Annotated in this window: 48 protein-coding genes and 3 pseudogenes; 10 read left to right on the top strand and 41 right to left on the bottom strand. The window is 44.9% G+C overall.

Annotation, left to right across the window (positions count from 1 at the left end; translation table 11 throughout):
- Positions 1-90: 90 nt before the first annotated feature.
- Positions 91-294, bottom strand: coding sequence for a hypothetical protein (locus QTN95_RS11165; RefSeq protein WP_138970741.1), 204 nt, complete (start codon positions 292-294; stop codon positions 91-93).
- A gap of 193 nt (positions 295-487) precedes the next feature.
- Between QTN95_RS11165 and purU the strand changes: the two genes are divergently transcribed.
- Entirely contained in the window at positions 488-1,321 is an 834-nt protein-coding gene (gene purU, locus QTN95_RS11160; protein WP_269376043.1) for a formyltetrahydrofolate deformylase, read from the top strand.
- Between the two features lie 57 nt (positions 1,322-1,378).
- Here the strand turns inward: purU and QTN95_RS11155 are convergent, their stop codons facing one another.
- Complete coding sequence (locus QTN95_RS11155; RefSeq protein ID WP_331417530.1) at positions 1,379-3,391, bottom strand: NADPH-dependent 2,4-dienoyl-CoA reductase; 2,013 nt, start codon at positions 3,389-3,391, stop codon at positions 1,379-1,381.
- A gap of 201 nt (positions 3,392-3,592) precedes the next feature.
- On the opposite strand from QTN95_RS11155, the gene sppA reads away from it, so the two are divergent.
- Together sppA and ansA are read left to right on the top strand one after the other, a co-directional pair.
- Positions 3,593-5,443, top strand: a complete 1,851-nt coding sequence (gene sppA, locus QTN95_RS11150) for a signal peptide peptidase SppA (RefSeq protein ID WP_331417529.1) — start codon at positions 3,593-3,595, stop codon at positions 5,441-5,443.
- Between the two features lie 137 nt (positions 5,444-5,580).
- Positions 5,581-6,597 carry an asparaginase gene (gene ansA, locus QTN95_RS11145; RefSeq protein ID WP_138970744.1) on the top strand — a complete coding sequence of 339 codons (1,017 nt, stop codon included), beginning with the start codon at positions 5,581-5,583 and terminating at the stop codon, positions 6,595-6,597.
- 112 nt (positions 6,598-6,709) lie between these two features.
- Here the strand turns inward: ansA and serS are convergent, their stop codons facing one another.
- The 4 genes from serS to QTN95_RS11125 form a co-directional block, all read right to left on the bottom strand.
- Entirely contained in the window at positions 6,710-8,017 is a 1,308-nt protein-coding gene (gene serS, locus QTN95_RS11140) for a serine--tRNA ligase (RefSeq protein WP_331417528.1), read from the bottom strand.
- 97 nt (positions 8,018-8,114) lie between these two features.
- Positions 8,115-9,461, bottom strand: a complete 1,347-nt coding sequence (locus QTN95_RS11135; RefSeq protein WP_331417527.1) for a replication-associated recombination protein A — start codon at positions 9,459-9,461, stop codon at positions 8,115-8,117.
- Between the two features lie 2 nt (positions 9,462-9,463).
- Positions 9,464-10,060 (bottom strand): outer membrane lipoprotein chaperone LolA, encoded by a 597-nt coding sequence (gene lolA, locus QTN95_RS11130; protein ID WP_138970747.1) that lies wholly within the window; start codon positions 10,058-10,060, stop codon positions 9,464-9,466.
- 97 nt (positions 10,061-10,157) lie between these two features.
- Positions 10,158-10,772 (bottom strand): YecA family protein, encoded by a 615-nt coding sequence (locus tag QTN95_RS11125; RefSeq protein ID WP_331417526.1) that lies wholly within the window; start codon positions 10,770-10,772, stop codon positions 10,158-10,160.
- A gap of 257 nt (positions 10,773-11,029) precedes the next feature.
- Between QTN95_RS11125 and dusC the strand changes: the two genes are divergently transcribed.
- Positions 11,030-11,983 (top strand): tRNA dihydrouridine(16) synthase DusC, encoded by a 954-nt coding sequence (gene dusC / locus QTN95_RS11120; RefSeq protein ID WP_138970749.1) that lies wholly within the window; start codon positions 11,030-11,032, stop codon positions 11,981-11,983.
- On the opposite strand, the gene QTN95_RS11115 is transcribed toward dusC, so the two are convergent.
- From QTN95_RS11115 to cysB, 6 genes are all read right to left on the bottom strand, one after another.
- The gene (locus tag QTN95_RS11115) at positions 11,980-13,443 is read right to left on the bottom strand and encodes a GGDEF domain-containing protein (RefSeq protein ID WP_331417525.1); all 1,464 of its coding nucleotides are present in this window, start codon (positions 13,441-13,443) and stop codon (positions 11,980-11,982) included. The genes dusC and QTN95_RS11115 overlap by 4 nt on opposite strands.
- Positions 13,444-13,567: 124 nt before the next feature.
- Positions 13,568-14,362 (bottom strand): ABC transporter ATP-binding protein, encoded by a 795-nt coding sequence (locus QTN95_RS11110; protein ID WP_269376053.1) that lies wholly within the window; start codon positions 14,360-14,362, stop codon positions 13,568-13,570.
- Positions 14,359-15,303, bottom strand: coding sequence for an ABC transporter permease (locus QTN95_RS11105; protein WP_331417524.1), 945 nt, complete (start codon positions 15,301-15,303; stop codon positions 14,359-14,361). Before QTN95_RS11105 ends, QTN95_RS11110 begins: the two co-directional genes overlap by 4 nt.
- A 63-nt stretch (positions 15,304-15,366) precedes the next feature.
- On the bottom strand, positions 15,367-16,332 hold the full coding sequence (locus tag QTN95_RS11100) for an ABC transporter substrate-binding protein (protein WP_331417523.1): 966 nt from the start codon (positions 16,330-16,332) through the stop codon (positions 15,367-15,369).
- A 326-nt stretch (positions 16,333-16,658) separates the two neighbouring features.
- The gene (locus tag QTN95_RS11095) at positions 16,659-17,852 is read right to left on the bottom strand and encodes a methyltransferase (protein ID WP_331417522.1); all 1,194 of its coding nucleotides are present in this window, start codon (positions 17,850-17,852) and stop codon (positions 16,659-16,661) included.
- Positions 17,853-17,906: 54 nt separating this feature from the next.
- Positions 17,907-18,881: an HTH-type transcriptional regulator CysB gene (gene cysB / locus QTN95_RS11090; protein ID WP_138970754.1), complete on the bottom strand. Its 975-nt coding sequence runs from the start codon at positions 18,879-18,881 to the stop codon at positions 17,907-17,909.
- Between the two features lie 289 nt (positions 18,882-19,170).
- On the opposite strand from cysB, the gene QTN95_RS11085 reads away from it, so the two are divergent.
- Positions 19,171-19,935, top strand: a complete 765-nt coding sequence (locus QTN95_RS11085; protein ID WP_331417521.1) for a DNA repair protein — start codon at positions 19,171-19,173, stop codon at positions 19,933-19,935.
- A 74-nt stretch (positions 19,936-20,009) separates the two neighbouring features.
- Positions 20,010-20,786: a tRNA isopentenyl-2-thiomethyl-A-37 hydroxylase MiaE gene (gene miaE, locus QTN95_RS11080; RefSeq protein ID WP_331417520.1), complete on the top strand. Its 777-nt coding sequence runs from the start codon at positions 20,010-20,012 to the stop codon at positions 20,784-20,786.
- Positions 20,787-20,842: 56 nt separating this feature from the next.
- Here miaE and pyrF read toward each other — a convergent pair whose 3' ends face one another.
- From pyrF to tig, 13 genes are all read right to left on the bottom strand, one after another.
- Complete coding sequence (gene pyrF / locus QTN95_RS11075) at positions 20,843-21,538, bottom strand: orotidine-5'-phosphate decarboxylase (protein WP_331417519.1); 696 nt, start codon at positions 21,536-21,538, stop codon at positions 20,843-20,845.
- A gap of 81 nt (positions 21,539-21,619) precedes the next feature.
- The gene (lapB, locus tag QTN95_RS11070) at positions 21,620-22,789 is read right to left on the bottom strand and encodes a lipopolysaccharide assembly protein LapB (RefSeq protein ID WP_138970758.1); all 1,170 of its coding nucleotides are present in this window, start codon (positions 22,787-22,789) and stop codon (positions 21,620-21,622) included.
- A gap of 27 nt (positions 22,790-22,816) precedes the next feature.
- Entirely contained in the window at positions 22,817-23,095 is a 279-nt protein-coding gene (locus tag QTN95_RS11065) for a LapA family protein (RefSeq protein WP_006881263.1), read from the bottom strand.
- A gap of 140 nt (positions 23,096-23,235) precedes the next feature.
- Positions 23,236-23,517, bottom strand: coding sequence for an integration host factor subunit beta (ihfB, locus tag QTN95_RS11060; protein ID WP_006881264.1), 282 nt, complete (start codon positions 23,515-23,517; stop codon positions 23,236-23,238).
- A 210-nt stretch (positions 23,518-23,727) separates the two neighbouring features.
- Entirely contained in the window at positions 23,728-25,398 is a 1,671-nt protein-coding gene (rpsA, locus tag QTN95_RS11055; protein WP_138970759.1) for a 30S ribosomal protein S1, read from the bottom strand.
- A 102-nt stretch (positions 25,399-25,500) separates the two neighbouring features.
- Positions 25,501-26,181 carry a (d)CMP kinase gene (gene cmk, locus QTN95_RS11050; RefSeq protein ID WP_138970760.1) on the bottom strand — a complete coding sequence of 227 codons (681 nt, stop codon included), beginning with the start codon at positions 26,179-26,181 and terminating at the stop codon, positions 25,501-25,503.
- 142 nt (positions 26,182-26,323) lie between these two features.
- On the bottom strand, positions 26,324-26,617 hold the full coding sequence (locus QTN95_RS11045; protein ID WP_138970761.1) for a ComEA family DNA-binding protein: 294 nt from the start codon (positions 26,615-26,617) through the stop codon (positions 26,324-26,326).
- 135 nt (positions 26,618-26,752) lie between these two features.
- The gene (ppiD, locus tag QTN95_RS11040) at positions 26,753-28,612 is read right to left on the bottom strand and encodes a peptidylprolyl isomerase (protein ID WP_331417518.1); all 1,860 of its coding nucleotides are present in this window, start codon (positions 28,610-28,612) and stop codon (positions 26,753-26,755) included.
- 178 nt (positions 28,613-28,790) lie between these two features.
- Positions 28,791-29,069, bottom strand: coding sequence for an HU family DNA-binding protein (locus QTN95_RS11035; RefSeq protein WP_269376233.1), 279 nt, complete (start codon positions 29,067-29,069; stop codon positions 28,791-28,793).
- 186 nt (positions 29,070-29,255) lie between these two features.
- A complete protein-coding gene (gene lon, locus QTN95_RS11030; protein ID WP_331417517.1) occupies positions 29,256-31,607 on the bottom strand; it encodes an endopeptidase La in 2,352 nt (783 codons plus the stop codon).
- A gap of 129 nt (positions 31,608-31,736) precedes the next feature.
- A complete protein-coding gene (gene clpX, locus QTN95_RS11025; protein WP_138970764.1) occupies positions 31,737-33,020 on the bottom strand; it encodes an ATP-dependent protease ATP-binding subunit ClpX in 1,284 nt (427 codons plus the stop codon).
- A 65-nt stretch (positions 33,021-33,085) separates the two neighbouring features.
- Entirely contained in the window at positions 33,086-33,712 is a 627-nt protein-coding gene (clpP, locus tag QTN95_RS11020; protein WP_138970765.1) for an ATP-dependent Clp endopeptidase proteolytic subunit ClpP, read from the bottom strand.
- A gap of 105 nt (positions 33,713-33,817) precedes the next feature.
- A complete protein-coding gene (tig, locus tag QTN95_RS11015) occupies positions 33,818-35,119 on the bottom strand; it encodes a trigger factor (RefSeq protein WP_331417516.1) in 1,302 nt (433 codons plus the stop codon).
- Positions 35,120-35,621: 502 nt separating this feature from the next.
- On the opposite strand from tig, the gene QTN95_RS11010 reads away from it, so the two are divergent.
- Together QTN95_RS11010 and QTN95_RS11005 are read left to right on the top strand one after the other, a co-directional pair.
- Positions 35,622-37,400: a sensor histidine kinase gene (locus QTN95_RS11010; protein WP_331417515.1), complete on the top strand. Its 1,779-nt coding sequence runs from the start codon at positions 35,622-35,624 to the stop codon at positions 37,398-37,400.
- Positions 37,401-37,413: 13 nt separating this feature from the next.
- On the top strand, positions 37,414-38,757 hold the full coding sequence (locus QTN95_RS11005; protein WP_331417514.1) for a sigma-54-dependent transcriptional regulator: 1,344 nt from the start codon (positions 37,414-37,416) through the stop codon (positions 38,755-38,757).
- Positions 38,758-38,903: 146 nt separating this feature from the next.
- Here the strand turns inward: QTN95_RS11005 and QTN95_RS11000 are convergent, their stop codons facing one another.
- The 13 genes and pseudogenes from QTN95_RS11000 to tnpC form a co-directional block, all read right to left on the bottom strand.
- Entirely contained in the window at positions 38,904-40,265 is a 1,362-nt protein-coding gene (locus tag QTN95_RS11000; RefSeq protein ID WP_331417513.1) for a TRAP transporter large permease, read from the bottom strand.
- A gap of 3 nt (positions 40,266-40,268) precedes the next feature.
- Complete coding sequence (locus QTN95_RS10995; protein ID WP_331417512.1) at positions 40,269-40,940, bottom strand: TRAP transporter small permease; 672 nt, start codon at positions 40,938-40,940, stop codon at positions 40,269-40,271.
- A 100-nt stretch (positions 40,941-41,040) separates the two neighbouring features.
- Positions 41,041-42,036 (bottom strand): TRAP transporter substrate-binding protein, encoded by a 996-nt coding sequence (locus QTN95_RS10990; RefSeq protein WP_331417511.1) that lies wholly within the window; start codon positions 42,034-42,036, stop codon positions 41,041-41,043.
- A 413-nt stretch (positions 42,037-42,449) separates the two neighbouring features.
- Positions 42,450-43,565, bottom strand: a complete 1,116-nt coding sequence (locus QTN95_RS10985; RefSeq protein WP_138970772.1) for an ABC transporter ATP-binding protein — start codon at positions 43,563-43,565, stop codon at positions 42,450-42,452.
- Between the two features lie 5 nt (positions 43,566-43,570).
- Positions 43,571-44,428, bottom strand: a complete 858-nt coding sequence (locus QTN95_RS10980) for a carbohydrate ABC transporter permease (protein WP_138970773.1) — start codon at positions 44,426-44,428, stop codon at positions 43,571-43,573.
- Positions 44,425-45,348, bottom strand: a complete 924-nt coding sequence (locus QTN95_RS10975) for a carbohydrate ABC transporter permease (RefSeq protein ID WP_138970774.1) — start codon at positions 45,346-45,348, stop codon at positions 44,425-44,427. The genes QTN95_RS10980 and QTN95_RS10975 overlap by 4 nt, the downstream gene beginning before the upstream one ends.
- 117 nt (positions 45,349-45,465) lie before the next feature.
- A complete protein-coding gene (locus QTN95_RS10970; protein ID WP_138970775.1) occupies positions 45,466-46,713 on the bottom strand; it encodes an ABC transporter substrate-binding protein in 1,248 nt (415 codons plus the stop codon).
- 143 nt (positions 46,714-46,856) lie between these two features.
- A complete protein-coding gene (locus QTN95_RS10965; protein ID WP_443088868.1) occupies positions 46,857-48,305 on the bottom strand; it encodes an ATP-binding protein in 1,449 nt (482 codons plus the stop codon).
- A 1-nt stretch (position 48,306) separates the two neighbouring features.
- The gene (locus QTN95_RS10960) at positions 48,307-49,029 is read right to left on the bottom strand and encodes a response regulator (protein WP_138970777.1); all 723 of its coding nucleotides are present in this window, start codon (positions 49,027-49,029) and stop codon (positions 48,307-48,309) included.
- A gap of 204 nt (positions 49,030-49,233) precedes the next feature.
- Complete coding sequence (locus QTN95_RS10955) at positions 49,234-50,700, bottom strand: protein adenylyltransferase SelO (RefSeq protein WP_331417509.1); 1,467 nt, start codon at positions 50,698-50,700, stop codon at positions 49,234-49,236.
- A gap of 466 nt (positions 50,701-51,166) precedes the next feature.
- Complete coding sequence (locus tag QTN95_RS10950; protein ID WP_138971569.1) at positions 51,167-51,778, bottom strand: DUF2913 family protein; 612 nt, start codon at positions 51,776-51,778, stop codon at positions 51,167-51,169.
- 852 nt (positions 51,779-52,630) lie between these two features.
- Positions 52,631-53,041 carry a hypothetical protein gene (locus QTN95_RS10945; RefSeq protein ID WP_331417534.1) on the bottom strand — a complete coding sequence of 137 codons (411 nt, stop codon included), beginning with the start codon at positions 53,039-53,041 and terminating at the stop codon, positions 52,631-52,633.
- A 266-nt stretch (positions 53,042-53,307) separates the two neighbouring features.
- Positions 53,308-54,731: pseudogene (gene tnpC, locus QTN95_RS21260) on the bottom strand (IS66 family transposase).
- A gap of 104 nt (positions 54,732-54,835) precedes the next feature.
- On the opposite strand from tnpC, the pseudogene QTN95_RS10930 reads away from it, so the two are divergent.
- Positions 54,836-54,996, top strand: a pseudogene (locus tag QTN95_RS10930) (transposase domain-containing protein); the annotation flags it as partial.
- A 35-nt stretch (positions 54,997-55,031) separates the two neighbouring features.
- On the opposite strand, the pseudogene QTN95_RS10925 reads toward QTN95_RS10930, so the two are convergent.
- The 3 genes and pseudogenes from QTN95_RS10925 to QTN95_RS10915 form a co-directional block, all read right to left on the bottom strand.
- Positions 55,032-55,520 (bottom strand): annotated as a pseudogene (locus tag QTN95_RS10925) (helix-turn-helix domain-containing protein); the annotation flags it as partial.
- Between the two features lie 186 nt (positions 55,521-55,706).
- Complete coding sequence (locus tag QTN95_RS10920; RefSeq protein WP_331417506.1) at positions 55,707-56,132, bottom strand: hypothetical protein; 426 nt, start codon at positions 56,130-56,132, stop codon at positions 55,707-55,709.
- 76 nt (positions 56,133-56,208) lie between these two features.
- Entirely contained in the window at positions 56,209-56,769 is a 561-nt protein-coding gene (locus tag QTN95_RS10915) for a hypothetical protein (RefSeq protein ID WP_331417505.1), read from the bottom strand.
- Positions 56,770-57,077: 308 nt separating this feature from the next.
- Here QTN95_RS10915 and QTN95_RS10910 point away from each other — a divergent pair.
- On the top strand, positions 57,078-57,671 hold a 594-nt coding region (locus QTN95_RS10910), incomplete at its 3' end, for an IS5 family transposase (protein ID WP_331417504.1).

Here is a 57,671-nt window from a genome sequence, read left to right as displayed (position 1 = left end):
AATGCAGAGCGTTAATCTTAAGGGGAGGTAATTATGGCAGTTTTAAGGCCAAGGCGCGAACAGGATTTCGCGCCCTAGGCAATTTATAGATTAACGTTTATTGAGGTAGCGAGTTAACCAAGCAGGGCCAGTGAAACCTTCTTGCTGGCAATCGGACAATGCTTTTGCAGCTTCCGCTGGGGAGGCACGGTTTTCCCACATTTCGTCGAGTAATTCTTCGTCTACTTCCTTTCCACCTGTGAGGGCGCTCACTCTTTCTGAGTACAATTTTCGGGCTAATAACTCTCTATCCATAACTACCACCTAAAAACGCGATAAGAGAAAAAATACCAACATCTAAATTGAGCAAACGGTTAACTCAGATTAATTGTTGAAACCATTTCGATATTAGTTTAATTGTAGCTTCAATAATGCGGGTGAGTTCACCGTTCGCAATCCCGTAAAAAATTCATTATTCAAAAAAATAATTCACGGAAGTTTTAACTAAATGGAAAAGAAAACACTACTGACACATTGTACAGATGCCCCTGGTCTTATTTCGAAGATCACCAATATCTGTTACAAACACCAACTCAATATCATTCACAACAACGAATTTGTCGACAACACCAGCGGCCACTTTTTTATGCGTACCGAGCTGGAAGGTTACTTCAATGACCAGACATTTCTCGCTGACCTCGATCAAGCGTTGCCGCAAGGCGCTAAGCGCAAGCTCATCGGCTCAAATCGTAAGCGTGTCGTTATCCTTGTCACCAAAGAAGCGCATTGTCTTGGTGATATTCTCATGAAAAACTACGATGGCAGCCTAGATGTTGAGATTGCTGCTGTCGTTGGTAACTATGACACGTTACAAAGTTTAACTGAGAAGTTTGGCATTCCTTACCATCACGTATCGCATGAAGGGCTAAATCGCGAAGAGCACGAGCAAAAGCTACTTACAGTGATCGACCAATACCAAGCAGATTACTTAGTGTTGGCGAAATACATGCGCGTGTTAACGCCATCATTTGTTGAGAAGTACCACCATAAGATCATCAATATCCACCACAGTTTCCTTCCTGCCTTTATCGGTGCGAAGCCATACCAGCAAGCGTATGAACGTGGCGTTAAGATCATTGGTGCTACGGCGCACTTTGTGACGAATGATCTGGATGAAGGCCCTATCATCAAACAAGACGTGATACCTGTAGACCACAATTTCAGTGCTCAAGACATGGCGCAAGCAGGCCGCGATGTAGAGAAAAATGTCCTAAGTAAAGCACTCAATAAAGTGTTAAACGATCACGTATTTGTCTACGGCAACAAAACCGTCATTTTGTAATTCAAGCGATAACAAATAAGGCCTCCAACTGGAGGCCTTATCTATTCACTCTCTGGCTTATAATTTAACCGCCAGCTCTACACCCTGCTTAATCGCTCTTACCGCGTCAAGCTCACCCGCATAGTCTGCGCCGCCGATAACATGCAGCTTGTCACCAAACTGTTCCCATTGAGTTTCAAAAGGACGTACCGATTCTTGCCCTGCACAGATGATCACAGTATCTGCATCAAGTAACTGTTTTTTGTCATCAACGCTAATGTGAAGGCCTTGTTCATCGATTTTCTCATAGTTCACTCCACCGAGTAGATTTACACCACGCTTTTCTAAAGTACGCTTGTGAATCCAACCGGTCGTTTTACCCGGACCTTTACCTACACGACCCTTACGACGCTGTAATACCCATACGGTTTTATCACTCAACGATTCAGGATACGGGTAAAGGCCCCCCGGATGAGAAATTTCCTTGTCGATACCCCATTCATGCAGCCAATCGTCAAGATTGTGCCCATTGGGTTCAGTCAGCATAGTCGCAACATCGACACCAATGCCTCCGGCACCAACAATCGCTACCTTATTGCCAACAAAGCTCTTCTCTTTGATCAATGTTTGATAGTCGATCACTTTTTCTGGCGTATCAATGCCTTCAATATTGACTTTGCGTGGTTCAACACCCGACGCCATCACGACTTCATCATACTCAGCGAGCAGATCATAGTTAGCTTCTGTATCAAGATGAAGCTTCACTCCAGTTTGATCTATCCTGTTAGCGAAATAACGAATCGTTTCTCTAAATTCTTCTTTACCCGGGATCTGCATCGCCAGACGGAACTGTCCACCAATTCGGTCATTACGCTCAAACAGATCAACACTGTGGCCTCTTTCCGCTAGTGTCGTAGCACAGGCTAGACCCGCGGGCCCTGCGCCAACCACGGCGATGTTCTTTTTCACCTCAGCCGGTTTGACCACCAGCTCTGTTTCGCGGCAAGCAAGAGGGTTGACTAAGCACCCTGCGCGTTTACCTTTGAACACGTTGTCGAGGCACGCTTGGTTGCAACCAATACAAGTATTAATAAATTGCGACTGATTCTGTTCTGCCTTAATGACAAAATGAGGGTCCGCTAGGAACGGTCTTGCCATTGAGACCATATCGGCATGGCCATTGGCGAGAATCGATTCCGCTTCTTCAGGGGTATTAATACGGTTACAGGTAATAATCGGCACATTGACATGTGGACGAACTTTCTCAGTGACCCAAGTAAATGCCCCACGTGGTACCTGAGTCGCGATAGTAGGAATTCTTGCTTCATGCCAACCAATACCAGTATTGATAATGGTCACACCCGCTTTTTCAAGCTCCTGCGCTAACTCAACCACTTCATCAAAGGTACTGCCCTCCTCCACTAAGTCGAGCATAGAAAGACGGAAGATGATAATAAATTCTTGCCCTGCGGCTTTACGAATCGCTTTGACGACTTCCAATGGGAAACGGATACGATTCTGATAGCTACCGCCCCATTCATCGTAGCGAGTGTTGGTTCGTTTACAGATAAACTGGTTTAGGAGATAGCCTTCTGAACCCATCACTTCAACACCATCATAGCCCGCTTCAACCGCTAAAGCAGCACTCTTAGCAAACGCTTCGATGGTATTGTTGATTTGACGCGTGCTCATTTCACTCGGTGCAAAACGTGCGATTGGCGCTTTAATTGAGGAAGCACTTTGAGCAAAGGGATGCATTGCATAACGACCGGCATGCAATAGCTGTAATGCGATTTTGCCACCATGCTTGTGAACCGCTTCAGTCACGACCTTATGCGCTTTAGCATGTTTGGCTTTACTAAACTCAGCACTAAATGGATGCAGTCGACCACGTAAGTTTGGCGAAAAGCCTCCGGTAACGATTAGGCCTACTCCACCCTTCGCTCTCTCTTCGTAGAACGCAGCAAGCTTGCCGAGACCTTCTTTTTGTTCTTCGAGCCCCGTGTGCATTGAGCCCATCAACACTCGGTTTCTCAATTGGGTAAATCCGAGGTCTAGTGGTTTTAGTAGGTTTGGATACATGGAAGACATCACTTTACTCTATTTTTATTGTGGTCTGACCAGAATACGAAGTCATTAAATAAAAATCAAACACCCGTTTACATTTTTGTAACACCGATCAATCTTACGGTTGTTTGGGTATACTAGTTTAAGTAGGATATAACTATATCTTGAATTCTAAGGTCTTACATTGGATAAGCCCTAACCTGCGAGATTCGCAGCGGAGAAAAAATGAAGAGTATTTTTAAGTTTGTTGGCATGTTTTTCAAAGGGATCTGGAAACTGATCACTTTTATTCGTCTTGCCCTCGTCAACCTGATTTTTCTGGCCAGTATCGGTATTATTTATTTCATCTATACCAATGCCGAATCGCCTGTGCCGACGGTTTCTAAAGAGTCCGCGCTGATCGTCAATATTTCTGGTCCAATTGTTGAACAGGCAACTTATGTCAATCCAATGGATTCGTTGACAGGTTCTTTGTTTGGCCAGAGCTTACCGAAAGAAAACGTCCTATTTGATATTGTTGAAACCATTCGACGTGCAAAAGATGACTCACAAATCAGTGGTATCGTTCTCGCGCTGCGCGATATGCCAGAAACCAATCTGACTAAACTGCGCTACATCGCTAAGGCATTGAATGAGTTTAAGGCCTCTGGAAAGCCAATCTACGCGGTAGGCGACATGTACAATCAGAGTCAATACTATCTCGCTAGCTATGCAGATAAGATCTACCTAGCACCTGATGGTGCCGTGATGTTGAAAGGTTATAGCGCCTATTCACTTTACTACAAATCTCTTTTAGAAAAGCTCGACGTTAATACCCATGTATTCCGTGTTGGCACCTATAAGTCTGCCATAGAACCCTTTGTACGTGACGATATGTCGAAAGAGGCAAAAGAGTCCGCCTCTCGCTGGTTAGGGCAACTTTGGGGGGCATATATTGATGATGTCGCGGCCAATCGTCAGCTTGATGCCAAAACACTCAATCCTGATATGAACGAGTTTCTCGCTCTGCTTAAAGCAAACAATGGTGATCTCGCTTCGTTATCGCTAAATGTCGGCCTAGTCGATCAACTGGCGACACGCCAGCAAGTAAGAAAAGAGCTTGTCGATGTTTTTGGTAGCAACGGAGAAGACAGCTATAACTATGTCGACTTCTATGAGTACCAGTTGACAATAACACCTAAATTCAACCTAGCTTCTAATGATATCGCGATTGTGGTGGCAAGTGGTGCCATTATGGATGGTTCACAACCACGCGGCACTGTTGGGGGCGATACAGTTGCTGCCCTACTGCGCCAAGCACGCAATAATGACAAAGTGAAAGCCGTTGTACTGCGTGTTGACAGCCCTGGAGGCAGCGCATTTGCGTCAGAAGTCATTCGCAACGAAGTCGAAGCTCTAAAAGAAGCAGGCAAACCTGTCGTTGTATCGATGTCGAGCCTTGCCGCTTCAGGGGGTTATTGGATTTCAATGAGTGCAGATCGCATCATGGCACAACCGACAACCTTAACGGGTTCAATAGGCATCTTCAGTGTGCTAACGACGTTTGAAAAAGGTCTTAACAAACTGGGTATCTATACCGATGGTATCGGTACTTCACCTTTCTCTGATGTCGGTATCACTACCGGTCTTTCAGATGGCGCATCCCAAGCGTTCCAAATGGGGATCGAACATGGCTATAGCCGTTTTATCGGTCTGGTGAGTCAATCACGTAAAATGCCTATAGACAAAGTGGATGAGGTAGCTCAAGGTCGCGTTTGGACAGGTCAAGATGCATTGGAATTCGGTTTGATCGATAAAATTGGTGACTTTGATGACGCAGTCGCATTGGCAGCGGAACTGGCTAAAGTTGAGCAATACAATCTCTATTGGGTTGAAGAGCCACTGTCTCCAGCTCAGCAGTTTATTCAAGATTTCATGAATCAGGTCAGTGTCCACTTAGGGATTGACGCGACGACGATGCTGCCGCAAGCACTCCAACCCGTCGCTAAACAAGTGCTGCAAGATACGAATATGCTGCAAAGCTTCAATGATCCAAAAGGGCAATACGCTTTCTGCCTAAACTGTCAGGTTCAATAGCTTCGCTTCACAGCATGGTGACTAAACCGACCAGATGATTTAGGGGGGATTCCTGTGCGGAATCCCCCTTTTTATTGGCCTAGATTAAGATATAATTCCCCGCTCTGTTCCCCCTACAATTAACTGGTTTCAAAGCAATGGCAAGAAAACATATTTATATCGCATACACCGGCGGTACCATTGGTATGCAAAAATCCCATGATCACGGCTATGTTCCTATCGCTGGCTTCATGGAGAAACAACTCGCTAGCATGCCAGAGTTTCATCGACCAGAAATGCCTGAGTTTACTATCCACGAGTATGATCCTCTGATTGACTCGTCAGATATGACACCTGCAGATTGGCAACAAATCGCGGATGATATCCGTGATAACTACGACAAGTACGATGGTTTCGTGATCCTGCATGGCACCGACACCATGGCATATACTGCATCTGCACTATCGTTCATGCTGGAAAACTTGGGTAAACCTGTCATTGTCACTGGCTCTCAAATTCCATTGGCTGAACTGCGCTCTGACGGTCAAGCCAATCTGCTAAATGCCCTGCATATTGCTGCGAATTACCCGATTAACGAAGTGACGCTGTTCTTTAACAACAAGCTCATGCGTGGCAACCGCAGTACGAAATCTCACGCTGATGGCTTTAACGCCTTCACTTCACCAAACCTACCTCCACTGCTAGAAGCGGGTATCAATATTCAAATCAGCAGTGAGATTGAAGTCGGTAAGAAACCAGAAGGCGAGTTTAAAGTTCACGACATTACACCACAGCCTATCGGCGTGATTACTATGTACCCAGGAATTTCTCACGAAGTCATTCGCAACACGTTGCTTCAGCCTGTCAATGCAATGATTTTGCTGACGTTCGGTGTCGGTAATGCTCCGCAAAATCCCGAGCTACTCAATCACCTCAAAGAGGCTTCACAGCGTGGCGTTCTCGTCGTCAACCTGACTCAATGTCTCGCTGGTAAAGTCAATATGGGCGGTTACGCAACGGGTTGTGCCTTAGCAGAAGCTGGCGTGATCAGTGGCTATGATATGACGCCAGAAGCGGCGCTCGCGAAACTGCATTACCTTTTAAGCCAAGGTCTAAGCTACGAACAAGTTAAGGTTAAGATGCAGCAAGTGCTTCGCGGTGAAATGAGTATCTAAACTCAATCGCTCATAGCCCTGCAAAGCCGACCTTATGTCGGCTTTTTTATTTCCCGCAGGTACAAAAAAGGCGACTGTATCAGTCGCCTTTTGCTTTATATATCGCTCGCGATTAACCGATGTGCGTTGCGCCGCCCATGTACTTCTGAAGTACAGTTGGGATTGCGATACGGCCATCAGCTTCTTGGTTGTTCTCCAGAATCGCAACCATTGTACGACCTACAGCAAGGCCAGAGCCATTTAGTGTATGAACAAGCTCAGGCTTCTTCTCGCCTTTACGACGGAAACGCGCTTGCATACGACGAGCCTGGAAGTCCCACATGTTTGAACAAGATGAGATTTCACGGTAAGTCTCTTGCGCTGGAACCCAAACTTCAAGGTCGTAAGTCTTACGAGCACCGAAGCCCATATCACCAGTACACAGAACCACTTTACGGTAAGGAAGTTCTAGCAGTTGAAGAACTTTCTCTGCATGAGCGGTGAGTTCTTCAAGTGCATCCATTGAGTCTTCCGGCTTAGTGATTTGTACCAATTCAACTTTGTCAAATTGGTGCATACGAATAAGACCGCGAGTGTCACGACCATAAGAACCCGCTTCTGAACGGAAACATGGCGTATGAGCTGTCATTTTAAGTGGCAGATCTGCTTCGTCAGTAATCGTGTCACGAACCATGTTAGTAACAGGAACTTCCGCAGTTGGAATAAGCGACAGTTTACGTGGTTCTTCGTCGTTCACTTTCTCTTCTAGCGGCTCTGTGTGGAAGAGGTCTTTACCAAACTTAGGTAGCTGGCCAGTACCAAATAGGCTGTCAGAGTTTACTAGGTAAGGCACATACATTTCTGTGTAGCCGTGCTCTTCAGTGTGAAGATCAAGCATGAACTGAGCAATTGCGCGGTGAAGACGAGCAAACTGCCCCTTCATCACGATAAAGCGTGCACCCGTAATCTTAGTGGCACTCGCAAAATCAAGACCGTCGCCCATTTCACCTAGGTCAACGTGATCTTTCAATTCGAAGTCGTAAGTTTTTGGTTCACCCCAACGAGAAATCTCTACGTTGTCATTTTCATCTTTACCGTCTGGCACTTCATCTGCAGGCAGGTTAGGAACCGATAGAGTAATTTCATCAAGTTTCGCCATTACCGCGTCAAGTTCGACTTTTTTCGCGTCTAAATCGCTACCAAGTGTACCGATTTGCTTCTTGATTTCTTCTGCACCGTCTTTATCGCCAGCTGCCATTTTCTGGCCAATCTGCTTGGAGATGGAATTACGCGTGGATTGTAAATTTTCAACTTCTACTTGAATGGACTTGCGTTGTTCTTCAAGTGTACGGATTGTCTCTACGTCTAGCTTAAAGCCACGACGTGCTAGTTTTGCAGCTGTTTCATCCAGCTCTGTACGAAGTAATTTAGAATCCAGCATTGTTAATCCTATGCTTTTTTTAGTAGTGAAATCGCGCTCAAGCTTCATGCTCAAGCGCTAAAAATATTAACCGAATAAATGTATCTAAAATGGACGCTTATTCATAGCGTTTTTGTGGGCTTTTTGCGTCTAAACTAGCCAAGTAATCTAACTTTTCGCCAATTTTAGTTTCTAAGCCGCGATTGGTTGGCTGGTAGTAAGTTTTTCCCGACATTTCTGGTGGCAAATATTGCTCACCGGCCGCATACGCTCCTGGCTCATCGTGGGCATAACGATACTCGGCGCCATAACCAAGATCTTTCATCAGGCTGGTGGGAGCATTACGAAGATGAGGCGGCACTTCATACTCAGGTAAGTTATGCGCATCGGCCAGAGCTTGCTTCCAAGCGGTATAGACGGCATTGCTCTTTGGCGCGCATGCTAAATAGACAATGGCCTGAGCAATCGCGCGTTCGCCTTCGGCTGGCCCCACTCGTGTAAAACAGTCCCATGCTGATAGGGCTACCTGCATAGCACGCGGGTCGGCATTACCAATATCTTCTGACGCAATAGCCAACAGCCTGCGAGCAATGTACAAAGGGTCACAGCCAGCTGCAATCATCCGAGCAGACCAATAGAGTGCGGCATCGGGGTTGGAACCTCGAATTGATTTATGTACCGCTGAAATTAAGTCGTACCAGATGTCTCCTTTGTTGTCGAAACGAGAGACCTTCTCCCCGGCCACTTCCGCCAACAAAGCCAAAGTGATCTGTTTTTTACCTTGCGCGTCTTCTTGAGCCATATCATACAGCAGCTCAAGGTAGTTTAGGGACATGCGGGCATCACCGTTGACAAGTTCAGATAAACGATCGAGAACGTTGTCGACAAATTCAGCCTCTACCCCACCTAAACCACGCTCTTCGTCATTAATGGCTTGTTCAAGCGCCAGACGGATATCTTCTTTGGCCAACGACGTCAGTTTGTAAACGCGGGCACGTGATAGCAAGGCGTTATTGAGTTCAAAAGAGGGGTTTTCGGTTGTTGCGCCAATAAAGGTCACCGTACCATCCTCGATATGAGGGAGAAACGCATCTTGCTGGGATTTGTTGAAGCGATGTACCTCATCAACAAACAAGATGGTGCGTCGACCTGCCAGTTTATACTCACGAGCTTTGTCAATGGCAGCACGGATCTCTTTTACACCCGAAGTGACGGCCGAGACACGCTCAACCTCTGCGTTAGCATAATTGGCAGCCACTTCAGCGAGAGTGGTTTTTCCTGTACCCGGCGGTCCCCAAAGAATCATCGAGTGGATATGCCCAGCTTCTAGAGAACGTCTTAGCGGCTTGCCTTGGCCAAGAATATGTTGCTGACCAATATACTGCTCGAGTGTTTGAGGGCGCATTCTGGCAGCAAGGGGGCGAAAGTCTTCATCCCCCGAAAAGTCTAACGTGTAGTTACTCACACTTAGTTCCTTTGGTCATCGACCTCTACACCCTGTGGAATAGCGAACGTAAAACGATCAGCACTTGGTTTGCCAAGGTGGACATTGTTGAACGTAAACGTACTTTGCTGGCCATCTTGTTCAACCACACTAAACCCTTCCACCTTACCTTGAGGGTCGATTTTTAGCTTAAATTGACCTTGATTGCTGTCCGCTGCGGTTGGCGTTAAGGTGAAGGTATTCCCTTGTTGTTCAACCTTGTAGTTATCCCAGTCGCTCGCGCGATTGCGAGTCAGAAGAACAAAGGGGGTTTGCTCTGTTGCTTGCTCTTGCCAATAGATACTCACTTGTTCAATGAATGGGCTGTAATACCACAGGCTCTTACCATCAGACACCAAGACATTTTCGTCCGGAGCGGTTGTCGTCCAACGAAATAGACTCGGACGTGCGATCTCTACATTACCCTGACCTTCCATCACAACGTCGCCTTCAGGGCTGATCAGCTGTTGAGAAAAATCAGCACTGAATCCATCGTTCATTTGTAGTCGTTGGCTAAGCTCATCTTTAGGCGCAGCCATAACGGAAAAGCTCATCATTAGTAATACAGCAAATTTTTTCATTCGATTGTTACCCTAATTGGTCGCGTACGTACCACTTATAACTTCTAATTCGTTCTAATATGACCGAACAAGGTTAACTTTGTTCGATCAATTTTGTTTATTTTCCGCAGCACTGCTTGAATTTTTTACCGCTCCCACACGGACATTCATCGTTACGACCAATGTTTTTGTATGGGTTAACGCTTTGAGCTTTGGCACCTGTCATTGCTGCATCAGCGGCTTGCGCTACTTCAGCAATCATCAGGTCTATTTGGTCAATAAAGTCACTCAGTAACGGTGGGGTTTCAATGCCCGACGCTTGCATTTGACTGCGAGTTTGCTCTTCATCAACCGCTAACATAAACGTCGTTAACATCGCCTGAAGCATACGCAGTGTTCCATCTCCTACACTGGTCTCCATCCACTGCTCTTCGACAGTCGGCCACAAGGTCATAAAGCCTTCTGCGAAGTCAGCCAGTTGTTCGGCTTGGCGTTCAGGTTCGAGTAAGTTCAATAGCGAGTATTCACCTCGCTGCAAATAAGCGTATTGCTGATGAATGTGCGCTTCGATACTCGGTCTCACCTCTAATGCACGCTCAGTAAAAACCGACCCTAGCCAACTTTCTGGGGCTAAAGGTTTGGTTGCCATATTGGCCGCGAGCGTTAAGCCTTCAATAAAGAGTGGTGATTCGGCAGTAATTGAGTCTTCGAGTGTCAGAATTTGATACTTCATTTTCTTGTTCTAGTGTTAATCGTTGTTTAGCGACATTATAACCCTATGCAAGGTCTGCGGTCACTTCGAGACTTCCCTCCCTGATTCGATGACCATACCTTGCTGAAATTTTTGCTACTGTTCCCGTCACGGCTAGTCTCAACGTTTGGTGGCTAGCCTTTTCTTTTTTCTCATTGGCTTTGCACAATCTTAGTTGAGGGATGACTTTATCGGCTAATACCTCTAAAATCACGCCTCCTAAATCTGAGGTGTAATTTATGCGTGTAGTTCTGGGGCCTATGGAGGGCGTGTTAGATCACTTAATGCGAGAGATCTTAACGGATATCAATGACTATGACTTGTGTGTCACTGAATTCGTCCGTGTTGTCGATCAACTCTTGCCTGATCACGTCTTTCACCGCCTGTGTCCAGAGTTACTACAAGGCTCTCAGACAAAATCTGGGGTTCCTGTACATGTACAACTGCTTGGTCAAGATCCACACTGGATGGCTGAAAATGCCGTTCGTGCAGCACAACTTGGTGCCAAAGGCATTGACCTCAACTTTGGCTGTCCGGCTAAACTCGTCAACAAAAGCAAAGGGGGCGCGGCATTGCTGCAACATCCTGAGTTGATTCACAATGTGGTTAAAGCATGCCGAGAAGCGGTTAGCTCAGATATTCCTGTCACAGCTAAGATTCGTTTGGGCTGGGACAACCCTGAAGACTGCTTCGAAATCGTCGACGCGATTCAAAGTGCCGGGGCAAATGAATTGACCGTCCATGCCAGAACCAAAACGGGTGGCTACAAAGCGAGCGAAATCAAGTGGGAGTACATCAACAAAATTCGCCAACGTTTCGATATTCCGCTGATTGCCAATGGTGAGATATGGAATTATCAAGATGGTCAAGCCTGCATTGACACTACTGGAGTTGACTCTTTAATGGTCTGCCGTGGTGCGTTCAACGTGCCGAATTTGGGCAATGTGGTCAAACATGATCATGCGGTGATGCCTTGGTCACAAGTTGTTGAACTGCTCTTGGTGTATTCTCAGTATGAAATGAAAGGCGACAAAGGTCTTTACTATCCTAACCGAGTTAAGCAGTGGTTCGCGTATTTACGTCATCAGTATCCACAAGCAGATACGCTATTTAGAGAAATTCGCACCTACAACAAAGCTGCACCCATTGTTGAGCATATCACCCGATACCGAGATACACTCGTCGCAGCTTAGAACACCAACTGATCTTTACCGGCGTTTTTCGCTTGATAAAGCTTTTCATCAGCAGCTTTGAATAACACTTCGAAGCTGCTTGCTCCTTCTGCTTCAACCACTTCAACACCACCAGACACAGTGAAACCGTTTTCTACAGCCGCCTCTGAATGCTGGCAAATATCGTTCCTTACCCTGAGCATACTTTTCTTAAGCGACTCTATCGCGTTTCCAGTCATATAAATCACAAACTCTTCGCCGCCAATTCGAGCCGCGGCATCACTACTACGAATGCCTAGGCTAATCTGTTCTGCCATATATTTAATAACGGTATCGCCGACATCATGGCCGTGGTTATCATTAATTTTCTTAAAATCATCAATGTCGAAAACCCCGAGCGCGATATAGTGACCGTGCAGGGCGTTATTGGTTAAAAACGCTTCTAAGCCACGTCGATTTAGCAGGCCTGTCATAGGATCTGTCGCGGCAAGCTCTCTGAAATAACCATGCTCAACCCTTGTATTAATCAAAAATAACACCACAACAGAGAACACATAGATAAAGGCCGTCACTAGAAGGCTGTATCGTTGAAAGTAGAAAAAGTGGCGAATCTCTTTTTGTAGATCAAAGAGATAATAGAGAGCATAGTTGCTTGCTACCCCTTCTACGTTAATCATTTTCAGCCTAAACGCATTGTCAGGTGGAGAGAGGTCACTGGTGTTTAGGATATGCAGTTCGCCCGCTAATTTGCCTTGGGTTGCGAGCAGACGTTGGTAAGAGATATCTAATGACAGCATCCCCTGATGCACATCATTTAGGTAGACTGGCATCGTCATACTCAAAATGGTGTCATTGCTTGCAATGATTGGGGCTGGCCCAGACAAAGTAATTTTATCTCGGTTACTGGCGGTCACGTGCCAGTATGGGCGAGCTTGGATGGTGTCGAGTAATTCCACCGTCAGACTCTTTGCATAATCATCAGGCGAAGACATTACATAGCCTGCTCTGTCGATATAGTGAATGCCTAGCAGATACCCATCGATATCGTGTAAGAATGACAAAATTGGAGCAAGTGACACTTGGTTGGAAACTCGCTGATAGATGTCACTACCCGGAGTACAAAGGCTTTCTCTGCCAACCAACATATAGTTAATGTCGACAGCGGGAATGTCATAATCCCGCCCTTCGGATCTCAGTAGAGCGTCAATCGGCCACATCTGACATAAGCCCTCGACAATTCGACGATTATGTTCAAGCAGCATAAAGTTTGCGTTCTTATCATGGTTGGAAAAGCTATAGTCTATCGCGGCAACGACTTTAGCGGCGCGAGAAGTTGCCTCAACGACACGAGTGTATTCATCATCGATATCGCGATTAACGGTGTCATAATGGTTTTTTAGCGTCAATGCAAGCACGACTAAGGACCAAACCATAGGTGCTAAAAATACAAACTTTAAACTAAAGTGCCTGTCAACCTGCATCTATTTCCTCACTAAAACTAAACCCATCAATACTGTAATACAATTGATGGGTTTAGTAGATATCCAGATTGATATTATCTCATAGATTTGGTGGATATTTCGGTAGCAATTTGTCAGCAACTCGTTAATTTAACAATAAGCTATCATCCGCCAGTTCTTCTCCACGAACCTTAGAAAACATCTCTAAAAGATCTGGAACTCGCATATTCGCTCGCTGTTCACCGGATACATCGAGAACAATCTCGCCTTGGTGAAGCATCACGGTACGGTCACCACAAGCTAACGCGTCTTTCATTGAGTGAGTAACCATCATCACAGTGAGGTTGAACTCCGAAACAATTTTCTTTGTCAAATCAATAATAAACGCAGCCATACGTGGATCCAGCGCTGCTGTATGTTCATCCAATAACAATAATTTGCTATCGGAAAGCGTCGCCATCACAAGGCTCACAGCTTGACGCTGGCCGCCCGATAATAGGCCAATGCTGTCACCTAAACGGTCTTCCAATCCTAGCCCTAGGATACTGATACGCTCCTGAAAAAGTTTGCGACGCTGAGATGAAAGAGAAAGATTCCACCCTCTCTTTTTACCACGCATATATGCGAGTGCCATGTTCTCTTCAATCGTCAACTCTCCACACGTACCAGCTAAAGGATCCTGAAACACTCGAGCACATTGCTTGGCTCGCTGATCCACTGTTTGACGAGTAACATCGAGTTCATCAATCACTACGCGTCCACCGATCATTGGCGTTTCACCAGTAACAGCTCCAAGCAGCGTTGATTTACCTGCACCGTTCGAACCAATCACGGTTAGGAATTGGTGCTCCGGAACCTCAAGAGAAACACCACGCAAAGCACGATTTTCTAAGATGGTTCCTGGATTGAACGTCACCTGAATATCTTCTAGACGAATCATGCTACTTCTCCTGACTCTTTATCCTGCTTGGATAGATTTTTGCTCTCCATCGCAGGGCTAAGCTTTTTTGATTTAAGGTTACCTTTAATCTTGGGCGCAATCAGCGCTGCTGCAACCAGAACTGCCGTGACCAAGTTGAGGTCTGAGGCTTGCAATCCGAACATCCCTGAACTGAGTGCAAATGCTACCGCCAGACGGTAGAGCACTGAACCGACGATAACTGCAACAACAGCCACCCATATTTTTCTTCCTGGAATAAGCGTTTGACCGAGTATCACCGCAGCCAAACCAACCACGATAGTCCCGACACCAGAAGTCACATCAGCAAAGCTGTTCGTTTGAGCAAACAAAGCCCCAGCAAAGCCAACAAAACCATTGGATAACGCCAGACCAAAGTAGGTATAAAAGGATGTGCTCGCCCCTTGCGCTGAAACCATGCGGGCATTGACTCCCGTCGCACGTAGGCCTAGTCCGAAGTCGCTGTTAAGTAAACGTACCACCAGCCAGGCAGAAACCAACACCAATATGCCGACCAACAGTGGGCGAACTAACATAGGATCGCCGTACGCCTCAAACGGGGTCAGAATAGTGTCCTCACCAAGCAAAGCTAAGTTTGGTCTACCCATGATGCGGATATTGATAGAAAAAGCCGCGATCATCGTTAATATCGATGCCAAAAGATGGAGGATTCCACAGCGAACCGCTAAAAACGCGGTCACCCAGCCAGTCGCAGCACCCGCTACGATCGCCATCAAGGTCGCCAACCACGGATTGATACCGGCAACAATTGCAGTAGCTGCAACGGCGGCTCCCATAGGAAAGCTACCATCTACACTTAAGTCAGGAAAATCAAGCACGCGAAAGGTGAGATAAACGCCGAGGGCTACGAGACCATACAGTAAGCCAATTTCCAAAGCGCCAAAAAATGCAAAAGCAGACATAACAACTCCCTTTTCTGCTAAAGACTCACACCCCCAAGCAACGAGGTTGCTTGGGGGATTGGTTTATTTCACGCTTGTCGCACGGTCTAGTACAGACTGTGGAATCACAACACCAAGTTTGGTCGCAGCGCTTTGGTTAACAACCAGATCTGAGCCCTTTGCCACTTTGACATCAAGCGAACCAGGCGCTGCACCTTCAATGATCGCTGCAACATAATCCGCGGTTTGAACACCCACTTGGTAGTAGTCAAATCCTAAGCTCGCAATTGCGCCTTTTTCTACGTATGAAGTCGCACCACCCAATACTGGTGTCTTGGCCTGATTAGCCGCAACAATCATACCCTCAATCGCACTTGCTACCGTGTTGTCTGTTGGCGCATAAATCACATCTGACTTCGCTGCGATAGCTTGCGTAGCAGATTGCACGTCAGCACTTTTCAGAGCCGTCGCTTCGATAACTTGAATGCCCTGCTCTTGTGCGCTGCGTTTTAGAAGTTCTACTAACGTTACCGCATTCGCTTCACCTGGGTTGAATACCACGCCGATAGATTTGACCTGTGGAAGAATCTCTTTGATCAATTCAACATGCTGACTGACGGGAGAGAGATCGGATAGACCAGTCACGTTCTTACCTGGTTGTTCCAATGTCTTAACTAACTTCGCACCAACTGGGTCAGTAACCGCGGTAAATACAACTGGGATCGTACGAGTAGCTGAAACGAGTGCTTGGGCAGTAGGAGTCGCGATACCAACTAAAACATCCGGTTTTTCACCCACATATTGACGCGCAATCTGAACCGCAATAGCAGGATTGCCCTGTGCAGTTTTGTAATCGAATTCTAGGTTTTTGCCTTGCTCGTAACCTTTGGCTTTTAGCCCGTCGATTAGACCTTGGCGAGTGGCGTCTAGCGCGGGATGCTCGACAATTTGTGATACGGCTACCTTAGCCGTTTTTGCCATGATACTGGTTGATGAGAGTAACGTAACACCTGTGAGAACGGCGGTCGCAATAGCTTTTCCTGCTTTCATCTTGACTCCTTGATGTCGTACCAACGCCACTGACTATCTAAACATTCTTCGAGGCCAAGAGTGCAATCACTAAATTACGGTGATGACGCCATAAGAATGACAAAGTAACCGCCACTGGTACGGTGCTCTCAGTCCCTTCTGCCTAGCAATAACCTGAGTACACAATTAATGGCGCTGGTATAAGCAATAATATGTTGTGTGAAGTTCTGTTTTGTATTTATAAATTGCACACTTTATGTGCACATCAATTATTATTACCAGCAAGCTGTACAAAAGAAAAGCACGTTTTAACATTGGAGTAACAAAAAGAGACGCCACCTTGCTATCTACACTTTCACAGCATGAATCAGTATGTTACGGGGAGTCATCTCTCGTGAGCAAAACTCCGAGATTTGAACGCGATAGCCGTTCTCATTAAGGAAAAGTCCCTTATCCAGCACTAGCCACATTTCCAAACATCGCCTGAATGGTTGCTGAATCAAACTGATGCGTTCCATTTGCCAATACTTTTCCAAGCCCAATTGTTCAAAATGACTAAAATCAACATCCGGTAGAAGGATACCTTTACTATCACTCGCCCAACGACAAAACGCTTCAAAGCCTTGAGAAAGCTGCGACTTCTTAATACTTGGCACAGGTTGATAGCGTTCGAATCCCAGCACATTACGTAATAGCAGATCAAAGCCAAGACGATATGACATCTCTTCGATTCGGTGCTTTCTCACCCGCTCGCCGCCAGTGACTGTTTCTTGAAGGGGGACCCGCAGCTCAGACTTGCTTAACCCAAGCTTAGATTGTTTCCCTTGGATAGAGAGTGCTTGATAGTGCTCATTGGCGATCAAATGATAGCAACAGGGAGAAAAAGTAATCGCTGGTAGCCTCTTGTCGGTAGCATGGTTAAGAAGCGATATATGCAGATCTCCGCAAGCATGCAGAGCGACGGCGTGCTGACTTGAACTAAATACCTGTTGTGCATCGCGACTCAACGCATCGCCCTGAACAAAATGCATCGGCAGGTTGTGTTTGTCCGCTTCAAACTGCCCCGCATCACAAAGCATTTGCTGAAACTCAAAACTGGTCACCTTATGCTGGGTTTGACTCGCGAGTATTCTGCCGAGAAATCCCTTACCTGAGCACCACTCTAACCATTCGCTACCGTGGTGATCGCGCAGCGCCGCCTCTCCCATGGATAGGATTTGCTCAAGCTTACGCCCTGGGACACCATTTTCGACACCACGCGCTAGTGCTAACCCCTGCTTGTCGATAGAGGGCAATGTCGTCCACTGGGAAGTTTGCACAACACAAGCCAGATAAGGCGTTAAGGCGTTAATAAGGCTTAGGTTATTCTGTTTATAGCCTTCAATTTCTTTTGGGCTCAAGCCGTCTAACCAAGCACACAGCTGTGGATTAGACTCTTTCCAGGGCAAATGGCTATCTAAACATGAAATGAAAGCCTCAAAACGCCAATATTGCTGATTTTGCGTTAGAAACTGATCGAGTGATTTGAATTGAGTATGCATGACTTCCCCCCGGTGTGCGTAGTGTAGAGGGAAGTCACTAGAGATGGTAGTCGCTTAACGAACAGGAAGGTCGATATCTTTGAACATTTCTTCGATTTCTGCACTCGATTTAAGCGACAACGCCCGCTCAACAACTGGACGTGTTAAATGCGGTGCAAAACGTTCCATAAAGTCGAACATGTAACTGCGTAAGAAGGTGCCGCGTCTGAAACCAATACTTGTGGTGCTCGCACCAAAGATATGACTCGCATCAATTGCGACCAAATCAGTGTCTTGCTCTTTGTCGATCGCCATACTCGCAATAACACCAACGCCAATCCCCATACGCACGTACGTTTTGATCACGTCTGCGTCTGTAGCGGTAAAGACAACTCGCGGTGTTAGGCCATATTTATTGAACGCAGTATCCAGCTCAGAGCGACCTGTAAAACCAAATACGTACGTCACCAACGGATAGGAAGCCAGATCTTGAATGGTCACCTTTTCCTTCTGTGCCAGAGGATGGGATTTTGGCACAACAATGGAACGATTCCAGTGGTAACAAGGCAGCATGATCGCATCTTGGTAAAGGTGCAGTGCTTCCGTCGCAATGGCGAAATTAGCAGTACCCTTGGCAATCGCCTCTGACATTTGAGATGGCGTACCTTGGTGCATATGGAGTGATACTTTAGGGTAACGAGCGGTAAATCCTTTAATAACGTCAGGAAGCGCATAACGAGCTTGAGTGTGTGTCGTCGAGATATTGAGAGTTCCCATCTCAGGATGGGTATGCTCACCGGCAACGGCTTTGATGCTTTCGACACGAGCTAAAATTTCCTGAGAAATGCGAATAATATCTTCACCAGCCCCCGTCACTTGAGTAAGGTGTTTTCCACTGCGTTCGAAGATCTGAATGCCCAGCTCATCTTCCAGCAAACGTACCTGCTTACTGATGCCCGGCTGAGACGTATACAGACTTTCCGCAGTAGCTGATACATTTAAGTTATGGTTAACGACCTCAACAATATACTTCAATTGTTGTAATTTCATTCTCGACCTCGTAATCCCTTACTCTACGCCCCATAGCGAGCGAACATAGTTTATAATATTTAGTTATAACGCCTATGGGTTCAAATTGATAGTCCAATCGTTATCAAGCCGTAGAAAAGCAGAGGCTTGTGGCTATTTTGTAATCAAATACGCAGAATCAACCTTGCATTGGTATTTTTCATTAATAAAATCGAACATTTGAGCGATAATACAAAACAGGTGCAGGGAGTGATTAGAATCGTGTATGCTTGCTTGCCAGTAAAATAATAAAACATAAGATACGGAATTTATGAATATAGGGTTAATCATAGCTTTAGTTGCCATCTTACTTGTCTTGGTATTGGGCTATAACATAATGCTTCAATACAAAGTCAAAGCTGAAACTGCACGGAAGCAGGAGAGTTCGCGCTATCTTCAAATCATAGATGCAACAGAAGAATTAATCGGTCACGCACACCATATGCCTTATAGTAAGGAGTTATTGGTGTGTCTAAACACCCGTATCTTAGACGCACTACAAAGTATGCATGAGCTGGATCCAAAGAATAAACAGCTTGAACAACGCGTCGAACACGTCAAACAACAGATCAAACAACTTGAACAAAATTACCAAGGTGGCGAGAGCACAACCTTTAAAGTGCCAAGCAGTGATAAGCAAGCGATTGTTATGCTTAAGCTGGTTAAACGCCTTCGCGACACTATCCGTAGTGAACACAACAAAGGTCGCTTTGAAACTCAGGCCTACGTTACCGAAAATGCTCGCTTGGAAACCATCCAGATACGCATCAACATTGAAAACGTCATCAAACGTTCAAATGATGCTATCGTACGTGGTCAACCGGGTACGGCTGTGCAACTGCTTCGTAAAGGACTTGATGCTCTTAGCACCAAAAATGACAACTATTCGAACCAAGCACGCGAAAAACTTCAAGGAATGTACGACGACCTTGAATCGAAAAGACAAACTCGAAACGCTGAAGAGTTACACCAAATCGAAGAAGACCAACGTAAAAACGATATGGATGCGCTCTTTGGTGAGAAGAAAAAATGGTAATATAACTGCCATTACACATCCTCTAAAGGTCGCTGTTGCGGCCTTTTTCATTTCAATTGACAGATTTGTTCAAGATGATTGAGTTAAACCAATACCAAACCTTGTTAGAGCCGATAAACGGCTTCTTACACTGTTCTACGCCCGATGCATGGGTTGTGGAAGCCCGCAAACCCGAAAACCTAAAGGTGGTACTCATCGACCACCTCCTTTGCGAGCTCAAGGCCGGACAGTCCGCAATGTACCTAATCCGCAAGTACGCTGTCGATAAGGAAAGCGCACATAGCCTCTTAGATTGGTTCAAACCTTACGAAAACTTCGCCTATCGCAAAATGGGAAGTCTGGAAACATTAAAAGGGAAAAGCCAAATATCGAAAACGATCATGGCCAAATCTGAATCGCCTTACAGCCAAGATCTTATCGACAAAATGGTGATGCTGATTAAAGAAGAGTTACACCATTTTTATCAAGTCTTGGAAATCATGGACAAGCGCAATATAGCCTATGAGCCTGTCCAAGCGAGTCGCTATGCAAAGGGATTAATTAGCAGCATGGCAACGCATGAGCCTCAAAGCTTGATCGATAAGTTAATCATCGGCGCATATATAGAAGCTCGATCGTGTGAACGATTCGCTAAACTCGCACCGCATATGGATGAGGATATTGGCAAGTTCTATGTCTCTCTCTTACGCTCAGAAGCCCGTCACTACCAGGACTATTTAACGCTTGCAGAAGAGATTGCTGACAAAGACATCAGTGAGAGAGTGGCTTACTTCGGTCAGATTGAAGCAGAGCTAATTACTTCTCCCGATAGCGACTTCAAGTTCCACAGTGGCGTTCCAGGTTGCATTTAGCCTTAGATGAGTGACAAAAAAGCCAGCAAATGCTGGCTTTTTAGCACAATCAATCTTTACACAAGTGTCGCATTGATGTTTGCCAACACTGCGGCAGGATCGGCGGCTTGGGTAATTGGACGACCAATAACCAAGTAATCTGAGCCAGCCGCGATAGCATCGACTGGTGTCATGATACGTTTCTGGTCTCCCACTGCCGCACCAGCTGGACGAATGCCAGGAGTGACCAGTTTAAACGCCTTACCCAGCTCACTTTTCAGCATTGATGCTTCTTGTGCGGAACAGACTACACCATCCAGGCCTGAATTTTTTGTCAAATTAGCCAAACGAATCACTTGTTCCTGCGGCGCGATATTAAGGCCAATGCCTGCAAGGTCGCTTTGCTCCATGCTGGTGAGTACAGTCACACCAATAAGTAGCGGACGATCTTTACCATAAGGCTCAAGAATCTCTCTCGAAGCCGTCATCATACGCTCCCCACCACTCGCATGGACGTTAACCATCCACACTCCCATTTCAGCTGCCGCACGAACCGCTTTCGAACACGTGTTAGGAATGTCGTGGAATTTGAGGTCTAGGAAGACTGAAAAGCCACGTTTGTGCAGTTCTTTGACGAAGTCAGGACCAAATAAGGTAAACATTTCTTTGCCGACTTTTAGACGACATGAGCTTGGGTCAATTCTATCAACAAAAGCGAGTGCATCGGCTTGGTTGTCATAATCCAGTGCAACAATTACTTTTTGGTCGATCATTTCATCTCCTAACTATAAATAAATCGAAAAAAAGCAGCGGGATCACCGCTGCCATTTTGTAATGGGTCAAGCCCATAAAAACTATTCACCATCCAACCCACGGATTGGCTTAATCGTTCCCCACCCCTTACACGAGGGACAATGCCAATACATTGAGTGGGTCGAGAAACCACATTTACGGCATCGATAATGCGGTTTCACTTTTAACTGTTCACCAACCAGTTTTTGTAGCGTACCTAAACTGGCCTTTGCCCGACCCTCTTCAGCCTCTGCTAAATGGTAGTCCATCAGACGGTAGAAGCCCTTCATCGTAGGGTTTTTTACCAACTGTCGCGTTAATAGCTCTTGAGCGGCGCCGACACCATCGTGTTGAGCAACGAGTTGAGCCAGCATTAGCTCCGCTGATACACCGACTTTATTGACGATACACTGGCGTAAAAAGCTCAGTAGCTCATCTTCTTGGCCAAGATGGTGATAACATTCCGCTAGTGTTGGGAGAACCTCACTAACAAAATCGCTATCTTGCTCTAAGACACGCTCCATATACTCAATGGTGCTGCGATAGTCTTCAATGTCTAGATAGAGTTTTCCTAAAGCGATAGAAGCTCGTACACACTTTGGGTCTTCCGCTAATGCACGTTTGAAGTACTGCATTGCCTGAGCGTCATGTCCTTCCGCTTTTTCCTGCATCGCCAATTCACACCAAAAGTGACCAATACTGGTACGCATTCGTTTACGACCCATCTTAACGAGTAGAGAGGCATAATTGATCGCCTTGTTCCACTCTCGAGTCTGTTGATAGATAGCGACCAGTTGCTGTAGCGCAGCTTCACGGTGATCCGGTTCATCAACCAACTGCTCAAAGATTTTTTCAGCACGATCAAGAAAACCCGAAGCCATGTAATCTTTTGCTAATTGCTGCAAAGCAATGTTTTTTTGGTCGATGGTTAACCCAGAACGGGAGATGAGGTTTTGGTGGATACGAATCGCTCGGTCAACTTCCCCTCTCGATCGAAATAGGTTTCCGAGAGCCAGGTGAGTATCAATCGTTTCGTTATCGACTTGGAGAAGTTCAATAAAGTGGTCGACCGCCTTATCAGACTGATCCGATAAAAGCAGGTTCAAACCCGTCACATATTGACGTGAGATTTGATTGGATTGTTTCTGCTTGTCTTGCTGGGCGCTGCGATTACCCATATACCAGCCGTAAGCGGCTGCGATTGGCAATAACAAGAACAGGATTTCTAACATCGAGTGACAGCCTACCTAATACGACTTTTAAGCTTTGCCTTGAGTTGGTTCACTTGCTGCTGGAGAGAGCTTAGTTAACTGTTTTCTTAGTTTGCGTACTTGCAACTGAGATTTAAGATGCAAACTACCAAATATTAGCCATGCCAGAAGGAAACCAACAATAAACACACCACCCAACAGTGTGGACAGGTGGAACTCTCCCTGAGCTAACAAATAGTTAAATGTTACAATCGCTTGATTCTGAGAGCCTAAGGCCAGTGCAATCAAAAATAGGGCCAGTACAAGAACGATTTTTATAATTTTCATAGTCCATCACCTAAGATAAGTTCTGCCGCTACGATTATGCAGTAAAAGCATCAAACAAACCATGGTTATCTCTGTAATTCGAATGATAAAAAAGCGGCATACGCTATGTATGCCGCTCATTTTACAGTCAATTCGAGTTACTAACCGATGTTTACTCGCTCACGCAATTCCTTGCCAGGTTTAAAGTGAGGAACAAATTTTCCTTCAAGCTCTACTTTGTCACCTGTTTTAGGATTACGTCCCACACGTGGCTCGCGGAAATGAAGAGAGAAACTACCAAAACCACGAATCTCAATTCGGTCGCCACTTTCCAGTGTTGAAGCCATATGCTCTAAAATATCTTTTACAGCATCTTCAATCTCTTTAGCCGAAAGGTGAGTCTGTTCTGCACAGAGTCTTTCGATCAATTCAGACTTAGTCATAGTTGCCCTCATAGAGTAATTTATCACTTATTATAGTAAGTAATACCAGTTCCAACAAACACTTGCCTACAATTTTAGACAAAAATTGAACAATGTGTGGAATGAAAAACTACATTTAACAAAACATCTTGCAGAGATTGGTATTACCACTAGCCATGAATGAAACATAAAAAAGGAGCCTTTCGGCTCCTTTTTCTTAAAAGCGACTAATTATTCGCCTTTAGCTGCTTTGAAAGCGTCAGCCATAGCGTTACCGAATGCCGCTTCATCAGCGCTGTTCAGTGTAGCCATTGCTTCTTGCTCTTCAGCTTCATCTTTAGCTTTGATAGATAGGTTGATTACGCGGTTCTTACGGTCTACACCTGTGAACTTAGCTTCAACACTGTCACCAACACTTAGGATTAGAGTAGCGTCTTCTACGCGGTCGCGAGAAACTTCAGAAGCGCGGATGTAACCTTCTACGCCTTCTTCAAGTTCGATAGTTGCACCTTTAGCGTCTACTGCAGTAACAGTACCGTTAACTAGTACACCTTTCTTCTTCTCAGAAACGTAAGCATTGAATGGGTCATTTTCCATTTGCTTAACGCCTAGAGAGATGCGCTCACGCTCTGCGTCTACTGCTAGAACTACTGCAGAGATTTCGTCGCCTTTCTTGTACTCACGTACAGCTTCTTCACCAGCAACATTCCAAGAAATGTCAGATAGGTGAACTAGACCGTCGATGCCGCCGTCTAGACCGATGAAGATACCGAAGTCAGTGATAGACTTGATCTTACCAGTAACTTTGTCGCCTTTAGCTTGCGCTTCAGCGAAAGATTGCCATGGGTTAGCTTTACACTGTTTCAGACCTAGAGAGATACGACGACGCTCTTCGTCGATTTCAAGAACCATAACCTCAACTTCGTCGCCAACATTAACAACTTTAGATGGGTGGATGTTCTTGTTAGTCCAATCCATTTCAGAAACATGTACTAGACCTTCAACGCCTTCTTCGATTTCAACGAAACAGCCGTAGTCAGTTAGGTTAGTAACGCGACCAGATAGTTTGTGACCTTCTGGGTAACGCTTAGCGATTGCTACCCATGGATCTTCGCCTAGTTGCTTAAGACCTAGTGATACGCGAGTACGGTCACGGTCGAACTTAAGAACTTTAACTTGGATCTCGTCACCAACGTTAACGATCTCAGAAGGGTGCTTAACGCGCTTCCAAGCCATGTCAGTGATGTGTAGAAGACCGTCAACACCGCCTAGATCTACGAACGCACCGTAGTCAGTAAGGTTCTTAACGATACCTTTAACTTCTGCGCCTTCTTGTAGAGTCTCTAGAAGCTCATCACGCTCAACGCTGTTCTCAGATTCGATAACTGCACGACGAGAAACAACTACGTTGTTACGCTTCTGGTCAAGTTTGATAACTTTGAACTCTAGCTCTTTGTTTTCTAGGTGAGCAGTATCGCGGATTGGACGCACGTCTACTAGTGAACCTGGAAGGAAAGCACGGATACCGTTTAGTTCAACAGTGAAACCGCCTTTAACTTTACCGTTGATGATACCAACAACAGTTTCAGCTTCTTCACAAGCTTTCTCAAGTACGATCCAAGCTTCGTGACGCTTCGCTTTCTCACGAGAAAGTTGAGTTTCACCGAAACCGTCTTCTACAGCGTCTAGAGCCACGTCTACTTCAGAACCAACTTCAACTTCAAGTTCGCCAGCAGCGTTCTTGAACTGTTCAGCAGGGATAGCAGACTCAGACTTAAGACCAGCGTCAACAAGAACAAAACCGTTCTCGATAGCTACTACAGTACCTTTAACGATAGTACCTTGTTGGAATTCAGTCTCGTTTAGAAACTCTTCAAAGAGTTGAGCAAAAGATTCAGTCATTATTTAATCTTCAATAAATTAAACGTCCACGGGTGTCCTACCACATGGGGTTATTAACTTCGCCGGTCATCATCCTTGCGACCAACGTTCTTACCTAGCAGCCTAGGCTACTAGCTTAGATTCGATATATTGTAGTGCCTTTTCTACCACTTCGTCGATACTCATCGTAGTAGAATCTAGCAAAAGCGCATCCTCAGCAGGGCGTAATGGCGCTACTGGGCGGTTACGATCTCGGTCGTCACGCTCTTGGATCTCGCTTAAAAGGTCGTCAAATTTAACATCTAACCCCTTGCCTTGCAACTGTTTAAGACGGCGACTTGCTCGCTCTTCAGCACTTGCGTCCAGAAAGATTTTCACTTCAGCTTGAGGGAAAACAACCGTCCCCATGTCACGACCATCAGCCACCAAACCTTGACCTTCTGCAAAAGCACGCTGACGACGCAAAAGGGCTTCACGAACACGCGGTAAAGCAGCGACCTTTGATGCAGCCATGCCCGTTTCTTCTTTACGCAGTTCACGAGAAACATCTTCGCCTTCAAGGATAACCTTGACCAGCTCGCCTTCAGCCACAAACTGTACATCCAAATGGGTCGCCAAAGGAACCAGCGCATCTTCCGATTCAAGATCAACGCCATGATGAATTGCAGCTAGAGCTAAGACACGATAGATAGCGCCAGAGTCTAGTAAATGAAACCCTAGTTTTTTTGCAAGCAGCATACAAAGTGTGCCCTTGCCGGCACCACTTGGTCCATCAACGGTTACTACCGGTGTATGAGACGACATGTTTTACTCCGTGTTGTTTTCTGATCAACGTTCGACTCGTTGACCTTGTTTCGGCGTGGAATTATAGAGGGAAATGCCCACAGGTTCTAGGCAGGATTTGTCGTATGCGTAAAAAAGAGCGCCAAGGCGCTCTCCAATCAGTTTATAGCTTAATTCGGTCTCGGTTCTGCGCCACAATTGCAGCACCAATACCTTTGACTTTCTCGAGATCCTCGGCACTTGTGAAGTGACCATTGAGCTGACGGAACTCGACGATTGCCTGAGCCTTCGCCAATCCGATGCCTAACAACAGGTCGGCGAGCTCCTCAGCACTGGCTTGGTTGATGTTAACCGTGATCTCGATACCTTGATACTTGGCATCGGTGCTAGCGTCTTCAGCTTGGGTGATGGCAGGAAATGATAGTAGAAGAGTAACTAGCAGTAGTTGTTTTAACATTTTAGTTTCCTTGTTTACTTATGTGCAGGCCCAGACTAACCACTCATCACCAAAAGAAAACCATGTAAACATTAAAACAAAACGGACTGCTGATGCAGTCCGTTAATATAGATATATCAATTACATTTGAGCTGATTATTGCGTCACAATGTAATATTCGATATCGATAGTCTTGCGCAGGATGCTGATCAAGCCAGAAAGGTCTTGCTGAGCATTCACTTGTGTCAGTTGTGCACCAATCTGCTGGTTGTATTGCGGGTCAAACTTTGATGCGACATTAACAAGCTCAACCACGACCACATCACCATTGAGGTCTTTCGCCTGAGCAAACTCCTTTTCGCCATCGACAGGTTTCGCCATTGAGAAAACAACGTCTGAAAATGGTGAACTGCGGTCTAGTGTTTCCATCTCACCGAATGACAAACCACTCTCAGCCAATAGCTCTTGCTTACCTTGCTTAAGTTCAGCAACTAGGTTTTGAGCGAGTTCGATAGCGGCTTGCTCGCCTTTCACATTGGCAAGTGACTTAGTAACGTCAGCACGAACTTGCTCCAACGGTAGAACCGTTTCATTGCGGCTATCTTCAACACGGACAACAACGACATGCTCAGGGGCAACTTCAATCACTTCTGAGTTGAGACCATCTTCTTTCACTTCAGGACTTACAATCGCTTGTAATACCGCAGGGGCATTCAAAAGCTCAGGAGCGTCTACTTGAGAGATAAAGTCTGTTGTCTCGATCTTAGCGCTGATTGCTTTCGCAGCTTCATCTAGTGAATCCGGATACTCAAACGCCACTTTCTCTAGTTCACTTTGAAGCGCATAGTATTGATCAACGGCTTGCTGGTCTCGTAGCTCTTGTTTAACTTCCTCTGCAACTTCTTGGTACGATTTCGCAACTGAATCTTTGAGCTCATCAAGTTTAATGATGTGGTAGCCAAAGTCTGATTTAACAAGACCTGTCATATCACCCACATTTTTAAGCGCAAACGCAGCTTCTTCGAATGAAGGATCCATCACATCACGTTCGATCCAACCCAAAGAACCGCCTTCAGATGCACTACCGAAGTCATCAGATTTCTCTTCAGCCAGTGCAGCAAAATCCGCACCTGCATTGAGCTCATCTAGGATGGCTTGCGCTTTAGCTTCATCATCACCCTCAATTAGGATATGACTTACACGACGCTGCTCTTCTGAAGAGTATTTATCGATGTGCTCTTGATAGTATTTTTCAGCTTGCTCGTCAGAAATCTCAATGTTTTCTTTTAGCTTTTGAGCTGATAATTCTACGTAAGCTACTTTAACTTGCTCTGGGCGCGTATAACGCTCAGGGTTTAGTTGGTAATATTCGTTGATCTCTTCTTCTGATAACTCTGCTTTAGCTGCAAAGTCTGCCAGAGAAAGGGTAACCTTTTTGATATCACGAGTTTGGGTCAGTAACTTGCTTTGAGCTTCTACTTCACCCGGCAATGAGAAATCACTACCTTGAATTGCGGTCATCAGTTGATTACGCACTAGGTCACGGCGTAAATATTCTGCAAAGCTATCTGCTGAGAAGCCAGCTCGACGTAGCGCAGCCTGGTAGATTTCTTGATCAAATTTGCCATCAACTTGGAACTGAGGCATTTCTAGAATCATGGTACGAACTTGAGTGTCGCTTACGCGCAGCCCTAGCGACTCTGCGTGTTGCTCTAGAAGCAAGTCATTGACCATACGATCAAGAACTGATTTACGGAAAGACTCTACATAGCTTGGGTCAGCCAATAGATTTGAGAAGTAATCACCAAGCTGAGCTTGCATACGATTACGTTCGTTTTGGTAAGCCTGTTCGAACTCACCACGACCAATTTCAACATTGCCTACTTTCGCCGCAGAGTTATTTGAGCCACCTACAATGTAACTACCAACACCTGCAAATACGAACGATAGGATGATAAGCCCTAGGATAATTTTAACCGCGATGCTGTTAACGCCTTCGCGTAATCGGTCCATCATACTTAAACTACTCTCCGCTTATGTGCCGTACATAAGCCCACTTTAAATCCGTGAGTTCGGCACATTTCATAAATAAAAAATTGAATAGCGCGATAATACCAGAAAAAGAAATGCGCATCAGTATGATGCGCATAATTTAAAAAGGTTCTAAAAAATCACCTCAAGTGACGATTTTTTATTAGTTGCAAGAATCTTTAAGAGCTTTACCAGCTTTGAATGCAGGAACTTTAGCTTCTGCAATTTGAATCTCTTCACCAGTCTTAGGGTTACGGCCTGTACGTGCTGCACGAGTACGAACACTGAAAGTACCAAAGCCAACTAGAGCAACTTGATCACCAGATTGAAGAGTTTCACCAACTGCTTCGATGAATGCATCTAGAGCACGACCTGCAGACGCTTTAGATAGATCTGCATTTTCTGCGATTTTTTCTACTAATTGTGTTTTATTCACTGTGATTCCCCTTTGCGCTGCCTGTTTATATTTTTATGGCAGCTATACGTTCCATTTCATTTCAAATTTGCGACAAACCCTTATTTTTCAAGGCTCGCAGCTATCGTCGATAACGTTAGCGTCCAAAAAAAACGCTGACAAGCATTTTTGTACTTATCAGCGTAATCTTTTACTTATTTTTGCTGCACATCACTATTTTGCGGCAGAAAACTCCACGCCTGAAGGCTCTTTTTCTAACGCAACTTTCAATACTTCATCAATCCACTGTACCGGAATGACCTTAAGATCGGCGATAACATTGTCAGGAATTTCCTCCAAATCACGCTCATTATCTTTAGGAATCAGCACTGTTTTGATGCCGCCACGGTGCGCTGCTAGGAGCTTCTCTTTAAGACCACCGATTGGTAAAACTTCACCACGAAGGGTAATTTCACCTGTCATCGCGACTTCTGCTTTTACAGGGTTACCCGTCAAGCTCGACACTAGCGCTGTACACATCGCAATACCCGCACTAGGGCCATCTTTCGGCGTTGCACCCTCTGGTACGTGAACGTGAATATCACGCTTCTCATAGAAGTCAGAGTTAATACCCAAAGCTTCTGCGCGAGAACGCACCACTGTCATTGCAGCCTGAATTGATTCCTGCATGACATCACCAAGAGAACCCGTCTGAGTTAGCTTGCCTTTGCCTGGCATTGATTGCGTTTCGATCGTCAGCAGGTCACCACCGACTTCAGTCCACGCCAAGCCAGTCACTTGACCGATGCGGTTGCTATCGTCTGCTTTGCCATAGTCATGACGTTGAACCCCTAAGTATTCTTTGAGGTTGTCCATGTTGACGGTGACCGTTTTAAGCTCACTGTTGAGCAAGATGTTTTTCACTGCTTTACGACAGATTTTTGAGATCTCACGCTCTAGGCTACGAACGCCCGCTTCACGAGTGTAGTAACGAATAATACCAATGATTGCTGAGTCTTCGATGGTAATCTCGTTGGCTTTTAGGCCGTTACGCTTGATCTGCTTGTCGACCAAATGGCGTTTAGCAATGTTGAGTTTTTCATCTTCTGTGTAACCCGACAGACGGATCACTTCCATACGATCCAATAGAGGACCTGGAATATTCATCGAGTTAGACGTTGCAACGAACATCACATCAGATAGGTCGTAATCGACTTCGAGGTAATGGTCATTGAATGCGTTATTTTGCTCAGGGTCCAATACTTCCAATAGCGCCGATGATGGGTCACCACGCATGTCTGAAGACATCTTGTCGATTTCATCGAGAAGGAACAATGGGTTCTTCACACCAACTTTCGACATTTTTTGAATTAGCTTGCCTGGCATTGAACCGATGTAAGTACGGCGATGACCACGGATTTCCGCCTCATCACGTACGCCGCCAAGTGCCATTCGTGTATATTGTCGACCAGTCGCTGCTGCGATTGAGCGGCCTAGGGAAGTTTTACCCACACCAGGAGGCCCCACTAGACACAAGATAGGACCCTTGAGTTTGTTGATACGGTTTTGCACCGCTAAGTACTCAAGAATGCGCTCTTTAACGCGCTCTAATCCATAGTGGTCTTCGTTAAGGATCTCTTCTGCTTTAGCAAGGTTCTTCTTCACCTTAGTTCGTTTGTTCCAAGGCACCCCTAGCATCCAGTCGATATAACCACGAACAACCGTGGCTTCTGCCGACATCGGAGACATCATCTTGAGCTTTTGTAGCTCTTGTTCTGTCTTCTCGCGCGCTTCTTGAGGCATCTTAGAGTCGATGATTTTCTGTTTCAGAGTTTCAAACTCATCAACACCATCTTCACTTTCACCAAGCTCTTTCTGAATAGCTTTCATTTGCTCATTCAGGTAGTACTCGCGCTGAGATTTTTCCATCTGCTTCTTAACGCGGGTACGAATGCGTTTTTCAACTTGTAACAGATCGATTTCTGATTCCATCTGCCCCATGAGGAACTCTAAACGTTCTGTAACGTCAAGTAACTCAAGAACAACTTGCTTGTCTGCCAATTTCAGAGGCATATGGGCTGCAATGGTATCCGCAAGACGTGCGGCTTCATCGATACCATTCAGAGATGTCAGGACTTCTGGTGGAATCTTCTTGTTGAGCTTAATGAAGCCTTCAAACTGGTTAATTGCACTGCGGACAATGACTTCCTGCTCACGCTCATCTAACTCAGCAGTCGTGAGATACTCAGCATCAGCATAGAAAAATTCGTTTTCAATAAAGTGGTTAATGCGCGCGCGCTGCTGGCCTTCAACGAGTACTTTAACAGTACCATCTGGCAGCTTTAGTAGTTGAAGGATGGTCGCAACGGTACCAACATCAAACATATCGCCTTGAGTCGGTTCATCGGTATCCGCTTCTTTCTGCGCTACCAATAATACTTGTTTGTTGTTGTCCATTGCTGCTTCTAAGCAAGCAATAGATTTTTCACGACCAACAAACAATGGAATTACCATATGCGGGTAAACGACTACATCTCTTAGAGGTAGTACGGGGATCTCGATACGTTCGGAACGTTCCAAGTTCATATTCTTCTCTCTTCCGCTTAGTCCTATGAGCAGTATATGGGGGCTAATTGGTTGGATTCAATGAAAGAATAAAAAAAAGGGAGTAATTGATTACCCCCTTTCTATATACTTCAATTTCTGTGAATCAGATTATGATTCTGCACCAGCAGCTTGATTATCTGAGTTGCTGTAAATAAGCAGTGGTTCAGACTCACCCTTAATTACCGACTCATCAATCACAACCTTACTTACATCTTTCATCGATGGTAGTTCGTACATGGTCTCAAGTAGCACGCTTTCTAGAATCGAACGCAGACCACGAGCACCAGTCTTACGCTCCATTGCTTTCTTAGCAATCGCACGCAGTGCATCTTCACGGAACTCAAGTTCTGAGTTTTCAAGCTCGAATAGTGCTGCATACTGTTTTGTCAGCGCATTCTTCGGCTCACACAGAATTTGAATCAGTGCTTCTTCATCCAGTTCTGTCAACGTTGTTGTTACTGGTAAACGACCAATAAACTCAGGGATCAAACCATATTTCACTAAGTCTTCCGGTTCTACCTGAGTAAACAGTTCGCCGACAGTCTTAGTTTCGTCTTTAGAACGGACTTCCGCTCCAAAACCGATACCCGTACCTGTCGCTACACGTTGTTCAATCACTTTATCTAGGCCAGCAAAAGCGCCACCACAAATAAATAGAATCTTAGATGTATCTACTTGTAGGAACTCTTGTTGAGGGTGCTTACGACCACCTTGAGGTGGAACTGATGCAACCGTACCTTCAATAAGCTTCAATAGCGCCTGCTGAACACCCTCACCCGATACATCTCGTGTAATAGATGGGTTTTCAGCTTTACGAGAAATCTTATCGATTTCATCGATGTACACGATACCACGCTCTGCTTTCGCTACGTCGTAATCACATTTTTGCAGAAGTTTCTGGATGATGTTTTCTACATCTTCACCAACGTAACCCGCTTCAGTCAGCGTCGTTGCGTCGGCCATAGTGAACGGTACATCTAGGAAACGAGCCAGTGTTTCAGCCAGTAGCGTTTTACCACTACCCGTTGGACCGATAAGCAAAATATTACTCTTACCTAGTTCAACACCTTCGCTCGTTGTATCTCCGTTACGTAAACGCTTATAGTGGTTATAAACGGCTACTGCTAACACTTTCTTAGCGTAATCTTGTCCAATCACATAGTCGTCAAGGTGTTCACGAATGTCTCTTGGCACTGGTAGCGCCTCAGACTGCTTCTTAGGGAGAACATCCTTAATTTCTTCACGAATGATGTCGTTACATAAGTCGACACATTCATCACAAATATAGACTGATGGACCAGCGATTAGCTTGCGAACTTCGTGCTGGCTTTTACCGCAGAAAGAGCAGTAAAGAAGCTTACTACTACCGCTCTCTTTGCTTTTATCTGTCATTCGCTAACCTCTTAGCCTTTACTCATATGACTTGAGTGTATATCAATATATACCAATGTTGCTAGTTATTCACCGCGATGAGTCAGAACCGCGTCAACTAAGCCATACTCTACTGCTTGTTCAGCCGCCATGAAGTTATCACGATCAGTATCGCGCTCAATCACTTCTAGAGGCTGACCTGTATGCTCTGCAAGAAGTCTGTTTAACTTCTCTTTGATCGTTAGAATCTCTTGAGCATGAATTTGAATATCCGAAGCTTGGCCTTGGAAACCACCTAGCGGTTGGTGAATCATTACACGCGAGTTAGGCAATACATAACGTTTACCTGGCGCACCACCAGCAAGTAGGAATGCACCCATTGAACACGCTTGTCCCATACATACTGTGCTCACGTTTGGTTTAATAAACTGCATAGTGTCGTAGATTGACATACCCGCAGTTACGCTGCCACCCGGAGAGTTTATATAAAGGAAGATATCTTTGTCAGGATTTTCTGATTCGAGGAAAAGTAGCTGTGCCACGACAAGATTTGCCATGTGATCTTCTACTTGACCAGTTAAAAAAATAACACGTTCTTTTAGCAAACGAGAGTAGATATCGTAAGAACGTTCACCACGGGAAGTTTGTTCAACCACCATCGGTACTAGCGCGTCTAGAATTGGCGACATTGCATTTTTTTCTTGGTAGCTCATATTCTTATGTCCCTAAAATAAATGGCCCGGATGATAATTATCATACGGACCATTGTTAGCAGAATAGTTAACGCTAAGTCAACCTTCTAAGCAATATATTGCTTATTACGCAGGCTGTTGGTTCATTAGCTCGTTAAAGCTAACCGTTTTTTCAGTAACCTGTGCTTTAGCGATGATAGCGTCGATCGCTTGTTCTTCTAGAGCAACGTTACGCATGTTGTTCATCATTTGCTCGTTTTGCTCGTAGTAAGCAACAACTTCAGCTGGATCTTCGTAAGCAGTCGCCATCTCTTCGATAAGCGCTTTCACTTTCTCGTCGTCCGCTTTTAGCTCTTCAGACTTGATGACTTCACCTAGTAGAAGACCTACTACTACGCGACGCTTAGCTTGCTCTTCGAACAGCTCACGTGGAAGTTGAGCAGCCGCTTCTGGGTTGCCACCGAAACGCTGTGCAGCTTGCTGACGTAGAGCACCAATTTCTTGGTCGATTAGAGCTGCTGGTACGTCAATTTCGTTCTCTTTCACTAGACCGTCGATAGCTTGCTCTTTGATGCGGTTCTTAACAGCTTGCTTAAGCTCACGCTCCATGTTCTTACGCACTTCAGCTTTAAGAGCGTCAACGCCACCTTCAGCAACGCCGAACTTAGCAACGAACTCGTCGTTTAGCTCTGGAAGCTCACGAGCTTCAACTTTGTTTACTTTGATTGCAAACTTAGCCGCTTTACCTTTTAGGTTTTCTGCGTGGTAATCTTCTGGGAAAGTCACGTCGATGTCGAATTCCATACCAGCAGTCTTACCTGCGATACCGTCTTCAAAACCAGGGATCATGCGACCAGCACCCATTTCTAGTGGGAAGTTTTCAGCTTTACCGCCTTCGAACTCTTCACCGTCGATAGAGCCTACGAAATCGATTGTTGCACGTTTGCCGTCTTCAGCCGCTTCTTCAACTACAACCCAAGTTGCTTGTTGTTTGCGTAGAGTGTCGATCATCTCTTCAACATCTGCGTCTTGAACTTCTGTTGCTGGTTTTTCAACAGTGATGTTCTCTAGACCTTTTAGCTCAACTTCTGGGTAAACTTCAAAAGTCGCGTTAAATACTAGATCTTCGCCTTCTTTAACTTCAACTGGAGCGAAAGTAGGTGCGCCTGCTGGGTTGATCTTCTCTTTAATGATCGCTTCGATGAAGTGACGTTGCATTACTTCACCCATTACGTCTTGACGTACTGCTTTGCCGTACATCTTCGCAACCATTTTTAGAGGCACTTTGCCTTTACGGAAACCATCGAAACGACGGTTTTTTGCGATGTTGCGTAGTTCCGCTGTTACAGCATCTTCGATGTTTGCAGCAGGAACAGTAATGTTTAGACGGCGCTCTAGGCCCTCTAGCGTTTCAACAGTAACTTGCATTATTCATTAACCTCAAAACTGGCTCAGAAAACTGAGCTTATGTGCCCTATCCTCTTTCGGACAGAACCCATCCTTGTTTGTACTCTATGAGTACTCTTTTATAAACCGAGTATCGACAATCGAACAAGCCAATTGTCGGACTAATGAGTGATATCTTTTCGAAGGATATTCGGTAAAGGTATCTCTGATTAGCCTCAAGATAAAATTCAGACGCAGCATTCTACCGAGCAGATCGTTAGCTGTCGAGCCGAACCCTACGATCGCTGCGGGATTACCCTAAAAACTCACTTAACTGCTAAAAAAAACACCAATAAAGCAGTCTTTGTTTCCAGAAATGGGGACATTAATGCCTTTTTCAATGGAAACTAACGTTTTTTTTTGATTAAAGATTAAAAGTCGATCTAAGTCCGGTTTTATCACTCAATTTATCATGATGAGTAAACACATTTGTAACAAAAACATTTACGCTATGGCGGAGTGATGTAGTTTGGCAAGGATTAAGATGTTGACGTATCGACGGGGTAAGTACTCTCTGCTTGTTCTGTACGTAATTGCGATCATTGGTGGCTCTAGTTGGATTTGGAATTCAAGCGAAAACCACCTTATCGTAACGCATAAGGAACAGCTCGAACGCTTTGCTGAGTTCATCTCCAGCAAATTGGACAAATACGCACACCTGCCACAATTGATTGCTAAAGATAGTGAGCTAGTTTCTGCACTTCAGTCGCCTAATAACTCCGCCCAAATCGATCTGACCAACCGTTATTTGCAACACATCAACCAAACCATCCAGTCGACTGACGCCTATCTGCTCGACGAGTTTGGCAATACTATCGCATCGAGTAACTGGGACCTAGAACGATCCTTTATCGGTCGAAACTATGCTTGGCGTCCCTATTTCTCCGACGCGATTCTCGGTAAGCCTAGCCAATACTTTGCGCTCGGTTCTAGCTCAAAACAGCGTGGTTATTACTTTTCACACCCAGTCACTTATGCGGCCGAGATCATCGGCGTGATCGTCATTAAAATGGATTTAACTGCGATTGAAGCTAACTGGCAAGACAAGAACAATATCTTTGTTGCTACAGACGTCAATAACGTAATTTTTATGTCAAGCAACGATGACTGGCTGTTTAAGAGTCTAACCACGCTCTCAGAATCAGCTCGTCAGTCCATCCTTAACAGTCGCCAATATCTGGATACACCGATTCGCTCATTTGGTCTGGTGGGCGATCTAACTCAGGAACATTCCGAACTGAGGAACCCAAACCTACCCGGATTTGAAAACGACTATCTCGTTTCATCTCGTTCATTGGATAAACACAGCTTAACTCTGCGTGTCCTCACCTCCAAAGTGACCCTGTTGTGGTCAGTGCTGAGTTACTCGCTCATAATCAGTTTAATGTTCGTCATTGCGTATCTCTCGTTTGCACTGGTACACCAGCGTCAACTCAAAAAGCGTCAATTCGAACAGTTACAGTCGGAAGCGAAGCAGAAGCTTGAGTTTCTTGTTATGGAACGAACCTCTGAACTTCAAGCTGAAATCAGTGAAAGAAGCAAAACAGAGCAAGTGCTACGCCAAACACAAAATGAGCTAATTCAGGCAGCTAAATTAGCGGTATTGGGGCAAATGTCAGCCAGTATCAGTCACGAGCTCAATAATCCCCTCGCAGCAATACGCAGCTTTGCTGACAATGGGCGACGTTTTTTGGAGAGAGAAAGTTACGATCGAGTCGATGATAACCTCTCACGCATTTCCGCTCTGACGGAGCGCATGGCAAAAATCAGTAACCAGCTGCGCACTTTCGCCCGTAAAAGTGACAGTAATGATGTGAGCAAACTGGACGTGAAGCCGCTGATTTGGTCGGCGAAAGAGTTACTCTCTCCCCAGTGTAAGGCCAAACAGGTTGAGCTAATTCTTGAACTTGACGAAATATTGCCCGCTGTTGAAGTCAACCCAATACAATTTGAGCAAGTACTAATCAACCTTGTTACCAATGCAATGCAAGCGGTCGAGGAACAAGAGAAACGCAGAATTAAGATCTCGACCTCGGTGTCCAATCACCAACTGCACATTTTTGTCGATGATAATGGACCCGGTATCGCTTATAGTGAGCAACATCAACTGTTTGAGCCTTTCTATACCACTAAGAAGAATGGACTTGGATTGGGGCTATCAATTTCACAACAGATCACCCAAGCGATGGGAGGGGAACTCGACGTCGCGGACTCGCCTCTGGGAGGCGCCCGATTTGTAATCACTCTCCCTGTCGATGCCTAATCAAGGAATTAAGATGTACGATGTTATCTTCATTGATGATGAAAGCGATATTCGCCTAGCGATCGAACAGAGTTTCGAGCTGGAGGATATCAGTGCCCGTTTTTTTGCTAACGCTGAAGATGCTCTATTGGCGATAAAAAGTGACGGTCTACCGAAAGTCGTCATCACCGATATCTGCTTACCGGGTTTGTCTGGCGAAAATATTTTATCCAGCATACTGCACCAAGACGAAAACATTCCGGTCATTCTGATAACGGGACATGGCGATATCTCGATGGCAGTTAATGCCCTACGCAATGGCGCGTATGACTTTATTGAGAAGCCCTTCCCAATTGATCGTTTGATCGATACCACCAGACGTGCGTTGGAAAAACGCGAACTCACTTTAGAAAACCAAGAATTAAAACGCAGCCTTAAAGCGAGTCAAGCGCTGGGTCCACGCATCATCGGTGACACCCCTTCCATTCAACTCCTCCGCGATACCATCGTCCATATTGCAGACACCAATGCGGACATCTTGCTGTTTGGCGAGACAGGCACAGGTAAAGAGCTGTTTGCCCGTTCTATTCATGAGCAAAGCTCTCGACGCGATAATAACTTCGTAGCGATCAACTGTGGTGCCGTACCAGAAAACTTGATTGAAAGTGAACTGTACGGCCACGAGAAAGGCGCTTTTACTGGTGCAAATTCAAAACGAGTGGGTAAATTCGAACATGCCCAAGGCGGTACACTTTTTCTCGATGAAATTGAATCAATGCCCCTTCAAGCGCAGATTCGTTTATTGCGGGTTTTGCAAGAGAGGGTCATTGAACGTGTGGGCTCCAACGAACTGGTTCCTATTGATATTCGCGTCATTGCCGCGACTAAGGTCGATTTAAAACAGGCGGCGGCTGAGGGCTCATTTCGCGAAGATCTCTACTATCGACTGAATGTGGTTACTCTAGAGCTTCCTCCGCTCAGGCAGCGCAAGGAAGATATTCCGACTCTATTTCATCACTTTTTGCTGGTTGCCGCTTCACGCTATGGTAAGTCCGCACCGGCTATCGAAACTCAGCAGATTCATCAACTGATGACGCACGATTGGCCGGGAAACGTTCGCGAACTGAGAAATGCCGCCGAACGTTTTGTACTATTGGGAAGATTAACTCAATTTGATTCAGAGTCTGCGTTCGCAAGCCGAGAGATGAGCCTCGCCGAACAAATTGCGGAATTTGAAAAGAGTGTTATTGAACAAGCACTTAACCAGTGTCATGGCAGTATTAAGCAAACCATGGATAGGTTACAACTCGCACGTAAAACTCTATATGACAAGATGCAAAAATACGGTTTGGATAAAAGTAACTATAAAGGTGAATAAGCGGTTCATTTTATATTCAGATTGAAAGCGTTAAGTTAGATTCATCAAAAGGAACTGATACAAATGAGTTAAGAATTTAGTTCATCCACTGTCCTAACAACAAAGCCCCGGATAACGAGTATTCGGGGCTTTCTTTTTTAGTTCAGTTATTTGGTGATGATTTCAGGGCCCATCAAGGTGGTTGGTAACCACGTTGACACCCAAGGAACATAAGTCACGATAATCAGGAATAAGAACATCACCCCTACCCAAGGCAAGGCGGCTTTCACCACTTGCATCATCGACATCTTAGCGACCCCTGCGGTAACAAACAGGTTGAGACCAACGGGCGGCGTGATCATCCCTATCTCCATGTTCACGACCATCATGATACCTAGGTGAATCGGGTCAATGCCTAGTGCAATAGCTATTGGGAACACCAGAGGTGCAACGATGATAAGTAGACCCGATGGCTCCATAAACTGACCGCCAATCAACAGCAGTAGGTTGACCACAATCAGGAAGGTAATCGGACCAAGACCAGCAGATAACATCGACTCCGTAATCATTTGAGGAATACGTTCTTCTGTTAACACATGCTTAAGGATCAAAGCATTGGCAATGATAAACAGTAGCATAATGGTCAGTTTACCGGCTTCATAAAGCGTATGTTTGGTGTCTTTATGCACAAATGCTTGAACGACTTTCACCAATATAGGCTTGGTATTTTCCTTGTCAGCAAACGGGCCCATATCCTTGTAGATAAAGTTCGCGATTAAGAACGAGTAAACCGCAGCCACGGCGGCCGCTTCCGTTGGTGTAAATACCCCTCCGTAAATACCGCCTAGGATAATAACGACCAGTAATAAACCCCAGCTCGCATCTTTTGCTGAATCAAACATCTCCTTCCAACCGACAAATGGCTGTTTTGGCAGGTTCTTAACACGCGCAGCGATGTAGATGGCAATCATCAGCATCACCCCAGCCAGAAGACCTGGGATCACGCCACCTAGGAACATACGACCAACCGATACATCCGTCGCCGCTGCGTAAACCACCATCACGATAGAAGGCGGGATCAAAATACCCAGCGTACCTGCATTACAGATAACACCAGCGGCGAACTCTTTTGAGTAGCCGTTTTTAATCATACCCGCGATAACAATACTACCGATGGCAACAACTGTCGCAGGCGATGAACCAGACAGGGCTGCAAACATCATACACGCAACAACCGATGCCATGGCGAGACCACCACGGAACCAACCGACCATGGCAATAGCGAAACGGATAATACGTTTAGCAACCCCACCCGTAGACATAAAACTAGAGGCAAGAATGAAGAATGGAATCGCGAGTAGCGTATAGTGGCCAGCAAAGGCATTAAATAAGGTCTGAGCAACGGAAGCCAGTGACGCATCAGAGTGCATCATCAGGAAAATAATGCTCGATAAACCAAGGGAAATAGCGATTGGCACACCCACAAGCATAAAGCCAATCACCATGATGAATAAGAATAGAATTTCCATGGCTTAGCCCTCCTTGCTCTGGTTATTATTACTTTTCGGTTCCATTGCTTCTCCAGCGTCTTTGAGTTCCTCTTTCAGAGCTTCGAGCTCTTCTTCAGCCTCATGACCTGCGATCAAGCGGTCCAACTTACCAGTAATAATTTGCAACGTAACTTGAACAAAGCGGAAAGTGAGTAACGCCATACCTATAGGCAGTGCCATGTACGGAATGAATCGAGGTAATTTTTCGTAACGCTCACCTTCATTCAACCAGTCAGCCAAAAACTGCAACATTTCCGGCATCGGAATATCGTCGGTTTCATACCATGCACGTTCAGTTGCGAACGGGTACCAGTAGTTCCAAGAGCCAATAAGCAGCAAGATTGAAAAAGCCAAACAGGATGCCGCAGCGATCAGCGCATAAACTTTACGCAGATGGTCTGGCGCTAGGTTAATAACAACATCAACACCAATGTGAAAATGTTTTTTCACGCCGTATGATGCCCCGACGAGTACCATCCAAGCGAACATGAACACGGTTAGCTCAAGAGCCCACAAGATGTTGTCATTAAATACGTAGCGAAATACTACATTGGCAAAGGTGAGCATGGTCATTGCACCCAAGAAGAACGCGATCAGAGTTTCCTCAATTGCGTCTGTCACCCTGCCAATTCTGGCAAAAATAGACTGTTCCATAAGTTACTTCACTTTCTCAAAAGAAAAGAAAGGCCCTCTTCCCGATATATCCCGAGAAGAAAGAGATACTAAGAGGGCCAAAGGTTAGGGGAAATTGTTATTATTTATTTGATGCGATAGCCGCTTCGATCAGGTCAGAGCCGATATCTTTCTCGAACTTCTTCCATACTGGCTGAAGCGCAGTTACCCACTGTTGGCGCTCTTCGGCAGTCAAGGTACGAACCACACCACCCGCTTCGATGATGTTATTTTTGTTCGCTAGGTCGACACGCGAAGATTCAGCATTACGCTCAGTCGTCACTTCTTCAATGATTGTCGCAAGCTGCTGACGTTGGTCTTCTGGTAGACCTTTCCAGAAATCGTTTGACGTAACGACTAGGTAATCAAGAATACCGTGGTTTGTTTCAGTGATACCGTCTTGAACTTCGAAGAATTTTTTACCGTAGATGTTAGACCAAGTGTTTTCTTGACCATCAATAACTTTAGTTTGTAGACCACCGTAAACTTCTTTGAATGACATTTTCTGCGGGTTACCGCCTAATTGCTCAAACTGAGCAACAAGAACATCGGATGCTTGCACGCGGAATTTCAGACCTTTTGCATCTTCAGGAGTGATAAGTGGCTTGTTCGCAGACATCTGTTTCATGCCGTTGTGCCAGAACGCTAGACCTTGAAGGCCGCGACGTTTCATCGCATTTTTCAGCTTCTCACCCGCTTCTGAGTTTTGGAAACGGTCAACCGCTTCTACATCTTCAAATAGGAATGGTAGGTCGAAAATACGGTACTTCTTGGTGAACTTTTCAAACTTTGATAGAGAAGGGGCTGCAAGTTGCACGTCACCGTTAAGAAGAGCTTCTAGAACTTTGTCATCATCATACAGAGTTGAGTTCGGGAATACCTGAAGACACACTTTACCGTTCATCTCTTCATTAACACGTTTTTCAAGTAATGAAGCCGCGATACCTTTTGGGTGCTTATCTGTATTCGTTACGTGACTGAATTTAATCACTGTTTCACCTGGATCACAATTAGCCGCAGCGTTGAAACTGGTCACAGCAAGAATCGATGCAGATAGTAGGGTCAATGGCTTGAACATTATTATTCTCCTTGTTAAATGAACAACCCCATCACTGGGTGTTGATATTTCTATAAGGGCAATAACTAAGCCAACTTTCAATTAATCATAAAAACATCTATAAATCATAAGTTTAATAAAAACACCCCCGACTACCACCTGTTTTTAAATCACACTTTTTTTATAAAAATGGGTGGATTTCCACCCATCATATTTATCACAACGGGTGAATTTACACATATTTAACAAAGACTCATTATAAAAAACAAATGGCAGCCCTTGGGCTGCCATTTTTGTTACTAGAGATTCGACGGGCAATAAGGAGACGAAATCGCCCATCTCCCCTCAAATGTGCACGAAGCTTCTTCATGCTATAGCTCTAAGCATAGTCGACTATGTGCATTTTTCTAACAATATTGTTAACAAATTAATCATTAATGAAAGTCGATGCGTTTCTCTGTTGTTGCATCAAAGAACACCGCTTTAGAGAGGTCAAAGTGCAAAGGTGCCACTTGACCTGCGACCACATCAAACTCAGGAGAAAGACGACACGCGACTTCTTGCTCGTTGACTTTGATCATCGCAATCGTATCTGGACCCGTTGGCTCCAAAACTTCCAGCATCAGATCAAGCTTGGTGCTTGCTTGTGAATCCACATTCTCGCTATCTGTAATGTGTTCTGGACGAAGCCCAATAACGATCTCTCGTCCATCTTGCTCACGCATTGATGCCGGTAAACTAATGTGATGTTCTTGACCGTTGCTGCCCTTCACTTTGATCACAGGGTTATCCTGCGCATCCAGATCAACCATAGTTTTGATGAAGTTCATCGACGGTGACCCCATAAAACCGGCGACAAACATATTGGTTGGCTTGTTGTAAATCTCTTGCGGAGTGCCTAGCTGCTGAAGTTCACCATCTTTCATAACTGCAATACGGTCGGCGAGAGTCATCGCTTCAATCTGGTCGTGGGTGACGTACACGATGGTCGTTTTAAGCTGTTGATGAAGGCGTTTAATCTGATGGCGCATCTCTACGCGAAGTTTCGCATCAAGATTCGATAACGGTTCATCAAACAGATATAGCTTAGGACGGCGGGCCAGTGCGCGTCCCATTGCGACACGTTGACGCTGACCACCCGAAAGCTGTGAAGGTTTACGGTCTAACAGATGATCAATTTGCAGCATGGTTGCAACTCGCTCAACTTCTGCATCTATCTCAGCCTTAGGCATCTTGCGGATCTTCAGACCAAACTCAATATTGCCGCGAACCGTCATATTTGGGTAAAGCGCATAGGATTGGAATACCATCGCAATATCACGGTCTTTCGGTTCAACCTCTGAGACATCATTACCGTCGATGACAATCTCACCAGAACTGATATTTTCCAATCCGGCAATGGTGTTCATCAAGGTCGATTTACCGCAACCCGAAGGCCCAACCAAGATCAGGAACTCGCCTGAATCAATGTTAATGTCGATACCCTTTAAGGTTTCTTGCTCCGCTTTCGGGTAGGTTTTACGGATCTGTTTAAGTTCGAGTGTTGCCATGATAATTATCCTTTTACCGACCCAGCCGTTAGGCCGCGAACAAAGTATTTTCCTGCTAATACATAAACTAATAGTGTTGGCAGCGCCGCGATAATCGCCGCAGCCATATCAACGTTGTACTCTTTGACACCAGTACTGGTGTTAACCAAGTTATTGAGTGCAACAGTTATTGGTTGAGTTTCTGAGCCTGAATAAACCACTCCGAACAGGAAGTCATTCCAAATCGCTGTGAACTGCCAAATCACCGTCACCATGATGATAGGCGTTGAGATTGGTAACAGAATCTTGAAGAAAATAGTGAAGAAGCCTGCACCATCTAGCTTCGCCGCTTTAACCAGTTCATCAGGGACGCTGATATAGAAGTTGCGGAAGAACAGTGTAGTAAACGCCATACCGTAGATAACGTGAACAATCACTAGCCCAGCCGTCGTATTCGCCAAACCTAACTTGCCAAGTACTGCTGCCATCGGCAAAAGGATGACCTGGAACGGAATGAAACAGCCGAACAGCAATAGGCTGAAAAACAGATTAGAACCACGGAATTGCCATTTGGTCACAACGTAACCATTAAACGCGCCTAATAGAGTTGAGATAGCCACGGCCGGAATAACCATCTGGAAAGAGTTCCAGAAGTAACCTTTAACACCTTCACACTTAACACCAGTACAAGCACTGTCCCATGCTTTAAACCAAGCATCGAACACCCACTCAGTTGGTAAACTCATTAAGTTACCCGCTTTGATATCTGGCAAGGTTTTAAATGAGGTAATGAACATTACGAACAGTGGCATCAGGTAAACCAGACAGAAGAACACCAGTGTCGAATAGATAAATAGTCGAGAAAAATTGACACTACGCATCATGATTTTTTCTCCCTAAGTTCAGAGTAAAGATAAGGTACTAAGATGGCTAAGATACCTGCTAGCATCATCATCGCACTCGCCGCACCCAGACCTATCTGACCACGAGTAAATGAGTGAGCATACATAAATAGCGCAGGCAGATCGGAAGAGTAACCAGGTCCACCGGCTGTCATAGCGGTCACCAAGTCAAAGCTCTTGATCGCAATATGAGAGGTAATAATCACCGCGCTGAAAAACACCGGGCGCAAACACGGCATAATGATTTGCCAGTAGATAGTCGGTAAACTTGCGCCATCAATTTGCGCCGCTTTTATGATCGAAGAGTCGATACCTCGCAAGCCGGCTAAAAACATCGCCATTACAAAGCCAGAGGACTGCCAAACCGCGGCAATAACCAAGGTATAAACAGACATATCCGAGTTAACCAACCAATCAAATTTGAACTCGGTAAAGCCCCAGTCCTGCATTAATTTTTCGATACCCAATCCCGGGTTAAGAATCCACTTCCACGCCGTACCTGTCACGATGAATGACAACGCCATTGGATAGAGATAAATGGTACGGATCGCCCCTTCCTGACGGATGTTCTGGTCGAGGAAGATAGCCAAAGCCACTCCCAAACCAATTGCCACCAGCATAAACAGCAGGCCAAAGATACCTAGGTTAGTGATTGATGTGATCCAACGGTCGTTCTCCATTAGCTTTTCATACTGGGCAAAACCCACGAAGTTAAAGCTAGGCAGAAAGCGCGAGTTGGTCATTGAAAGTGCCGCCGTCCAGAAAATGTAACCATAGATACAAACCACAGTCACAAGCACTGTCGGGGCAAGAACGATTTTCGGCAGCCAATGTTGAAGTCGGTCGCCTAGGTTAACCTTGGCTTTTGACTTCTTATCAGACCGAGTAACAACATGCTCCATAACGAGTCCTTACGTCATAAGACCCTAATCAAATTCCTGATCGGGTAATAGAGAAAGGGCAGACAGGCTCCCCACAAGCCTGCCTGCCCTTTGGGGGTGTACTTAAACGAGCGAAGTTTAAATGGCTGCTTTAACGGCCTTAGCCAGTTTTTGAGCTGCTTGCTTAGGATCCGCTTTGTCATCATTGAAGAAGTTAGTCACTACGTCGTAGATGGCGCCTTGTGCATAGCTCGTTGTTGATAGACCGTGCGCCATACTTGGTACTAGGTCACCAGACTGAGCGCTCGCCTTAAATGTCGCCATAGAGTCCAGTGCACACTGGTCAAACTTAGACATATCCATATCTAGGCGTACAGGAATTGAACCTTTGTTTAGGTTAAACACCTCTTGGAACTCTTTAGTTAGGATTGTACGAGCTAGATCTTGCTGAGCTTTCTGATTGTCTTTGTTGCTAAGCTCGAAGAAAGCGAAGCTGTCGATGTTGAACGTGAACTGTCCATCCGTACCTGGAGCAGGTGCACAGATGTAATCTTTGCCTGGAACTTTACCAGCAGCGGTAAACTCACCTTTCGCCCAGTCACCCATGATTTGCATCGCCGCTTCACCGTTAATCACCATTGAGGTTGCAACGTTCCAGTCACGTCCTGGTGAGTTTGCATCGATGTAGTCACGCACCTTCTTGAACTTAGTGAACACTTCCACCATCTTGTCACCAGAAAGCACATCCATGTCTAGGTCTACAAACGCTTTGTTGTAGTCTTCACTACCTAGTACATCCAGTGCGACTGCTTCGAATACAGTGGCATCTTGCCAAGGCTGACCACCATGAGCGAGTGGTACAAAACCAGCGGCTTTAATTTTTTCAGCCGCAGCAAAGAACTCATCCAATGTGGTTGGCAACTCTACGCCCGATTTCTTAAGCACTTCAGGGTTAGCCCAAATCCAGTTAACGCGGTGAACGTTGACCGGCACTGCGACGTACTCACCGTTGTATTTCATCACTTTGGTGACTACTGAAGGTAGGATTTCATCCCATTTTTCTTGTTTTGCTGTGCTCTCAAGAGAAGTCAGGAAGCCAAGACCGCCCCACTCCTGAATGTCATGACCTTTGATTTGTGCTGCTGATGGTGGATTACCTGATACAGCACGAGTTTTCAAAACCGTCATAGCAGATTCACCGCCACCACCAGCTACTGCGAAATCTTTCCAAGTGTGGTTTTGCTCTTCTAGCATCTCTTTAAGAACAGCAGCAGATTTTGCTTCACCGCCCGCAGTCCACCAGTGAAGAACTTCAACTTCACCAGCAGTTGCAACATTAGCAGCAGACAATAGAGAGAGGGTAAGTAGGGTTTTATTAAGTTTCATTATTATCTTCCATGTATTGGATTAGACATTCAGGCCAACAGCTCAATGACCCCAAGCGTTCTTGCTTGTACTAAACAGAGTCTATCCAAATTGAAATTTAAGATTGAAACAAACGGTAAACGCCACGTAACAACTATGTTACATTACACCTCTAGGTTCGATGGAATATAGATTTGGGCGCGTAACCCTTTTCTGGGCAAGTTATCAATAATGAGATCTCCGCCATGTCCGTGAAGAATATTCCGGCAGATACCTAAGCCTAAGCCATGCCCATTTTCATCATTTGCCAATCTAAAATAGGGTTCAAAAACGGCTTCGAGCTTATCTTCAGGAATACCTGGACCATGATCCTCAATGACAATACTGACCCACTCCTGATTGGTGAGCACTGCAATCTCAGCACGATGACCATATTTTACTGCGTTATCGACTAAATTACTGATCACTCGCTTGATCGCTAATGGTTTCGCAACAATTGGCTCAATTGGGTAGGGATCAAACTCAACCGTTTGCTGGTGTTGGTTCAATGGTTCAATCACACTCAGTATCATCTCATTGAGATCAATGTAGGCATTGTTTTCATGTAGGTCGGTGTCACGGACACACTGCAACGCCCCTTTAACCATCATTTCTAGTTCATCAAGGTCACGATTAAACTTGTCGCGTTTGGTGTCGTTTTCAAGCAACTCGGCCCTCAGCCTTAAACGTGTGATGGGTGTTTTCAGGTCGTGGGAAATCGCCGAGAAAAGATGCTCCCTATCCGCTACATAACGGCGTATCCGCTGCTGCATACGATTAAATGCACGCGTCGCGGTGATCAATTCGCTCGCCCCCTCTTCCTTTATAGGCGCTTGATCGATGTCCATGCTCATCTCATTCGCGGCCTTAGCTAATCGCTTGAGTGGCTTGACCTGACGCCGTACCAACAAGTAAGTAAGGAACAATAAGATCGTGGTAGAGAAGAGCAGAAACATCATCTGTTCACGACCGATCAAGGTATCGTCGAGAGTGACATACGGTGCGGGTAATAGAGCCGCAATATAGACCCACTCATGGGTTTTTAGCTCAATTTGTACCACGAGAATCGGTGGATCAATGGGATTGAGCGTCAGCGTATGGTGAGCCCACGACTTAGGTAAGTCATGCAGATAAATATCATTTTTGAGCAGTCTCAAGTTATCTGGATGAGAAAAGTCGACTTGAATCGACTCGACCTTAGGTAGCTTTTTGGCTAACACACTTTCAATTGCTTGCAATGAAGCCAATTTCAGCGGGGTATCTTCTATCGGGTCGACGATTAACTGCTCTTTATTGAATGAGACGAAAAAACGAGTCCCGCCCATATTTCGGATCTGATCCAATACAATATGGCGATACTTGACCGGCAAAGATTGAAAGAAGGTCACTGTCGAAGAGAACATATTTGCCATGCTTTCAGAAGCAGAGCGAATACCTTCCAGCTCCTTCTGTTTCGACTCGGCGTACCAAATAGTCGTTGCCACACCTTGAGCGAGCACAACCGCCAACAACGTTAACCCCAGAGTTCGGCTGACTAGCGAATTGGGCTTGAAACGGCGTAACCAATTTTGCATTTTATTGCTCATAACTCACAGGCACCGCAAGAATATAGCCATTACCACGCATCGTTTTGATGTAATGTGGGAATCTTGCACTGTCACCTAACCTTTGGCGCAATCGGCTAAGCTGGACATCGATACCGCGTTCAAAGGGTAACGCTTCTCGACCGCGAGTCGCGAAAGAGATGGTGTCGCGGTCAAGTACTTCATTTGGACGTTTAAGAAATAGCATCAGCAATGCAAAGTCACTACCTGACAAGTCATGAGACTCATGGCGCTCGACATGAGTAATTCTGTGTGCCAAGGGATCCAGTTTCCAATCACCAAATACGATGGTTTTAGCGATAACACTGGCAGGCAGCTCTTCTACTACGTTAACTCGGCGCAACACGGCTTTTATCCGTGCGGTGAGGTGACGTGGATTGAACGGTTTTGCGATATAGTCATCTGCACCAATCTCAAGGCCGATGATCTGATCGGTATCATCGGAGACCGCAGTGAGCATAATGATGGGGACAGAAGAGTGACGGCGCACTTGCTGACACAAAGTAAAGCCATCATCTCCCGGCAGCATCACATCAAGCAGGATAAGTTCAGGATAACCCTGCTGTTCAAGATACGACTTCATCTGTTCGCCGTCATTGACCGCATCAACCTGATAACCTTGCTTCGTCAGGTATTCTTCCAATAACTCACAAATCTCTTGATCATCATCGACAACAAGAATTTTAGCTGACATACCCTTACCTACTACTGAGCGACTTTAGTACTGAGGAGTGTAAACAGTTCTTATTCGGTAATTTGTAAGATATTACTTAGAATTTGAACCCCTTGCGGACTCACATCACATCTTATTAACAAAAAACGAATTATCGAACCTTCTAACCAAACCCATCAACCGCACCCTACTCAAAGAGAAACTCATCGCTTGGAGCCAACGTCATTAAGATGAACAACTAATCTCCATCTTTTTGCCCCAATCAGGTGGTAGGTTGGCATACTGACTCATCTCAGCCTGCTCATCAAAAGGGTTTCTCAACAAGGTGGCAAGGCGCTCTACTTCGCTGAAATCGCCCTCTTCTGCTCGATCTATTGCAATTTGAGCGAGGTAGTTACGCAAGATGTACTTCGGGTTTACCCGACGCATGGCTTGACAACGTTCGGCGGCGGAAACCACCTCTCCATGGCCATTATGTTCATGCTCACAGCGTTCTAGGTATTGTGCCAACCACTGATTTATCGCCTGCTGGTCGAGAAAAAGATCCAGTACCGCTTGAATCCCTTTGATATCGATCGATGACAATTCGCGTAAAAAACGCGTGTAATCAATACCCTGTTGATGTAACAACTCAAACATTGCACCAAACAGTTGCGTATCACTTTGCTGCTGACTATTGATACCCAATTTACTTCGCATCAGACGGCTAAACTCCTGACCTAACAATGGCTCAAACTGCGATAGTGCTTGCTCTAGATCTTCTCTCAATATGAGAGGAGACAAGCTGTGAGCTAAGGCTGATAGATTCCAAAGCGCAATGCGTGGTTGTTGATTAAATGCATAGCGCCCTTGGTAGTCAGAGTGATTGCAAATATAACTTGGGTCGTAATCGTCAAGAAAACCAAATGGACCGTAATCAAATGTATCGCCAATGATCGACATATTGTCCGTGTTCATTACCCCGTGCGCAAAACCATACGCCTGCCATTGCGCTATCATTTTTGCAGTACGTTGAACGATTTGATCAAACATCGAGAGATAAGGTTTTTCATTGTCCCGTGCTGAGGGGAAGTGCCACTCAACAACTCTGTCAGCTAATAACTGAAGCTCTTCAAGTTGATTGGTATAGAAGAAATGCTCGAAATGACCAAAACGAATGTGACTGCGTGCCATTCTAATTAATAGAGCACCTTGCTCACACTTCTCTCTATAGACAGGGGTATCACTCACCAACATCCCTAAAGCTCGCGTCGTTGGGATACCAAGTCCTGCCATCGCTTCACTGCATAGATACTCACGAATTGTAGAGCGCAATACTGCCCTGCCATCCCCCATCCGTGAATAAGGCGTTAAACCGGCACCTTTAATATGCAAGTCAAAGACTTCGTTATGATGATTAGTCAACTCACCGAGCAATAGACCACGGCCATCCCCTAATTCAGGGTTATAAACACCAAATTGGTGTCCTGCATACTTCATGGCAACAGGCGGCGAGTTTTCTATGATGTATTCACCAGTCAGAAACTGTTTCAGATCTCCGTCAGGAGCCTGTAGGGGTAAATTAAATTGCTCAGCAAACTGTCCATTCCAAATAATCCAACGCGTATTATCAAGAGGTTGCGGTGCGACAGGCGTATAAAAAGCATCTGGCAAGGAGGCAAAACGATGAGAAAGTGACGACAGCGAAAACATATACAAACCATTAACAGTATGAATCACTGCGAAACTAACATAGCAAATGAGTGAGATCCAGAGCCGCCTTGAGTATCCGTACACTTAAGTGAGTAATTACTTCCTCGTCAAGGCTTGCTCGAAAACTAAATAATACTGAATACCAATAAAATACCGAACAATGAAAACAGACAAGTGCGGCTGATAACGCCAAAATTGGAAGGTTGAATCATTTCTTGATGCTGCATAAACCACGCTCTCTTTTTTGTTACATAGTCATTACAATATGATGAATTTTCAATATTTTCACAATGCACACTAAGATTAAATTTTTATGACAAGCGTCTACACTTTTTATTCACCCTGTTCTAACTATGGATAATTAGAACAATAGGGGGGGAAATCACTGAAAGGTTAACTATGTTCAAATGCAATAAGTAGAACATTATTATAACGTATTTAGTCAGGAGGCCATGTGCCACTTTTTTTATTTTTGTAAGCTCAAAGAGATACGTACAAAGTCGCCATCTTCAAATTCGACTTTATGCTCAAATAAGGATGACGAATAAATAGTACGCATCAAGGTATGCTTTTCGCCGTGAGTCCCACGAAACAACATAGAAATATCCGCAACCAAGCGATTACGATTGTTGAAATGTGCGTTGAGATCCGTAGAAAGCACACACAGCAAACAGCCTTTCGGGTTATGTTTTAGATCCACCTCTTGAGGACTTGAAACCAACACTGTGGTGTTTAACTCCCTCTCTAAGGTGTTAACCAACAGCAAAAAACTGTCGAGATGAGGTAACTCGTCCCCTTCTACCGGCGGGAGTAAATTCCCAAGCATCCCTTCCATATCTAAGCGCTGTGAGCGAGCATGGCTGACTAACGAGCGTACTTTCTTCTTGAAGGGTTTGTATTTCTTGCTATTTGCAGCTTTGTTAAGCCAAGCAGAAAGAATATCGTTCACATCGGAACGTGGCTTTCTCGCCAAAGACACTGCGGTATGATTAGTGCGCAAATGAAGTAAAGCGTGAAGAGCAAGTTCTGCTAATAGCGGCTCAAATTCAGGTTTAATTTTAGTATGGATACTGCGCATGGTTCACTAAAGGTAGGTACTCGGTTCGAACTTGGCCAAGACGGAAACGTCAGAGGAGCGACATGCTACCGAAAAGCACAGCTTATGTACAGAGAGCATATTAAATCGGTTGAAATAGCGCAGAATATAGGTTGCATATGTAACGATCCACCAGCACCACAGAAACGACAAAGCCCCGATAACTCATCGAGTTATCGGGGCTTCTGAATAAATGGCACGCCCTGTAGGATTCGAACCTACGACCACATCCTTAGAAGTGATGTGGTTTTATGATTTCAAACGATAACACAAGATTAACCAACAAAATAAAATCAATCACTTACAGTAAACCTAGATAGTAATCATACTACTTACGATTACATACAACTACACTAAATCACTTCCTTACTTGACTAACTTTACTGTTAGTCAAGTAGCGCTAGTTCGTGAGTTGAGGTGATAAAATGTTAACTGTAAAAGAGATAAAGGGATTACAGCCGAAGAAAAGTCCATATTACGTGTGGGACACTTGCTTTGATTAGCCGCTTCATTGGTGCGCACCCATAACAACGAACAGCAAAGTTGCTTACACCTCGGCTGAGCCTGAAGATAACTAGAAAACAACTGTTTAACCATTTTTTTGAATAGCGCCAGCTGGGGTTAACCGATAAATAATGGCCCAACCAATAATGGTTGGCAGCGGAGAGACCGCAATAAGAGACCTTCTATATGTGTTTGTCGTAAGCAATGCTTAATGACCAAAATGACAAAGCGAAGTAGATAACTTTGTTGTTCGAAGAGCATTGGCTGCTCACGCAGCCAACAGGATGTTATTGCCTATTGACAGGCAGAAGGCTCATATGTGTTATGTAGCTAGGGTTCACCGCCACCAAAATCAAGAAAGTTTACTCCACCGGAACTATCTAAAGTCGTGTTCGTAACTTTACACTTAGGTGCTGAATTTACCTCTGCATATAACAGGTAGCTTTCAAAAGAAGGAACTTCCGACACGTTAAATAAGATCTCTCCGACAGACTTTTGAAACTCTAACAAGTCACCTAAGTCTTCGTGTAACTCGATAGCCAAATCTTTGCTGTAAGGCAGCAACATGCCATAAGAAACTGACTTATAGAACTGGTCATCGCTGCGCTTAATCTCACTCAATGCCCAACTAATTTCCTGGAACGAATAGACGAGCCTTTCCCCAAATTTAGCACACAGTTTAGGAGCTACATCTATAGCTACTGACTGAACATAAGACTTTTTATTCAAAAAGTTAAGCACACCAAATCTCCTTGCTACATAACGCTTATTAGTCGACAAACTGTCGTCTTTTTCTTCTATATAATGCACTCTTAATCATATTGGTTCAATTAACAATCAATAAGTTAAAGTAAGACAAGGGATACTAATACCAATCTAAGTAAAAATATGGTCTAATTGAGGCTGTCATTTCTACACGAGAATACCATGAATAGCCTCGACAACATCGACTTTAAAAAACTCGCTAGTCAGCAGAAGTCTATACAAATGAAGTAACTATTCACCCGCTAGCTATTGACGTCAGTTTGGGCTAAAAACGCTGGCGTCTGATAATCTACTTTGAGCATATGATGTTCGACTATTTCACGTAGCCAATTATAGGCAGAGAGCTGCTGAAGTTTCGCTGTCTCGATAAGCGAGAACATCCGCTCACGGAACAGGTCTCCTCGATATGAACGAGTTACGTAACAGCACTTTCTCATCAATATGTAATTACGGAGAACTCGCTCTGCAGCATTGTTCGTTAATGAGCATTCGGTGTCACCCATAAAGCGCCAGACCATCGCATCATCTGCGATGAGGTTACGGCATCGACCTCGATATCGTTTTGAACATTGATAACTGCCCAGTTTGAGCCAATGAAGCCAGCTCTTTCTTAATCGCCTGAGTCGACGATAATATTGGCTCTTGATCATTTTATTCTCGATGTATCGATGATGGCACCTGAATACGCTATGACCGATTAAAGCGAGTTTTTCTCCGATTTTTTGGTTTTCAGGGCAAACACTTTCCTCGATAGCGATGACGTTTCTCAAAATATGAGCCCAACATAACTACCGCTTAGAATCATCAATATATTTGTAGGCTGAGTATTGGTCAGTGACTAAAAGGTGCGAAACAGCCTCGCCAAGTAGTCGCTTGGCTGCATGTTGGTTTCTACCACTGTTGATTTGGAAAAGGCTACGTTATTACTCAGTGCAGCCCACATCCAACGTTTATCATTATTACGTTGATGTGAGGTTTCGTCAGCCATAATCAGTTCAGATGCTTTAACTGTTTCGTGGATTTGCTTATGAGTATCAGCTAAGTATTCAGCTATTCGCCCCTGAGCCGCTGATATCGCACCGATAGAGAAGCTCAACTGAAAGACATCTTTCAGCATCGATTGTATTTTGCCTATGCTTTGATGGTGCTGAGTCGCTTGGATTGCGATAAAGCTATGTAGATTTGGCCCCATCTGAACTTCGGGCACATACTCTGGAAGCTCAGCTTGATGCTTATCGCCACACCATGAGCATTCACCCTTGAAGACTTGATGTTCAACTAATGTATACGAAATATCAGGTAAATCGAAGATTTGATGCCGCTTATAGGGCTTTCGATTGGGAATGACACAACCACCGCAGTGGCATGTCTTGTTTGGTAAGTATTGCTCAACCGAGGCACTGTCTTCCACTGGGTGAAGCAGTCGGCGATGACCTTTATGACCTGGTTGAGCTCCTTGCTTTTTTCCAGATTTCTTCCGATTAGGCGAAGTATTCTTGGCTTTGTTAAACAAAGGTTGTTGTGATGACGGCACAGAAGAATCTCGACTATTCTGATTTAGTCTGTCTTCAAGCTCTGCCAACTTATTCCATAAAAAATGGATGATGTCTTTCGCCTCTTCAGGCGAATCGAAATCTGGCGGAGGAGGTAGTGTTTTCTTGTTCATACCTCCAGATTGCCATCACAAAAAGATCACTCAAGTTGGATGTGTGATCAAGTTAACCAGGTCACAAAACCTTGGAGTCAAGACCTGCTGGGTGAATAGTTACCTTCTCAACTAACCCTAATGGGGCTGAAGCGAGCTACAGTATCGTCGAGACCGCGAAAGCCAATGGTCTTATCCTTTACGACTATATGGTCAAGTGTATGAAAGAGCTGGCAAAGCGGAGCCAGATATCGATGCGCTCCTGCCTTGGAACTTCAAACACTAGCAGTGTCGCCCCGTGGGATCATGGGGCGGATACGATTCATCCTCGCTACAGCTTGCCTTTAGCGCTTCATACGCCTCTATGAATGCTTGCTGTTTTGCTTCATCAAACTTGTGTGGTATGCCTTTCGGTTGCTTGTAGCTAAAACCATTGTGGTGAAGCCATTTGTTCATCCCAGAAACAGTATAATTAAGTCCAAATGTCTCTTTAACGTAGGCGACAATTTGATGAGTATGAGAATAGGTTTTCTCAGTCAAATGCTCGATTAGGTGCATGGTTTGAGTCGTAGACATTTTGCTTTGGCTGCCACCATTTTCAGGCTTAAGCTTTTCAGAAAGAACGTAGTTGCTGAGGTGGCGAGCGACCGTCGATTCATGAATGAGAAGGGCTTGTGAAATCATAGTCTGACTCCAGCCTTCAGAAGCCAGCAAAACCGCCTTAATACGGTCGCAAACTCGACTATCACGTTCAATGTCGTGCATTTGTTCGAGTTGCAGTTTCTGTTGAGGAGTCAGTGTAATTTTCATGGTTAGTAGCATGATCCTGATTCTATTGAAAATCAAGCATCTTCAATGATCACGGGTATAGATCTGACACTTCAGTTTGAAAAGAAGAGAGTTACCTACTTTGATTAAGTATGCTGAATCTTAAGTCAAAGAGAAAGAGGTCACTCTCATGCTTCAGGTGGAACCACATTCCAAGAGTTCTGATCGTTACTTCTGATAAGTTTCTATTCCTTTTATATGGAATGCAACTCTCCAATAAAAAAGAATCTCAATCATACCAAATACAAGAACATCCCATATATTAGTCTGTAGTGGCATAATTAATGCGTAAAAGAGGAAAACTGAAAACAAAAACTTTATAAACATGACCCAACTTATTGCAAGAAACTTCGCGATAAAGTGACTACCTTTGTCAGCTCCATTACATCGGTACGCATATAACACCCCAACAATACAAAGAAACACACTTAAAATTGACGCAACCAAGTCAAATATATTGGGTTCTTGATAAGGTATAGAAAGCGCTGCGCCAACTATAAGAATGTGGGCTATGAAATATTTAACAAGCTCATTTTCTTTTATAGTTCCAGTTATAAATTCTTCTTTCAACTTATCAATAGCCCAAAAGTACATCTGACCACCTTTATATTGAAATGTGATAACATATTAATAACTCCATTACCTCACCTTGTATACCAAACTAGATGTTTTATTGATTTACCCATAATCTTTGCCAGTCTTTTTGTTCACAAAAAGAGCCAATAACAAAACAAGCTGGTTCGAATATAGCACGAATCAATTTCCCTCTAATGGAACCTTTATCTAGAACATTCATCTGATAAGCTAACTCTATTGCACGATACTTGGCTATCGGAAGCATTATCTTTTCAAAAAAACTATGATTACGCATCAGTTCCACATAAGGAATAGCCCAATAATGGTATCCTCTTACGGTGGTAGCACTCAAGTTTTGCTGTGTGAACTCTAAGTCTGCTCTCCAAATATTACGCTCAATCATGCCCTTCTGGTAAAAGTGCGTACATATGACCCGACTTCTTCCCTTAGCCTCTTTATTCCTCTTATTATAATGGTCGATTTTCTCTTTTGTTCCCCAGTTTTTCTTTGCTCGATTAGCTATATTGTCTCTTTCATTCCAATAATACTTCGCCCCCTCCTTTGCAGCCTTTTTCCCTAGCTTCTTCAGAGCTTGACCCGCTAGGACTCCTGAACCTGATACATGTTCAGTTTGTCCAATGTCTAGTTCTCTCATAATGGCGCCATAATTGATTTATTGATTGATAAGTTAATTTCAATATATATAGATACTATGCAACTCAAAATTACGCCTTGTGACGAACAACTTTCAACCAAAATATTTCATTTATCACACAAATATGGGATCAAGACATCATATGTGTAATATTTTGTTTCTGGGAGTAGTTTGATTACGGTTAATGTGTATCGAGCGTAAGGGTTGTGGGAACGTTAATGTGTTTAGGGGGCGTTGTTGCCTAAATCAGTTGAACCTTTTTCGAGTCTTGCGAACTGACCCTTTATGATGGTTAGAGCGGTGGTGACATGGGTAAGGCAAAAAAGAAGATAACTAACTGGGCGGAGTACAATAAGGCTCTGTGTAAACGGGGCTCGGTTACGTTCTGGATAGATGATACAGCCGTAGATGCATGGCGATGCAAAACCCATCATGGTAAGCGTGGTAGAGGCTTTCAGTACTCTGATACAGCGATTGAAACTGCCTTGATGATTAAAGGAATATTCTCACTACCATTGCGTGCTCTCCAAGGTTTTATCGACTCTATCTTTGAGTTATTGGAGGCTCCGCTGACGTCCCCAGACTACACCTGTATCAGTAAACGCTCGAAGACAGTCCAGGTCAAATACCGTAATAAATCTAAAGGGGCTATTCGTCATATAGCCATTGACTCGACTGGCCTCAAAGTCTTTGGTGAGGGTGAGTGGAAGGTGAAGAAACACGGTACCGAAAAACGTAGAACATGGCGCAAGTTGCACTTAGCCGTTGATGTAGAAACTCATGAGGCCATTAGTGCAGAAGTCAGTCTTGTAAGTGTTGGCGATAGCGAAGTGTTGTCAACATTACTCAACCCTTTACGTAGAAAGATAGATACCGTATCTGCCGATGGAGCGTATGACACA

The organism is Vibrio sp. M260112 (assembly GCF_036533775.1).
GTDB lineage: Bacteria > Pseudomonadota > Gammaproteobacteria > Enterobacterales > Vibrionaceae > Vibrio.
Note: the sequence above shows the minus strand (reverse complement) of the source record. Positions and strands in the feature narration are given on the sequence as shown.

Coding starts and splice junctions, on each gene's coding strand:
- cysB (WP_138970754.1), bottom strand. CDS start 18,881: ATGAAATTACAACAATTGAAGTATATTGTTGAGGTCGTTAACCATAAC.
- cmk (WP_138970760.1), bottom strand. CDS start 26,181: ATGTCGTCTCATACACCGGTAGTAACCGTTGATGGACCAAGTGGTGCC.
- QTN95_RS11000 (WP_331417513.1), bottom strand. CDS start 40,265: ATGGAAATTCTATTCTTATTCATCATGGTGATTGGCTTTATGCTTGTG.
- lon (WP_331417517.1), bottom strand. CDS start 31,607: ATGAACTTGGAACGTTCCGAACGTATCGAGATCCCCGTACTACCTCTA.
- QTN95_RS11165 (WP_138970741.1), bottom strand. CDS start 294: ATGGATAGAGAGTTATTAGCCCGAAAATTGTACTCAGAAAGAGTGAGC.
- QTN95_RS10915 (WP_331417505.1), bottom strand. CDS start 56,769: ATGAGAGAACTAGACATTGGACAAACTGAACATGTATCAGGTTCAGGA.
- clpP (WP_138970765.1), bottom strand. CDS start 33,712: ATGAGCTACCAAGAAAAAAATGCAATGTCGCCAATTCTAGACGCGCTA.
- QTN95_RS10990 (WP_331417511.1), bottom strand. CDS start 42,036: ATGTTCAAGCCATTGACCCTACTATCTGCATCGATTCTTGCTGTGACC.
- serS (WP_331417528.1), bottom strand. CDS start 8,017: ATGCTGGATTCTAAATTACTTCGTACAGAGCTGGATGAAACAGCTGCA.
- QTN95_RS10960 (WP_138970777.1), bottom strand. CDS start 49,029: ATGTCAGCTAAAATTCTTGTTGTCGATGATGATCAAGAGATTTGTGAG.
- QTN95_RS11155 (WP_331417530.1), bottom strand. CDS start 3,391: ATGTCTTCCATGTATCCAAACCTACTAAAACCACTAGACCTCGGATTT.
- tig (WP_331417516.1), bottom strand. CDS start 35,119: ATGCAAGTTACTGTTGAAACGCTAGAGGGCCTAGAGCGCCGTCTAAAC.
- miaE (WP_331417520.1), top strand. CDS start 20,010: ATGATTGAGTTAAACCAATACCAAACCTTGTTAGAGCCGATAAACGGC.
- QTN95_RS11100 (WP_331417523.1), bottom strand. CDS start 16,332: ATGAAAGCAGGAAAAGCTATTGCGACCGCCGTTCTCACAGGTGTTACG.
- ansA (WP_138970744.1), top strand. CDS start 5,581: ATGGCAAGAAAACATATTTATATCGCATACACCGGCGGTACCATTGGT.
- QTN95_RS10995 (WP_331417512.1), bottom strand. CDS start 40,940: ATGGAACAGTCTATTTTTGCCAGAATTGGCAGGGTGACAGACGCAATT.
- dusC (WP_138970749.1), top strand. CDS start 11,030: ATGCGTGTAGTTCTGGGGCCTATGGAGGGCGTGTTAGATCACTTAATG.
- QTN95_RS10920 (WP_331417506.1), bottom strand. CDS start 56,132: ATGTACTTTTGGGCTATTGATAAGTTGAAAGAAGAATTTATAACTGGA.
- QTN95_RS11105 (WP_331417524.1), bottom strand. CDS start 15,303: ATGTCTGCTTTTGCATTTTTTGGCGCTTTGGAAATTGGCTTACTGTAT.
- pyrF (WP_331417519.1), bottom strand. CDS start 21,538: ATGATCGACCAAAAAGTAATTGTTGCACTGGATTATGACAACCAAGCC.
- QTN95_RS10980 (WP_138970773.1), bottom strand. CDS start 44,428: ATGATGCGTAGTGTCAATTTTTCTCGACTATTTATCTATTCGACACTG.
- QTN95_RS11010 (WP_331417515.1), top strand. CDS start 35,622: ATGTTGACGTATCGACGGGGTAAGTACTCTCTGCTTGTTCTGTACGTA.
- rpsA (WP_138970759.1), bottom strand. CDS start 25,398: ATGACTGAATCTTTTGCTCAACTCTTTGAAGAGTTTCTAAACGAGACT.
- QTN95_RS11005 (WP_331417514.1), top strand. CDS start 37,414: ATGTACGATGTTATCTTCATTGATGATGAAAGCGATATTCGCCTAGCG.
- QTN95_RS11065 (WP_006881263.1), bottom strand. CDS start 23,095: ATGAAAATTATAAAAATCGTTCTTGTACTGGCCCTATTTTTGATTGCA.
- QTN95_RS11095 (WP_331417522.1), bottom strand. CDS start 17,852: ATGCATACTCAATTCAAATCACTCGATCAGTTTCTAACGCAAAATCAG.
- ihfB (WP_006881264.1), bottom strand. CDS start 23,517: ATGACTAAGTCTGAATTGATCGAAAGACTCTGTGCAGAACAGACTCAC.
- QTN95_RS10970 (WP_138970775.1), bottom strand. CDS start 46,713: ATGAAACTTAATAAAACCCTACTTACCCTCTCTCTATTGTCTGCTGCT.
- QTN95_RS11045 (WP_138970761.1), bottom strand. CDS start 26,617: ATGTTAAAACAACTACTGCTAGTTACTCTTCTACTATCATTTCCTGCC.
- QTN95_RS10955 (WP_331417509.1), bottom strand. CDS start 50,700: ATGTTTTCGCTGTCGTCACTTTCTCATCGTTTTGCCTCCTTGCCAGAT.
- QTN95_RS10985 (WP_138970772.1), bottom strand. CDS start 43,565: ATGGCAACACTCGAACTTAAACAGATCCGTAAAACCTACCCGAAAGCG.
- clpX (WP_138970764.1), bottom strand. CDS start 33,020: ATGACAGATAAAAGCAAAGAGAGCGGTAGTAGTAAGCTTCTTTACTGC.
- ppiD (WP_331417518.1), bottom strand. CDS start 28,612: ATGATGGACCGATTACGCGAAGGCGTTAACAGCATCGCGGTTAAAATT.
- QTN95_RS10965 (WP_443088868.1), bottom strand. CDS start 48,305: ATGCAAAATTGGTTACGCCGTTTCAAGCCCAATTCGCTAGTCAGCCGA.
- QTN95_RS10950 (WP_138971569.1), bottom strand. CDS start 51,778: ATGCGCAGTATCCATACTAAAATTAAACCTGAATTTGAGCCGCTATTA.
- QTN95_RS11085 (WP_331417521.1), top strand. CDS start 19,171: ATGAATATAGGGTTAATCATAGCTTTAGTTGCCATCTTACTTGTCTTG.
- lolA (WP_138970747.1), bottom strand. CDS start 10,060: ATGAAAAAATTTGCTGTATTACTAATGATGAGCTTTTCCGTTATGGCT.
- QTN95_RS11110 (WP_269376053.1), bottom strand. CDS start 14,362: ATGATTCGTCTAGAAGATATTCAGGTGACGTTCAATCCAGGAACCATC.
- sppA (WP_331417529.1), top strand. CDS start 3,593: ATGAAGAGTATTTTTAAGTTTGTTGGCATGTTTTTCAAAGGGATCTGG.
- lapB (WP_138970758.1), bottom strand. CDS start 22,789: ATGTTAGAAATCCTGTTCTTGTTATTGCCAATCGCAGCCGCTTACGGC.
- purU (WP_269376043.1), top strand. CDS start 488: ATGGAAAAGAAAACACTACTGACACATTGTACAGATGCCCCTGGTCTT.
- QTN95_RS11125 (WP_331417526.1), bottom strand. CDS start 10,772: ATGAAGTATCAAATTCTGACACTCGAAGACTCAATTACTGCCGAATCA.
- QTN95_RS10975 (WP_138970774.1), bottom strand. CDS start 45,348: ATGGAGCATGTTGTTACTCGGTCTGATAAGAAGTCAAAAGCCAAGGTT.
- QTN95_RS11115 (WP_331417525.1), bottom strand. CDS start 13,443: ATGCAGGTTGACAGGCACTTTAGTTTAAAGTTTGTATTTTTAGCACCT.